This is a genomic window from Polaromonas sp. LjRoot131, assembly GCF_964252805.1.
Classification (GTDB): Bacteria; Pseudomonadota; Gammaproteobacteria; order Burkholderiales; family Burkholderiaceae_C; genus Polaromonas.
In genome coordinates this window covers 482,087-539,757 of sequence record NZ_CAXUPF020000004.1, presented here as the reverse complement: position 1 = coordinate 539,757, position 57,671 = coordinate 482,087, and the positions used below count along the sequence as shown (strand labels likewise).

At 62.1% G+C, this 57,671-nt stretch carries 47 protein-coding genes (2 of these 47 running past the window's edge); 26 read left to right on the top strand and 21 right to left on the bottom strand.

Features of this window, described 5'->3' with window-relative positions; genetic code table 11:
• Nucleotides 1–383, top strand: the 3' portion of a protein-coding gene (gene recX, locus ACSQ27_RS19960) for a recombination regulator RecX (protein ID WP_436157221.1). 109 nt of this gene lie to the left of the window's left edge; the window shows 383 of its 492 coding nt (coding positions 110–492); its start codon lies beyond the left edge, outside the window; the stop codon is at nucleotides 381–383.
• Between the two features lie 3 nt (nucleotides 384–386).
• Here recX and argC read toward each other — a convergent pair whose 3' ends face one another.
• On the bottom strand, nucleotides 387–1,298 hold the full coding sequence (gene argC / locus ACSQ27_RS19955; protein ID WP_436157220.1) for an N-acetyl-gamma-glutamyl-phosphate reductase: 912 nt from the start codon (nucleotides 1,296–1,298) through the stop codon (nucleotides 387–389).
• Between the two features lie 297 nt (nucleotides 1,299–1,595).
• Here argC and sucC point away from each other — a divergent pair, with 297 nt between their 5' ends.
• From sucC to ACSQ27_RS19910, 9 genes are all read left to right on the top strand, one after another.
• Nucleotides 1,596–2,756: an ADP-forming succinate--CoA ligase subunit beta gene (gene sucC, locus ACSQ27_RS19950; protein ID WP_436157219.1), complete on the top strand. Its 1,161-nt coding sequence runs from the start codon at nucleotides 1,596–1,598 to the stop codon at nucleotides 2,754–2,756.
• A gap of 18 nt (nucleotides 2,757–2,774) precedes the next feature.
• Nucleotides 2,775–3,668, top strand: coding sequence for a succinate--CoA ligase subunit alpha (sucD, locus tag ACSQ27_RS19945; protein ID WP_413326480.1), 894 nt, complete (start codon nucleotides 2,775–2,777; stop codon nucleotides 3,666–3,668).
• A gap of 121 nt (nucleotides 3,669–3,789) precedes the next feature.
• The gene (locus ACSQ27_RS19940) at nucleotides 3,790–4,491 is read left to right on the top strand and encodes a TerC family protein (RefSeq protein WP_436157218.1); all 702 of its coding nucleotides are present in this window, start codon (nucleotides 3,790–3,792) and stop codon (nucleotides 4,489–4,491) included.
• 321 nt (nucleotides 4,492–4,812) lie between these two features.
• Nucleotides 4,813–7,557, top strand: a complete 2,745-nt coding sequence (locus ACSQ27_RS19935) for a CHASE2 domain-containing serine/threonine-protein kinase (RefSeq protein WP_436157217.1) — start codon at nucleotides 4,813–4,815, stop codon at nucleotides 7,555–7,557.
• A gap of 13 nt (nucleotides 7,558–7,570) precedes the next feature.
• Nucleotides 7,571–8,356, top strand: a complete 786-nt coding sequence (locus ACSQ27_RS19930; protein WP_436157216.1) for a Stp1/IreP family PP2C-type Ser/Thr phosphatase — start codon at nucleotides 7,571–7,573, stop codon at nucleotides 8,354–8,356.
• 39 nt (nucleotides 8,357–8,395) lie between these two features.
• Nucleotides 8,396–9,055: an FHA domain-containing protein gene (locus tag ACSQ27_RS19925; protein WP_436157215.1), complete on the top strand. Its 660-nt coding sequence runs from the start codon at nucleotides 8,396–8,398 to the stop codon at nucleotides 9,053–9,055.
• Between the two features lie 62 nt (nucleotides 9,056–9,117).
• Nucleotides 9,118–11,367 carry a CHASE2 domain-containing protein gene (locus ACSQ27_RS19920; protein ID WP_436157214.1) on the top strand — a complete coding sequence of 750 codons (2,250 nt, stop codon included), beginning with the start codon at nucleotides 9,118–9,120 and terminating at the stop codon, nucleotides 11,365–11,367.
• Between the two features lie 36 nt (nucleotides 11,368–11,403).
• Complete coding sequence (locus ACSQ27_RS19915) at nucleotides 11,404–12,195, top strand: 3',5'-cyclic-nucleotide phosphodiesterase (RefSeq protein ID WP_436157213.1); 792 nt, start codon at nucleotides 11,404–11,406, stop codon at nucleotides 12,193–12,195.
• A complete protein-coding gene (locus ACSQ27_RS19910) occupies nucleotides 12,192–14,597 on the top strand; it encodes a GspE/PulE family protein (RefSeq protein WP_436157212.1) in 2,406 nt (801 codons plus the stop codon). Before ACSQ27_RS19915 ends, ACSQ27_RS19910 begins: the two co-directional genes overlap by 4 nt.
• A gap of 30 nt (nucleotides 14,598–14,627) precedes the next feature.
• Here ACSQ27_RS19910 and ACSQ27_RS19905 read toward each other — a convergent pair whose 3' ends face one another.
• The 3 genes from ACSQ27_RS19905 to ACSQ27_RS19895 are packed head-to-tail and all read right to left on the bottom strand — an operon-like array spanning nucleotide 14,628 to nucleotide 21,326.
• Complete coding sequence (locus ACSQ27_RS19905; RefSeq protein ID WP_436157211.1) at nucleotides 14,628–16,766, bottom strand: tetratricopeptide repeat protein; 2,139 nt, start codon at nucleotides 16,764–16,766, stop codon at nucleotides 14,628–14,630.
• Entirely contained in the window at nucleotides 16,753–18,945 is a 2,193-nt protein-coding gene (locus tag ACSQ27_RS19900; RefSeq protein WP_436157210.1) for a tetratricopeptide repeat protein, read from the bottom strand. Before ACSQ27_RS19900 ends, ACSQ27_RS19905 begins: the two co-directional genes overlap by 14 nt.
• Complete coding sequence (locus tag ACSQ27_RS19895) at nucleotides 18,942–21,326, bottom strand: tetratricopeptide repeat protein (protein WP_436157209.1); 2,385 nt, start codon at nucleotides 21,324–21,326, stop codon at nucleotides 18,942–18,944. The genes ACSQ27_RS19900 and ACSQ27_RS19895 overlap by 4 nt, the downstream gene beginning before the upstream one ends.
• A gap of 241 nt (nucleotides 21,327–21,567) precedes the next feature.
• Between ACSQ27_RS19895 and ACSQ27_RS19890 the strand changes: the two genes are divergently transcribed.
• The 8 genes from ACSQ27_RS19890 (at nucleotide 21,568) to ACSQ27_RS19855 (ending at nucleotide 30,054) form a co-directional block, all read left to right on the top strand.
• Entirely contained in the window at nucleotides 21,568–21,867 is a 300-nt protein-coding gene (locus ACSQ27_RS19890; protein WP_007870212.1) for a hypothetical protein, read from the top strand.
• Nucleotides 21,868–22,088: 221 nt separating this feature from the next.
• Nucleotides 22,089–22,550: a pilin gene (locus ACSQ27_RS19885; RefSeq protein WP_436157208.1), complete on the top strand. Its 462-nt coding sequence runs from the start codon at nucleotides 22,089–22,091 to the stop codon at nucleotides 22,548–22,550.
• Nucleotides 22,551–22,558: 8 nt separating this feature from the next.
• Nucleotides 22,559–24,526 (top strand): tetratricopeptide repeat protein, encoded by a 1,968-nt coding sequence (locus ACSQ27_RS19880; RefSeq protein ID WP_436157207.1) that lies wholly within the window; start codon nucleotides 22,559–22,561, stop codon nucleotides 24,524–24,526.
• A complete protein-coding gene (locus ACSQ27_RS19875; RefSeq protein WP_436157206.1) occupies nucleotides 24,523–25,434 on the top strand; it encodes a glycosyltransferase family 2 protein in 912 nt (303 codons plus the stop codon). Before ACSQ27_RS19880 ends, ACSQ27_RS19875 begins: the two co-directional genes overlap by 4 nt.
• A gap of 9 nt (nucleotides 25,435–25,443) precedes the next feature.
• Nucleotides 25,444–27,048: a hypothetical protein gene (locus ACSQ27_RS19870; protein WP_436157205.1), complete on the top strand. Its 1,605-nt coding sequence runs from the start codon at nucleotides 25,444–25,446 to the stop codon at nucleotides 27,046–27,048.
• Between the two features lie 36 nt (nucleotides 27,049–27,084).
• A complete protein-coding gene (locus ACSQ27_RS19865) occupies nucleotides 27,085–28,182 on the top strand; it encodes a glycosyltransferase family 4 protein (RefSeq protein WP_436157204.1) in 1,098 nt (365 codons plus the stop codon).
• A complete protein-coding gene (locus ACSQ27_RS19860) occupies nucleotides 28,179–29,042 on the top strand; it encodes an NAD-dependent epimerase/dehydratase family protein (protein WP_436157203.1) in 864 nt (287 codons plus the stop codon). Before ACSQ27_RS19865 ends, ACSQ27_RS19860 begins: the two co-directional genes overlap by 4 nt.
• A complete protein-coding gene (locus ACSQ27_RS19855; RefSeq protein ID WP_436157202.1) occupies nucleotides 29,035–30,054 on the top strand; it encodes a glycosyltransferase family 2 protein in 1,020 nt (339 codons plus the stop codon). The genes ACSQ27_RS19860 and ACSQ27_RS19855 overlap by 8 nt, the downstream gene beginning before the upstream one ends.
• An 82-nt stretch (nucleotides 30,055–30,136) precedes the next feature.
• On the opposite strand, the gene ACSQ27_RS19850 is transcribed toward ACSQ27_RS19855, so the two are convergent.
• The 5 genes from ACSQ27_RS19850 to ACSQ27_RS19830 all read right to left on the bottom strand — a co-directional run bounded on the left by ACSQ27_RS19850 (nucleotide 30,137) and on the right by ACSQ27_RS19830 (nucleotide 36,586).
• Nucleotides 30,137–32,443, bottom strand: coding sequence for a glycosyltransferase (locus ACSQ27_RS19850; protein WP_436157201.1), 2,307 nt, complete (start codon nucleotides 32,441–32,443; stop codon nucleotides 30,137–30,139).
• A gap of 86 nt (nucleotides 32,444–32,529) precedes the next feature.
• Nucleotides 32,530–33,684, bottom strand: coding sequence for a hypothetical protein (locus ACSQ27_RS19845; protein WP_436157200.1), 1,155 nt, complete (start codon nucleotides 33,682–33,684; stop codon nucleotides 32,530–32,532).
• Nucleotides 33,681–34,580, bottom strand: a complete 900-nt coding sequence (locus ACSQ27_RS19840; protein ID WP_436157199.1) for a glycosyltransferase family 2 protein — start codon at nucleotides 34,578–34,580, stop codon at nucleotides 33,681–33,683. The genes ACSQ27_RS19845 and ACSQ27_RS19840 overlap by 4 nt, the downstream gene beginning before the upstream one ends.
• Nucleotides 34,558–35,787: an ABC transporter ATP-binding protein gene (locus tag ACSQ27_RS19835; protein ID WP_436157198.1), complete on the bottom strand. Its 1,230-nt coding sequence runs from the start codon at nucleotides 35,785–35,787 to the stop codon at nucleotides 34,558–34,560. The genes ACSQ27_RS19840 and ACSQ27_RS19835 overlap by 23 nt, the downstream gene beginning before the upstream one ends.
• Nucleotides 35,777–36,586: an ABC transporter permease gene (locus ACSQ27_RS19830; protein ID WP_436157197.1), complete on the bottom strand. Its 810-nt coding sequence runs from the start codon at nucleotides 36,584–36,586 to the stop codon at nucleotides 35,777–35,779. Before ACSQ27_RS19830 ends, ACSQ27_RS19835 begins: the two co-directional genes overlap by 11 nt.
• 379 nt (nucleotides 36,587–36,965) lie before the next feature.
• On the opposite strand from ACSQ27_RS19830, the gene ACSQ27_RS19825 reads away from it, so the two are divergent.
• Nucleotides 36,966–38,486: a PglL family O-oligosaccharyltransferase gene (locus ACSQ27_RS19825; protein ID WP_436157196.1), complete on the top strand. Its 1,521-nt coding sequence runs from the start codon at nucleotides 36,966–36,968 to the stop codon at nucleotides 38,484–38,486.
• Nucleotides 38,487–38,492: 6 nt separating this feature from the next.
• Here the strand turns inward: ACSQ27_RS19825 and moaC are convergent, their stop codons facing one another.
• Nucleotides 38,493–38,978 (bottom strand): cyclic pyranopterin monophosphate synthase MoaC, encoded by a 486-nt coding sequence (gene moaC / locus ACSQ27_RS19820; protein ID WP_436157195.1) that lies wholly within the window; start codon nucleotides 38,976–38,978, stop codon nucleotides 38,493–38,495.
• Nucleotides 38,979–39,019: 41 nt separating this feature from the next.
• Between moaC and tfpZ the strand changes: the two genes are divergently transcribed.
• Together tfpZ and ACSQ27_RS19810 are read left to right on the top strand one after the other, a co-directional pair.
• Nucleotides 39,020–39,799 (top strand): TfpX/TfpZ family type IV pilin accessory protein, encoded by a 780-nt coding sequence (gene tfpZ, locus ACSQ27_RS19815; RefSeq protein WP_436157194.1) that lies wholly within the window; start codon nucleotides 39,020–39,022, stop codon nucleotides 39,797–39,799.
• A 64-nt stretch (nucleotides 39,800–39,863) separates the two neighbouring features.
• Complete coding sequence (locus tag ACSQ27_RS19810; protein ID WP_436157193.1) at nucleotides 39,864–41,414, top strand: M48 family metalloprotease; 1,551 nt, start codon at nucleotides 39,864–39,866, stop codon at nucleotides 41,412–41,414.
• Here the strand turns inward: ACSQ27_RS19810 and ACSQ27_RS19805 are convergent.
• From ACSQ27_RS19805 to ACSQ27_RS19795, 3 genes are all read right to left on the bottom strand, one after another.
• Nucleotides 41,370–41,723 (bottom strand): phage holin family protein, encoded by a 354-nt coding sequence (locus ACSQ27_RS19805; protein ID WP_436157192.1) that lies wholly within the window; start codon nucleotides 41,721–41,723, stop codon nucleotides 41,370–41,372. The two genes, ACSQ27_RS19810 and ACSQ27_RS19805, sit on opposite strands and share 45 nt — an antisense overlap.
• Before the next feature lie 74 nt (nucleotides 41,724–41,797).
• Nucleotides 41,798–42,247, bottom strand: a complete 450-nt coding sequence (locus tag ACSQ27_RS19800; protein WP_436157191.1) for a hypothetical protein — start codon at nucleotides 42,245–42,247, stop codon at nucleotides 41,798–41,800.
• 58 nt (nucleotides 42,248–42,305) lie between these two features.
• Nucleotides 42,306–43,034: a TerC family protein gene (locus ACSQ27_RS19795; RefSeq protein ID WP_436157190.1), complete on the bottom strand. Its 729-nt coding sequence runs from the start codon at nucleotides 43,032–43,034 to the stop codon at nucleotides 42,306–42,308.
• Nucleotides 43,035–43,505: 471 nt separating this feature from the next.
• Between ACSQ27_RS19795 and ACSQ27_RS19790 the strand changes: the two genes are divergently transcribed.
• Nucleotides 43,506–43,943, top strand: coding sequence for a DUF3717 domain-containing protein (locus ACSQ27_RS19790; protein ID WP_436157189.1), 438 nt, complete (start codon nucleotides 43,506–43,508; stop codon nucleotides 43,941–43,943).
• 55 nt (nucleotides 43,944–43,998) lie between these two features.
• Entirely contained in the window at nucleotides 43,999–44,301 is a 303-nt protein-coding gene (locus ACSQ27_RS19785) for a DUF2007 domain-containing protein (RefSeq protein WP_436157188.1), read from the top strand.
• 105 nt (nucleotides 44,302–44,406) lie between these two features.
• On the opposite strand, the gene purB is transcribed toward ACSQ27_RS19785, so the two are convergent.
• A complete protein-coding gene (purB, locus tag ACSQ27_RS19780; protein WP_436157187.1) occupies nucleotides 44,407–45,798 on the bottom strand; it encodes an adenylosuccinate lyase in 1,392 nt (463 codons plus the stop codon).
• Between the two features lie 135 nt (nucleotides 45,799–45,933).
• Here purB and ACSQ27_RS19775 point away from each other — a divergent pair, with 135 nt between their 5' ends.
• A complete protein-coding gene (locus ACSQ27_RS19775) occupies nucleotides 45,934–46,551 on the top strand; it encodes a glutathione S-transferase N-terminal domain-containing protein (RefSeq protein WP_436157186.1) in 618 nt (205 codons plus the stop codon).
• A gap of 433 nt (nucleotides 46,552–46,984) precedes the next feature.
• On the opposite strand, the gene ACSQ27_RS19770 is transcribed toward ACSQ27_RS19775, so the two are convergent.
• Nucleotides 46,985–47,578: a glutathione peroxidase gene (locus ACSQ27_RS19770; protein ID WP_436157185.1), complete on the bottom strand. Its 594-nt coding sequence runs from the start codon at nucleotides 47,576–47,578 to the stop codon at nucleotides 46,985–46,987.
• Nucleotides 47,579–47,884: 306 nt separating this feature from the next.
• Here ACSQ27_RS19770 and ACSQ27_RS19765 point away from each other — a divergent pair, with 306 nt between their 5' ends.
• Both ACSQ27_RS19765 and rfaE2 read left to right on the top strand, forming a co-directional pair.
• Nucleotides 47,885–48,754: a ferritin-like domain-containing protein gene (locus ACSQ27_RS19765; RefSeq protein ID WP_436157184.1), complete on the top strand. Its 870-nt coding sequence runs from the start codon at nucleotides 47,885–47,887 to the stop codon at nucleotides 48,752–48,754.
• Between the two features lie 41 nt (nucleotides 48,755–48,795).
• Nucleotides 48,796–49,302 (top strand): D-glycero-beta-D-manno-heptose 1-phosphate adenylyltransferase, encoded by a 507-nt coding sequence (rfaE2, locus tag ACSQ27_RS19760; RefSeq protein ID WP_436157183.1) that lies wholly within the window; start codon nucleotides 48,796–48,798, stop codon nucleotides 49,300–49,302.
• Here the strand turns inward: rfaE2 and ACSQ27_RS19755 are convergent, their stop codons facing one another.
• The 6 genes from ACSQ27_RS19755 to ACSQ27_RS19730 all read right to left on the bottom strand — a co-directional run.
• Nucleotides 49,303–50,547 (bottom strand): beta-ketoacyl-[acyl-carrier-protein] synthase family protein, encoded by a 1,245-nt coding sequence (locus ACSQ27_RS19755; RefSeq protein ID WP_436157182.1) that lies wholly within the window; start codon nucleotides 50,545–50,547, stop codon nucleotides 49,303–49,305.
• Nucleotides 50,548–50,573: 26 nt separating this feature from the next.
• Nucleotides 50,574–50,801 (bottom strand): acyl carrier protein, encoded by a 228-nt coding sequence (locus ACSQ27_RS19750; protein ID WP_436157181.1) that lies wholly within the window; start codon nucleotides 50,799–50,801, stop codon nucleotides 50,574–50,576.
• A gap of 127 nt (nucleotides 50,802–50,928) precedes the next feature.
• On the bottom strand, nucleotides 50,929–51,975 hold the full coding sequence (locus ACSQ27_RS19745; protein WP_436157180.1) for an SDR family oxidoreductase: 1,047 nt from the start codon (nucleotides 51,973–51,975) through the stop codon (nucleotides 50,929–50,931).
• A 143-nt stretch (nucleotides 51,976–52,118) separates the two neighbouring features.
• The gene (locus ACSQ27_RS19740; RefSeq protein ID WP_436157179.1) at nucleotides 52,119–55,241 is read right to left on the bottom strand and encodes an efflux RND transporter permease subunit; all 3,123 of its coding nucleotides are present in this window, start codon (nucleotides 55,239–55,241) and stop codon (nucleotides 52,119–52,121) included.
• Between the two features lie 10 nt (nucleotides 55,242–55,251).
• Nucleotides 55,252–56,442, bottom strand: a complete 1,191-nt coding sequence (locus ACSQ27_RS19735; RefSeq protein WP_436157178.1) for an efflux RND transporter periplasmic adaptor subunit — start codon at nucleotides 56,440–56,442, stop codon at nucleotides 55,252–55,254.
• A gap of 26 nt (nucleotides 56,443–56,468) precedes the next feature.
• Nucleotides 56,469–57,671, bottom strand: partial view of an efflux transporter outer membrane subunit gene (locus tag ACSQ27_RS19730; protein ID WP_436157177.1) — the 3' portion only. The gene runs 330 nt beyond the window's last position; 1,203 of the gene's 1,533 nt are visible here — the last part of the coding sequence; the start codon falls outside the window, past its right edge; its stop codon occupies nucleotides 56,469–56,471.

The following is a 57,671-nucleotide window of genomic DNA, read 5'->3' as shown; positions in this document are numbered from 1 at the left end:
GAGCCGAGCTGGAGCACAAGTTGGCGCCGCATGAGGAAACCCCCGGCCAGCTGGCCAAGGTGCTCGACGATCTCGAAGCCAAGGACTTCATCAGTGAGGCGCGGGTGGTTGAGTCAGTGATCAACCGGCGTGCCGGGCGGTTTGGCGCGGCGCGCATCAAGCATGAGTTGTTGACCAAGGGCCTCAGCGCTGAGCGGGTGGCCGGCGCAGTAGCCAGCCTCAAAGGCAGCGAACTGGAACGCGCGCGGGAGATCTGGCGCAAGAAGTTCGAAGGGCCGGCGCCCGACGCGGCAGGGCGCGCCAAGCAGATGCGTTTTCTGGCGGCCCGGGGTTTTGGCGGTGAAGTGATCCGCCGCGTGGTGTCGCAGGCGGACGAGGACTGAGCTTTACAGGCCCAGCATTAATTTCAGGTTCTGCACCGCGGCGCCCGAAGCGCCCTTGCCCAGGTTGTCCAGCCGCGCCACCAGCACCGCCTGGCGGTACTCTTCGTTGGCGAACACGCGCAACTCCATCTTGTTGCTGTCGTTGAGCGCCAGCGCATCGAGCTTGCCTGATTCGGGCGCGGCTTCCACCGTCACCCATTCGCTGCGGGCGTAGTGTTTGGCCAGCATGTCCTGCAGCTGCGCGCCGGTCGGTTTGCCGGGCAGCAAGTCCAGGTGGAGCGGCAACTGCACCAGCATGCCCTGCTTGAAATTGCCGACCGAGGGAATGAACACCGGGCGGCGTGACAGGCCGGTGTATTTCATGATTTCAGGCAGGTGCTTGTGCTTCAGGGCCAGGCCGTAAAGCTCAAACAGGGGCGCGGTGCCGGCCTCGTAGTCCTCAATCATCTGCCGCCCGCCGCCGGAGTAACCGCTCACGGCGGGAAGGCTCAAAGGGAAATCGGCCGGTATCGCGCCGGCGTCGACCAGCGGACGGATCAGCGCGATCGCGCCGGTGGCGTAGCAGCCGGGGTTGCCGACGCGGTCGGCGGCCGCTACGGCCGCGCGCTGGTTTTGCGTCAGTTCGGGGAAGCCATAGACCCAGCCGGGCATGGTGCGGTGGGCGGTGGAAGCGTCGATGACTTTGGGTTTTTTGCCGCTGAGGCTGTCAATCATGGCCACCGACTCGCGCGCCGCGTCGTCGTGCAGGCACAGGATCACCATGTCCACCTGCGCCATCAGCGCGCGCTTGGCCGCCGCATCCTTGCGCAGCTCGGGCGCGATGCTGACCAGCTCGACCTGCGGCATGGCTTGCAGCCGCTCGCGGATTTGCAGGCCCGTGGTGCCGGCTTCTCCGTCAATAAAAACTTTGGGCATGGGGACTTCCAGGTGCTGACAACAGAAACAGAAATGAAATACGCAAATAAGGCAAACAAAGCAAATACAAGGTCGCGGGGCCGCTAAAAACACCTGAAAAAGCCCATTTCGGCGCCATTTCGGGGTGTAAGCCCGGCACAAGAATTGTGCGTCGCACCATGATACAGTTCTGCGTTGCTGCCTGCAGTGACCGCCGACGTGGTTTTTTGGGCCGGTGTGGCCTGTTTCCGACACCCCACAACCCTGCCCCAAATCCCAGTTGCACCCCCTCTTTTACTGAATTCTGAAGGTTTTTTCATGAAAATTCACGAGTACCAGGGCAAGGAAATCTTGCGCAATTTTGGTGTGCCTGTGCCGCGCGGCATTCCGGCCTTCACGGTGCAGGAAGCGGTGGAAGCCGCCCAGAAGCTGGGCGGCCCGGTGTGGGTGGTCAAGGCGCAGATCCACGCGGGCGGACGCGGCAAGGGCGGCGGCGTGAAGGTCGCCAAGACCATCGAAGACGTCAAGCGCATCGCCGGCGAAATCCTGGGCATGCAGCTGAAGACGCACCAGACCGGCCCTGAAGGCCAGAAAGTCCGCCGCCTCTATATTGAAGACGGCGCCGACATCCAGAAGGAATACTACGTTTCGGCCGTGACCGACCGCGAATCGCAAAAGGTGGCTTTCATCGCCTCCAGCGAAGGCGGCATGGACATCGAAGAGGTGGCCCATTCCAACCCCGAAAAAATCATCAAGGTGTTTGTCGATCCGCTGGTCGGCATGACGGACGCCCAGGCCAAGGAAGTCGCCGCCGGCATCGGCATGCCCGCCGACTCCGTGGCACAGACCGTCGACATCCTGCAAAAGCTCTACAAGTGCTACATGGACACCGACGCGTCGCTGGTTGAAATCAACCCCCTGAACCGCAACAGCAAGGGCGAAGTCATGGCCCTCGACGCGAAGTTCAACTTCGACGCCAACGCGCTGTTCCGCCATCCTGAAATCGTCGCTTACCGCGACCTGGACGAAGAAGACCCGGCCGAAGTCGAAGCCAGCAAGTTCGACCTGGCCTATATCAGCCTGGACGGCAACATCGGCTGCCTGGTCAACGGCGCCGGCCTGGCCATGGCGACCATGGACACCATCAAGCTGTTCGGCGGCGAGCCGGCCAACTTCCTGGACGTGGGCGGCGGCGCGACGGCTGAAAAAGTCACCGAAGCCTTCAAGATCATGCTGAAGAACCCCGATGTCAAAGGCATCCTGGTCAACATCTTCGGCGGCATCATGAAGTGCGACACCATCGCCGACGGCGTGATCACCGCCTGCAAGGCCGTGAATCTCTCCGTTCCGCTGGTGGTGCGCATGAAGGGCACCAACGAAGACCTGGGCAAGAAAATGCTGGCGGACTCCGGTCTGCCCATCATCGCCGCAGACACCATGGCCGAAGCCGCGACCAAAATCGTGGCCGCCGTCAAGTAAGCCCAGGAGAACACAAGCATGTCGATCTACATCAACAAACACACCAAAGTCATCACCCAGGGCATCACCGGCAAGACCGGCCAGTTCCACACCCGCATGTGCCGCGACTACGCGAACGGCAAAGAGGCCTTTGTGGCCGGTGTGAACCCCAAGAAAGCCGGCGAAGACTTCGAAGGCATCCCGATTTTCGCCAACGTGACCGAGGCCGCCAAGGCCACCGGCGCCACGGTGTCGGTCATCTATGTGCCGCCCGCGGGCGCGGCCGCCGCCATCTGGGAAGCCGTGGAAGCCAACCTCGACCTGGCCATCTGCATCACCGAAGGCATCCCGGTCAAGGACATGCTGGAAGTGCGCAACCGCATGAAGGCCAAGGAAGCCGCCGGCGGCAAGAAGACCCTGCTGCTGGGCCCCAACTGCCCCGGCCTGATCACCCCCGACGAAATCAAGATCGGCATCATGCCCGGCCACATCCACCGCAAGGGCCGTATCGGCGTGGTCAGCCGCTCCGGCACGCTGACCTATGAAGCCGTGGCGCAGCTCACCGAAATCGGCCTGGGCCAGTCCAGCGCCGTGGGCATCGGCGGCGACCCGATCAACGGCCTCAAGCACATCGACGTGATGAAGGCCTTCAATGACGACCCGGACACCGACGCCGTCATCATGATCGGCGAAATCGGCGGCCCCGACGAGGCGGAAGCCGCCCAATGGTGCAAAGCCAATATGAAAAAACCCATCGTCGGCTTCATCGCCGGCGTGACGGCCCCGGCCGGCAAGCGCATGGGCCATGCGGGCGCGCTGATTTCCGGCGGTGCCGACACGGCCGACGCCAAGCTGGCCATCATGGAAGCCTGCGGCTTCACCGTGACGCGCAACCCCTCGGAAATGGCCAAGCTGCTCAAGGCACTGCTGTAAGGCGGCCGGCGGCGATCGTAAGCATTACTACGAACGCCGCCAAGGCCCCATCCGGGCTAAACTCGAAAAAACAAAAAAAGCGCTGCCCGGCGCTTTTTTTCATTCATAACAGGAGATAGCCATGTTTTTCGGACTGGACCTCGCGTCCCCGCTTTTCTGGAGTGCTTTCGGCTCCATCATCCTTGCCAACATCGTGCTGTCGGGCGACAACGCCGTGGTGATCGCCATGGCGGCGCGCACGCTCAAGCCCGAGCAGCGCGGCAAAGCCATCTTCTGGGGCAGCGCCGCGGCGATCGTCATGCGTATCGTGCTGACCATCGTGGCCATCCAGCTGCTGAGCCTGCCCTACCTGAAGCTCATAGGCGCCATCCTGCTGGTCTACATCGGCGTGGACCTGCTCAAAGGCGAGGAAGACGAAGACGGCGAAGGCCATGAAATCAACGGCATGGCCGCGGCCATCCGCACCATCCTGATCGCTGACCTGGTCATGAGCCTGGACAACGTGCTGGCGGTGGCCGCCGCCGCCAAGGGCAACCTGCCGCTGCTGGTCCTGGGCCTGTTGGTGAGCATTCCGCTGATCATCTTCGGCGCCACCTTGCTGACCAAGGTCATGGAGCGCTTCCCCATCATCATCACCATAGGCGCGGCCCTGCTGGGCTTCCTGGCCGGTGAAATGCTGCTGACCGACCCGGCCGTGGTCGCCCATTTCGGGCCCATCGGTGAACACACGGTCACTGCGGGCGGCCTCCTGGGCGCCGTGCTGGTCGTGGCGCTGGGTACTTACCTGACCAAACGGCAGAAGGAAAAAGCGCCTTCGGCCTGAAATCCGCCCGCCCGTCCCGGCGGCGGCGCCGTGGCGGTGGGGCCGGGAAAGTACCAGCCTGCCATGCCCGCACCGCGCGGGCTTTGGCGCATGCGCTGAAAAACCACTTATTTGCAACAGTCGGCCCGGCTGCCGTGCAAAAGTCCCTTGTCCAGCCGCACCCCGTCTGTTAATGTCCCTTATCAGGAGACTTGTAACCTGTCGAAACAGCCGGCGGGCGTTGTTTGGTGCGCCAAAAACGGCCGTTACCGGGCGACTGGTAACACAAAGCAATTAAAAACGGCATAGCGATGCACAGCGAATCAGGACAAGGGACGGGTAGTGGCCAAATCATCTAGAAAGCTGAGTCAGTTCTGGCGGGCCGACTGGTTCGTCGGGGTCCTGGTGGTGCTGGCCGTCCTTTTTCTGCATGGCCTGACGGACTTTTTCGGCACCCTGGAACGCCGCTATTACGATTTCGCGAGCACCAGCACCTCGCGCCAGCCCTCCGATCGCATCGCCATCATCGCCATCGACGACCAGAGCATCGCCAATATCGGGCGCTGGCCCTGGCCGCGCGACGTGCACGCGCAGCTGATCGACCAGCTTTCGGCCGCCAAGGCCAAAACCATCGCCCACACCGCTTTCTTCTTTGAGCCGCAGACGGACCGCGGCCTGGTCTTCATCCGCAAGATGAAGGAAGCGCTCGGCCCGGCGGCCGACCCGGCCACGGCGTCCCAGGGCGGTTTGCCCGAGCAGCTCGGCAAGGTCATTGCCGAGGCCGAAATCGCCCTGGATACCGACGCCAAGCTCGCGGCCAGCATGAGCAAGGCCGGCAACGTCCTGGTTCCCTCGGTTTTCCAGCTGGGCGTGCCGCAGGGCCGTCCCGACAACCCGCTGCCAGCTTATGCCCTGAAGAGCGCGGTGGACGAAACCAACAACTTCTCGCTGCCGGCCATACGCGGCCAGCAACCCATCGAACTGATAGGCGCGGCGGCCGCCGGCATCGCCCACCTCAACCAGCTGCCCGATGTGGACGGCGCCGTGCGCCAGGAACCGCTGCTGATCAATTACTACGGCAAGGCCGTGCCCTCCATGAGCCTGCTGGCGGCGGCCAAGAGCCTGAACCTCGGGCCGGCCGACATCAAGCTCAATGTGGGCGACTCGGTGCAGATCGGCAAGCTGATGGTCAAGACCGATGAGTCGGCGCTGATGCTGCCGCAGTTCTACAAGGGCAAGGACGGCCGGCCGGCTTTCGCCGTGGATTCGTTTTACGACGTGATCTCCGGCAAGATTCCGGCCGCCAAGTACGCCGACAAGATCGTGATCATCGGCGCCACCGCCGCGGGCGTGGGCACCCAGTTCCCGACACCGGCCGGCCCCGGGCTTTCGCCGGCGGAAACCATTGCCCACATCACCTCCAGCATCCTGAGCGAGCATTTCATCGTGCAGCCGGGCTGGGGCGTCTGGGCCACGCTGGGTGTGCTGCTGCTGGTGGCCGGCTACCTGATTGCCGGGCTGCCCCGGCTGTCGGCCGGCAAGGCCGCCATCGTCACCCTGCTGCTGTTCGTGGTGCTGCTGGTGGTCGAGTTCAGCCTGCTGTCGGCGGCCGCGACCTGGCTCAAGTTCATCTTCCCCGCCGCGCTCCTGGTCATAGGCCACCTGGCGCTGACCACCAAGCGCTTCCTGATGACCGAGGCCGGCAAGCTCAAGTCCGACGAGGAATCGGCCGAAACCAACCGCATGATGGGCCTGGCGCTGCAAGGCCAGGGCCAGCTCGACATGGCCTTCGACCGTTTCCGCCGCGTGCCTTTCACCGACGCGCTGATGGACAACATGAACAACCTCGCGCTGGACTTCGAGCGCAAGCGGCAGTTCAACAAGGCGCAGGCCGTGTACGAGTACATGGCCACCTATAACAAGAACCACAAGGACCTGCAGTCCAGGCTCAACCGCGCCAAAAACCTCTCCGAGACGGTCATCCTGGGCGGCGGCGGTTCGCACCCCGGCGGTACCATGCTGCTGGACGGCGGCGCCGTCGAAAAACCCATGCTGGGCCGCTACCAGGTGGAAAAAGAGCTGGGCAAGGGTGCCATGGGCGTGGTCTACCTCGGCAAGGACCCCAAGATAGGCCGAGTCGTGGCCATCAAGACCATGGCGCTAAGCCAGGAGTTCGAGGGCGAAGAGCTCGACGACGCGCGCGAGCGCTTCTTCCGCGAGGCCGAAACCGCCGGCCGCCTGCAGCACCAGAACATCGTGACGATTTTTGATGCCGGCGAAGAGCACGACCTGGCATACATCGCCATGGAATTCCTCAAGGGCAAGGATCTGGCCGACGTGACCAAGGACGGCAGCCTGCTGCCGATTCCCAAGGTCTTGTCCATCGTGGCGCGGGTGGCCGAAGCCCTGGCCTATGCGCACAAGCAGAACGTGGTGCACCGGGACATCAAACCGGCCAACATCATGTACGAGATCGACAGCGACACGGTGAAGGTGACCGACTTCGGTATCGCCCGCATCACTGACTCCAGCAAGACCAAAACCGGCCTGGTGCTGGGCACGCCCAGCTTCATGTCGCCCGAGCAGATCGCCGGCAAAAAGGTCGACGGCCGTTCGGACCTGTATTCGCTGGGCGTCATGCTGTTCCAGATGCTGGCCGGCGTGCTGCCCTTCCGCGGTGACTCCATGGCCGAGCTGATGTACAAGATTGCCAATGAAGAGGCGCCGGACATCCGCATCATCCGCAAGGAACTGTCCCCCCGGCTGGCCGAGGTCGTCGCGCTGTCGCTGGCCAAAAAACCGGAACTTCGCTACCAGGACGGCGACCGCTTTGCGGCCGACCTGCGCGAGCTCATCGCGGCCCTGGAAGGCGGCGCATCCGCCGCCCCGGCCGCGCCGGCCTACGCCGCGCCGCCGGCCGCTCCCGGGGCTTCATTCGACGCCACGGTGGTGCAATCCGCCGCGGCCGCGCCGGCGCCCGAGCCCAGCGCCTATGATGCCACCCAGGCCATGAATGCCGGCGGAGCCCAGACATTTGAAAAAACCGTTGTCTCCAGGCCACCCGCCGCCGACAAAGACACCCAGTGACAACACGAACAAGATGATCTACGAGATTTGTACACATACCGACCCAGGGTTGACGCGGGACAACAACGAGGATGCGGTGGCCTTTGATCCGGCGACGCGGCTTTGCATCCTGGCGGACGGCATGGGCGGCTACAACGCCGGCGAGATCGCCAGCGGAATGGCCGTGGCCTTCATCAAGTCCGAAATGGGGCGCTGGCTGTCCCAGGCGGGCCGTCATGCGAATGCCAAGGAAGTGCGCCGGGCGCTGGAAATCTGCGTGGAAAACGCCAACCATTCGATTTTCAACGCGGCCAACTCCAATCCCCAGTACACGGGCATGGGCACCACGCTGGTCGTGGGTGTTTTCCAGGACGGGCGCCTGATGCTGGGCCATATCGGCGATTCGCGCTGCTACCGCCTGCGCGGGCAGGAACTCCAGCAGATCACCAAGGACCACTCGCTGCTCCAGGAGCAGATCGACGCCGGGCTGATCACCCCCGAGCAGGCCCTGACGTCCCTGAACAAGAACCTGGTGACGCGCGCCCTGGGCGTGGAAGACACCGTGCTGGTGGAAGTCAACGAACACCGCGTGGAATCGGGCGACCTGTACCTCATGTGTTCCGACGGCTTGTCGGACATGGTGGCGGATCCGGGCATTGCCGCCATCCTGGCGGGCGCGGGAACGCTGGAACAAAAGTCAAAGCAGCTGATTGCGGCGGCGAACGAGGCCGGCGGACGCGATAATATTTCCGTCTTGCTGGCTTACGCGAAAGAAGACTCGGCCAAGCGCGGGCTTTTGTCCAGAATGCTGGGAAAATAGCGCGGTGACTGAAAATTTAAAAACAGACAGGAGTCGGCCATGCCGAAAATGATCGTCTCTATTGACGGCGTTGTGATCAAGGAAGTCCAGTTGACGAAAGACAGGACGTCTTTGGGTCGCAGGCCCTACAACGACATCGTCATTGACAACCTCGCTGTCAGCGGGGAGCACGCCGTCCTGCAGATGTCCGGCAACGAGGTCTATCTTGAAGACCTCAACAGCACCAACGGTACCTACGTCAACGGCAAGGCCGTGAAGAAGCTGTTGCTGCAAAACAGCGATACGGTGGAAATCGGCAAGTACAAGATCAAGTACGTGAACGAGGCCCAGCCTGCCGGTTTCGAGAAAACCATGATCATCAAGGCCGGCTCCGCCGGCCTGGTCGCGCCTCCTCCCGGCGGCGCACCGGCGGCGGCCCCGGCCGATCCGGGCGGCAACATCAGCGCGGCCATCAAGGTCATGTCGGGCGCTGCAGCCGGCCGCGAAGTGGCGCTGGTGAAGGTGGTCACCACCATCGGCAAACCCGGCGTCGCGGTGGCCGCGATCACCAAGCGGCCTCAGGGATTTGTCGTGGCCCATGTGGAAGGGGCCGGAAAACCGACGCTCAACGGTGCGCCCATTGGGGCCGAGCCCGTTGTCCTGAAAAACGGCGACATGCTCGAACTGGCCGGAACGCAGATGCAGTTCGTCCAACATTGACCCGGGTGCCTGCCGGGGCTTCGCCATAACGCGAACCGTCAGCACCCAACACCCGAGGTCTCATGAGACTCCTCTCCCGGCACTGGCCTCGCATCGCCGTCACGCTGATTCCGCTCGTGTTTGCCCTGCTGCATGCGGGCGGCGTCCTGCGCGTCGGCGTGCTGCAGCGGCTGGACGACATCATCTACGACGCGCGCCTTCGGGCGACCATGCCGCACACGCTGGATGAGCGCATCGTCATCGTCGACATCGACGAAAAAAGCCTGGCCGAAGTCGGCCGCTGGCCCTGGGGACGCAACAGGCTTGCCGAACTGGTCGAGGAACTGCAGGACCGCCAGAAGACGGCCCTGCTGGGTTTCGACGTGGTGTTCGCCGAGGCCGACGAAAGCTCGGGCCTGAAACGGCTCAAGCAGCTGGCGCAGGCCGAACTGAAAGACCAGCCCGGCTTTTCGGAAAAACTCAACCAGCTGCAGGCCAGCCTGGATTACGACGCGGTGTTCGCCAAGGCGATCGAAAAACGGCCGGTCGTGATGGGTTACTACTTCACCAGCGACAGGGACGGACGCGTCAACGGCGTGCTGCCGGCGCCCGTCATGGACAGCGCCGCACTGGCCGGACGGCCGATCAAGTTCACCAGCTGGAACGGCTACGGCGCCAACATCGAACTCCTGGCCAAGGCCGCGCCGCTGGGCGGCTTCTTCAACTCCATCACCGAAGGCGACGGCGTGGTGCGCTCCATCCCCCTGCTGGCGGAATACAAGGGGCAGTATTACGAATCGCTGGCGCTGGCCATGTTCCGCATGCTGGTGGGCCTGCCCCGGGTCGAGCCCGGCTTCCCGCCGGAAAAGTTCCTCACGCGCAACTACCAGGGGCTGGAAAGCATTTTGCTCAAGCAGGGCGGCAAGGTCCTGGCGATTCCGGTGGACGACCGGGTCGCCACGCTGGTGCCGTTTCGCGGCAATGGCGGCGCCAACGGCGGTTCCTTCCGCTACATCTCGGCGGCCGACGTGCTGGCCAAGCGCCTGGCGCCCGGCTCGCTCAAGGACAAGATCGTCCTGGTCGGCACCACGGCCCCGGGCCTGCTCGATCTGCGGGTCACGCCGGTCGGGGAGACCTACCCCGGGGTGGAAACCCACGCCAATGTGATCTCGGGTTTCCTGGACGGCAAGGTCTTCGTCAAGCCCGACTATGCGGTCGGGTTCGAGATCGTCATTTTGCTGCTGTCGGGCCTGACGCTGGCGTTCGCGCTGCCGCTGCTGTCGGCCTCCCGCGCGGTGCTGGTCAGCCTGGCCGTGACCGCCGCCATCGCCGGCTTGAATTTCTGGCTTTACGCGGGCTACGGCCTGGTGCTGCCGCTGGCCAGTGCGCTGGTCATGGCGCTGACGGCCTTCGCGCTCAACATGAGTTACGGCTATTTCGTCGAAAGCCGATCCAAGCGCGAATTGGCCAACCTGTTCGGCACCTACGTGCCGCCCGAGCTGGTCGACGAGATGGTGAAAGACCCCGACAGCTACAGCATGACGGCGACCACCAAGGAGCTGACCGTCATGTTCTGCGACATGCGCGGCTTCACCAAGATGTCGGAGACCATGGAGCCGACCCAGCTGCAGGCGCTGCTCAACAGCGTCTTCAGCCGCCTGACGGACCTGATACGCGGCAACCGCGGCACCATCGACAAATACATGGGCGACTGCGTCATGGCGTTCTGGGGTGCCCCGGTGGACACGCCCGACCATGCCGCGCTGGCCGTGAAAACGGCGCTCGAGATGTCAAACGCCGTCCGCAAGATCAATGAAGAGCACAAGGCCAAGGGTTTACCCGAGATCGGCATCGGCATCGGCCTGAACACCGGCACCATGTGCGTGGGCGACATGGGATCGGACATCCGCCGCAGCTACACCGTGATCGGCGATGCCGTGAACCTGGGCTCGCGCCTGGAGGGCCTGTCCAAGACCTATGGTGTCGACATCGTGGTCAGCGAGTCCACCCGCAAGCTGGCCGGTGATTTCGCGTGGCAGGAACTGGACAAAGTCCGCGTGAAGGGCAAAGATCAGGCTGTGGCCATTTTTTGGCCGCTGGCGCCGGCGGACCGGATCGACAAAGACAGTTCCGCCGAACTGAAAACCTGGGGCATGGCCCTGAAAGCCTACCGTGCCCAGGACTGGGACCAGTGTGACGTTCAGTTACTAAATTTGCAGCGGGCAAATGGCAAAAAGTTCCTTTACCGGCTGTATGCGGAGCGTGTAGCCTCCATGAGGCTGTTGCCGTTTGATCCGGAGTGGGACGGCGCAACCAATTTTGAGACCAAATAATATAAAAGACCAACTCAGGGCCAACCGGAAAACCACATGAAAGTACGTGTACTAGGCTGCTCGGGAGCCATCGCCAAAGACTGCCGGACCACGTCTTTTCTGCTGGACAACGACCTGCTGGTCGATGCGGGCACGGGCGTGGGCGACCTCACGCTCGACGAGATGGCCGGCATCGACCATGTGTTGCTCACACATTCGCACCTGGACCACGTCGCCGCGCTGCCCCTGATGGTGGACGCCATCGCGGCGCGGCGGACCTCGCCGATACAGATTCACGCCCTGCAAGGCACGATCAATGCGCTGAAGGCGCACATCTTCAACAACACCATCTGGCCGGATTTTTCCAGGATCCCCACGCCGGAGGCGCCGTTCATCAGCTTCCATCCCCTGGACGTGGGGCAGACCCTGCTGCTGGCCGGAAAACACGTGGAAGTGCTGCCCGCGGTGCATACCGTGCCGGCCGTGGGGTACGCCGTGGCGACAGGCAAGGGCTGCTGGGTATTCACCGGCGACACCGAACAGAACCCGGCCCTGTGGGCCCGGATCAACCAGATGAACGTGGCCATGCTGGTCATCGAAACCGCTTTCAGCAACCGCGAGCGCGAGCTCGCCAAGCGCAGTCTGCACCTGTCGCCCCATGCGCTGGCCAATGAGCTCGACTGCATCGAGCGCGGGAAGAACTACCCGATTTACATCACCCACACCAAGCCTGCCGAAACCGACCTCATCATGGCCGAGATACAGCGTTTTGACCAAACCCGCCCGTTTGGCCCCAACGTGACGCACGACATCCGGTGGCTGCGGGCAGGCCAGGAGTTTGAACTATGAGCGCCGTTTTGCAACGAGACCCCCAGGACGAGTTTTTCGACTCCCAGATGCTGCCGCCGCAAGAGCGCGGCGTCACCTTCGAGGCGCTGTATTTCCGGCAGCTGCAGTTGGTCACCAACCGGATCCATGAGACCGAAAACATCGACCAGATCATGCTGGAGGCGAGCCAGGACATCTGCAAGCTCTTCAACGCCGACCGGCTGACCCTGTACGCCGTCAACGAAGACCGCACGTCCATCGTGTCCAAGGTCAAGACGGGGCTCAACACCAGCCGCGACCTGAAGCTGCCGGTCAGCGCGCAAAGCATCGCCGGCTATGTGGCCATGTCGCGCCAGATGGTCAACATCGCCGACGTCTACGACGAGGATGCGCTCAAGAAAATCCACCCGGCCCTGAGCTTCCTCCAGGAAGTCGACAAGCGCTCGGGCTACAGAACCAAACAGATGCTGGTGGCGCCCGTCATGGACGGCGACACGCTGTACGGCGTCCTGCAGGTCATCAACAACCGCAGCGACCAGCCCTTTGGAAAGCTCGAGGAAGACGGCGCGCGCCAGCTCTGCAAGACCCTGGGCATCGCGATTCGCCAGCGCATGCAGAGAACGGAAGACGGCCAGCGGCGCAAGGCGACCAAGTACGACGGCCTGGTCACCGAAGGCGTGCTGTCGCAGGACGAGCTGCAGCAATGCATCCAGCTGGCGCGCGAAGAGGGCAAGTCGGTCGAGCACATGCTGATGGCCAACTACCACATACGCCCCAACCAGATCGGGCAGTCGCTGGCGAAGTTTTTCGGCATGGGCTATGAGCCCTTCAACGCCGGGCGCATACGCTCCGAAATGCTGCACGGCCCGCTCAAGCGGGAGTTCATCGGGCAACAGGGCTGGATACCGCTGGAGGAAACCACGGACGGCCTGGTGATCATGTGCATGGACCCGGAGGCCGTGCGCGGGGCGCGCGTCGTTCCGCAGGTGTTCCCGCGCATCACCAAGTTCGCCTACCGCGTCACGACCCAGACCGAGTTTGACGAGACGCTGAACCAGCTGTTCGGCGCCGGCGCCGACAGCAGCTCCATCGACCAGCTGCTGGCCGACATGGATTCGCCGCTGGAGGGCGATCCGGTCGACGAGTCCTCGCTGGAATCCGCGGCGGCCGACAACGAGCTGGTCAAGTTCGTCAACAAGGTCATCATCGACGCCTACAACCAGAAGGTGTCGGACATCCACATCGAGCCAATGCCCGGCAAGGCCAAGACTGGCATCCGTTTTCGCGTGGACGGCACCCTGCAGCCCTACATCGAAGTGCCGGCGCAGTTCCGCCAGGCCATGGTGACCCGGCTCAAGATCATGTGCGACCTGGATATTTCCGAAAAGCGCAAGCCGCAGGACGGCAAGATCAAGTTCAAGAAATACGGCCCGCTCGACATCGAGCTGCGGGTGGCCACGATTCCCTCCGCCGGCGGCGTGGAAGACGTGGTCATGCGTATCCTGGCCGCCGGCGAGCCGATCCCGCTGGAAAAGCTCGGACTCACGGCCCACAACAAGGAGCGGCTTGAAAAAACCGTCTCCAAGCCTTACGGCCTGTTTTATGTGTGCGGCCCCACGGGCTCGGGCAAGACCACCACGCTGCATTCCATCCTGAAATTCCTTAACACGCCGGACACCAAGATCTGGACGGCCGAGGACCCGGTTGAAATCACCCAGAAGGGTTTGCGCCAGGTGCAGATCAACCGCAAGGCCGGCATCGACTTCGCGCTGGTCATGCGCGCCTTCCTGCGGGCGGATCCGGACATCATCATGGTCGGCGAGTCGCGCGACAAGGAAACCGTGGCCATGGGCGTCGAGGCCTCGCTGACGGGCCACATGGTGTTCTCGACCCTGCACACCAATTCAGCGCCCGAATCCATCACGCGCCTGCTGGACATGGGCATGGACCCCTTCAATTTCGCCGATGCCCTGCTGGGCATCCTGGCGCAGCGCCTGGCCAAAAAATTGTGCGACTGCAAAGAGGCGCATACCTTGAGTTCGCAGGAAATCAAGGATTTTATCAAGGAATACTCCGAAGAACTGCGGCACACCGACGCCTGGAAGGCCGATGAGGGCGGCGAGTCGCAAAAGCTGTTTGAAGACTGGATGGAGCGCTACGGCAAGGACGGCAAACTCACCGTGTACCGCGCCGTCGGCTGCGACAAATGCGGCAAGACCGGCTACAAGGGCCGGATCGGCCTGCACGAACTCATGATTGCCGACGACGCCGCGAAAAAACTGATCCAGGAGCGCGCCCGCGTCGCGGAACTGTTCGCCAGCGCGGTCAGCAGTGGCATGCACACGCTGAAGATGGACGGCATGGAGAAAGTGCTGATGGGCCTGACCGACCTGAAAATGGTCCGCTCGGTCTGCATCAAATAAGGCCTTGCGGGCATCCGCCAGGCCGGTGAGTCAGTTCGGGGCTTGCGCCTCGCACCATTTGCGCCACACGCTGCGCAAGGCTTCTTCAAAGTGCCGGGCAAAGCGTGGCGCGTCAAAGAGCGGTGAAGCCAGCACCTGCTCCCTCATGCCGGCGCGCAGCGATGCCAGGCGCTGCAAGTCGCCGGCATGCGAGACCGCGCGCCTCACGTAGTCGTCAGCGTCCTCGGCCACCCACTCGGGCAATCCGGCATTCGCCAGGAGCCCGACACCCTGGCGGGCCAGAAAGCTCTTGCCTGCCAGCGTCAGCACCGGCACGCCCATCCACAGGGCTTCAGCCGTGGTGGTTCCGCCGGTGTAGGGGAAGGGGTCGAGGGCGATGTCGACCTGCTGGTAGGTCGCCAGGTAGGCTGCGCGGGGCCCCGCATTCAGTACCTGCAGCCGCCCGGGGTTGATGCCGTGGGCGGCAAAACGCTCTGTCACAACACGCTGCCAGTGGACGTGCTGGTCCGGCGGCGCCACGAGTTGCAATCGGCTGCCGGGTACAGCGTGCAGTACCCGGGCCCACAGGGCGACCACCGCATCGTTCATCTTTGACAAAGTATTGAAGCAGGCAAAGGTCACATAGCCGTTGCGCAAGGCCGGCAAGGGGGCGACCTCCACGTCGTGCGCGGGGGGGGTGAAACAGAGCCGGGTTTCCGGCAGGCGCAGGATTTTTTCGGTGAAATGGCTCTCCAGCCCGGCGGGCAAGGTCCAGGGGTCGGCAATCAGGTAATCGATGGCCGCTACACCCGTGGTGGCGAAGTAGCCCAGCCAGCTGATCTGCACGGGGGCGGGTTTCCAGGCAAAGACCGGCAGGCGGTTCTTGCCGGTATGGCCGGACAGGTCGATCAGGATGTCTATGGCATCATCGCGGATGCGCCGGGCCATCACTTCGTCAGGCAGGCCAACCACCGACTGCCAGCTCTGGAAATGGCGCTTGATTCGGGCCGTGACCTCGTCCGCATTTAATGAGTTGGAATAGGCAAAGAGTTCCAGCCGGCCGGAGGCCCCTGTCGACAATGCTGCCAGCACGCTTTCAATAAAGTGGCCCACGGGGTGCGAGTGCAGATCGGCCGAGACAAACCCGATGCGCAGGCATCTGGCGGGATCCACAAGATTTCCCGGGGCGGCAGAGGCAGGAGCCATCCGGGCGACCATCGCACCGAAGCGCCGGGCTTCTTCCAGTTGCTGCTCGACGGAGAACCTTGGCAGCAGGTGATGAATCAGTAAAACGTTGCTTTGTGCGATCGGGAAATCAGGCTTGATGGCCAACGCGCGGTGGTAGCTCTCAAGTGCCTCGTCCAGCCTTCCAATGTCCTTGAGCGCGGCTGCCAGGTTGTGGTGCACCCCCGCGTTGTCGGGCTCGAGTTGCAGCACCTTGCGGTAGCTTTCCACTGCATCGTCGAACAGCCGCAGCCCGATGGAGACGTCACCGAGATTGCAAAGCGCATCAATGAAGTCGGGCCTGAGTTCCACCGCGCGCCGGAAGTTGCGTGCGGCGTCCTGCATACGGCCCAGGTGGCGCAAGAGCAGGCCCAGGTTGTAGAGTATCTCCACGTTGTCGGGATCGAGCTCCAGCAGACGGCGGTAGACGGCCGCAAGCTCATTGGAGCGTCCGAGCCGCCCCAGCAGCTTGACCAGCTTTTCATGGCTCTCGACATAACCGGGCTTGATCTCCAGTGCGCGGCGATAGCTTGCCACCGCTGCTTCATCCTGCCCGAGTTCTTCAAGCGCTGTTCCCAGGGCCATTTCCGCCTCGGCAAATTCCGGCTTGAGCGCCAGCGCTTCGCGGTATGAGGGGACGGCCGCCTCGTGCTGGTCCAGCCGTGAATAAGCGGCCCCCAGGTTGAAGTGGGCGCCGGCTGATTCCGGTTTGTAGCGCACGGCCAGGATGAAGGCCTCCAGGGCTTGCTGCGCATCGCCGCGATCCAGCAAAATGGTGCCCCGATTGAAGTGCGCCCGCGCCAGCTCGGGCATCAGGCTGACGGCTGCGTCGTAGCACCGCAGCGCCTCCTCGGGCCGCCCTTGCTGCTCGAGTTCCATACCTTGCTCAAGCAGCAACTCGGCGGACGGCCCGACGCCTCCGGTGCCAGAATGCCCCGCCTCCGCGGCTTGATCAAATCTTCCCATCGCTTACCTCTTTAATGTCCGGCTGGTCCCGGGATGAGCTACCTTGCCCGCACCACTTGTGCCATATGCCGCGCAGGGCGGCTTCAAAATGCCGGGCAAAGCGCGGCGCATCAAAGAGCGGTGAGGCCAGCACCTGCGGCCGCAAGCCTGCGCGCAGCGCGGACAGCTTTTGCAAATCGCCGGCGTGCGTGACGGCTCGCCTCACGTAGTCGTCGGCATCGGCGGCAATCCATTCGGGCAAGCCCGCATTCATCAACAACCCCACGCCCTGGCGCGACAAAAAGGTGTTGCCCGCCAATGTCAGCACCGGCACCCCCATCCACAGCGCTTCTGCCGTGGTGGTGCCGCCTGTGTAGGGGAACGGGTCCAGGGCGATGTCCACACGATGATAGGTTTCCAGGTACCTGTCGCGCGGCATGGGCCCTTGAATCAGCAGCCGCCCCGGCTCAATCCCGTGCGCCGTGAATCGCTCCAGGGTTGTCTGCCGGGTTGAGGCTTCGCTGAGTTGCGAGGCCATGAGATGCAAGCGGCTTTCGGGCACCGCGTGCAATATCCTGGCCCACAGGGCCACCACAGCGTCGCCCATTTTCGGCAGGGCATTGAAGCAGGCGAAGGTTACGTAGCCCTTGGTCAGTGCCGGCAGTGGCGTGGTGTTCAGGTCAAGCGTCGGAGCCGTGAAGCAAAGGCGGGTCTCCGGTAAGCGCAGGATCTTTTCGGTGAAATGCTGCTCCAGTTGGGAGGGCAGCGTCCATGGATCGGCAACAAGGTAATCGATGGCCGGGACGCCCGTGGTGGCGAAGTAACCCAGCCAGCTGATTTGAACGGGGGCCGGCCTGCGTTCAAAGACGGGCAAACGGTTCCCTCCCGTGTGGCCGGACAGGTCAATCAGGATGTCTATGCGGTCATCGCGTATGCGTTGGGCCAGGGACTCATCGGACTGGTCGTGCACCGGATACCAGCCCCGAAGATGGGATTTGATCCTTGCCGTCACCTCGTCCGACTGTGATGAATTGGCGTAGGCGAAGAGTTCCAGGCGCCCGGCTGATCCGGTCACCAGGGCGGCAAGAATGCTCTCGATGAAATAACCGACGGGATGGGCGCTCAAGTCCGCCGAGACGATGCCGACCCGCAGGCATCGATCGGGCACCGGGCTGTTGTTCAAAGGCTGCGGTGGCGGGGCCAGGCGGGCGGCCGTTTCGCCAAACCGGCGTGCTTCCTCCACCAACTCCTGCGGCGGCTGTTCGGACAGGTAGTTCTGGACCATCAACAGATTGCTGTGGGCCACCAGAAGATCCGGCTTGAGCGTCATGGCCTTGCGATAACTCGCCAGGGCCTTGTCCAGGTCGCCGAGGTCCTTGAATGCGCTTCCCAGGTTGTTATATGCATCCGCGCTATTCGGGTCGAGTTCCAGCACCCTGTGATAGCTTGCCGCCGCGTCGCTGAACTTGTGCAGGTCCATCAGCACATTGCCGAGGTTGCCGTGCGCGGCCAGAAAGTCCGGCTTGATCTTCACGGCAAGGCGGTAATGGCTGACCGCCTCATGAAACTGCCCTTTGAAGTTCAGGATGAGCCCCAGGCTGTTGAGGACATTGACATTGTGGGGATCCCGAACAAGGATATGGCGGAAGCCGGCCGCGGCTTCGTCGAATTGATCGAGCCGCACCAGGAGGTAGGTCAGCTTGTCCTGGGCTTCGGCGTAGCCCGGTTGAATTTCCAGGGCACGACGATAATTCTTCATGGCCTCCTCGTCACGCCCCTGCTCCTCCAGCGCTGCACCCAAGGCCATTTCCGCTTCCGCAAAATCCGGTCTCAGCGTGAGTGCCTGGCGATAGGCGGACACGGCTGCCTCATGTCGATCCAGCCGGGCATACGCAGCCCCCAGGTTGAAGTGGGCGCCGGCCGAATCAGGTTTGTACTGTACGGCTTTGGTGAAGGCTTCCAGGGCCTGCTGCGCATCCCCGCGGTCCAGCAAAATGGTGCCTCGATTGAAATGTGCCCGTGCCAGCTCAGGTATCAGGCTGAGGGCCGTGTCGTAGCACCGCAATGCTTCTTCCGGCTGGCCTTGTTGCTCCAGCGCCATGCCTTGCTCCAGCAATTGCTCGGCCGATGGCTCGGGGCTCAAGGACGCCTGGCTTGGCGCGGGATCTTCGGTCTTGGCCAGCTGCTCACGCGTGCTCATCGTTCATCTCTTGCTTTTGTAGAAGGCGCGGAATTTTGCGCCCACCATGCTTGCCACATGCCGCGCAGGGCGGCTTCAAAATGCTTGGCAAAGCGTGGTGCGTCGAAGATCGGCGAGGTGATCACCTGCGACCGCAAGCCTGCACGCAGCGTGGCCAGTTTCTGCAGATCGCCGGCATGCTCGACTGCGCGGGCAAGATAGTCATCCGGGTCCGCGGCGACCCACTCGGCCAGCCCCGCGTTCATCATCAGGCCAACGCCCTGGCGCGACAGAAACCGTTCGCCCGTCAGTGTCAGCACGGGTACACCCATCCACAAGGCTTCTACCGTGGTTGTTCCACCGGGGTAGGGAAAAGGGTCCAGGGCAATGTCCACTTTCTGATACGCCGCCAGATAGTTTTCGCGGGGAACATAGTCTTCCAGGATCAGCCGACCAGGCTCAATGCCGTGGGCTGCGAAACGAGCAATGACCTCGCGTTGCGCGGACGCCTGCTGCAGCTGGCGGGCCTTGAGAAACAGGCGGCTCGCCGGCACGGCATTCAGTATCTGTGCCCACAACGCCACGACGGCATCATTCATCTTGGTGAGGTTGTTGAAGCAGCCGAAGGTGACATAGCTGTTGGTCAAGGCCGGAAGCGGCGAGACGGTAACGTCCGTGCGTGGCGGCGTAAAACACAGCCGCGTTTCCGGCAGGCGCCAGATTTTCTCCGTGAAGCTGCTTTCCTCGCTGGCCGGCAAGGTCCAGGGGTCGGCGAGGAGGTAGTCCATGGCCTGCACGCCGGTAGTTGCGAAATAGCCCAGCCAGGACAGCTGGACCGGCGCGGGTTTCCAGGCGAATACCGGCAGGCGGTTGTACGCTGTGTGCCCCGAAAGGTCGATCAGGATGTCAATCCCGTCGTCGCGTATCAGTTCGGCCACATGTTCATCGGACAGTCCCACCACTGGATGCCACGCATGGCAGCAGGCTTTGAGCCGCTGGCTGAGTTCGTCATCACAGGTACGCGTCGGGTAGCAAAACAGTTCCAGCGAGGCGGCGTGGGAGGCCAGGGCCGCAAAAACGCCATCCAGAAAATAGCCAACGGGGTGAATGCAAAAATCCCCGGAGACAAAGCCCACCCGCAGGCGGCGCTGAGGATCGGGTGGATTGTCCCAAGCCAGCGTTGGCCGCGCGCGGCGGGCAATCACCTCCCCGAAACGCCTGGCCTGCGCCAGCAAATGCGGAACAGGCTGGTCGGCGAGGTAGTTGTGTACGAAGAGCAGGCTGTTGTGGGCCTCGGTGAAATCAGGCTGGAGTTCCAGCGCGCGGCGCGTGCTTTTCAGGGAGCTTTCAAGCTGCCCAAGATCCTGCAGGGCATTTCCGAGATTGCTGTGGGCCTGCGCGTAATCAGGCCTGATGGCCAAGGCGTGCTGGTGAAGTTCAACCGCTTCGTCAAATTTCCCCTGCGTCTGAAAAACCGCGCCCATGGCAGTCAGCGATTCGGCGAAATCCGGATTGATCTCCAGCGCCTGGCGGTAACTCGACACGGCAGAGTCGGCGTCGCCCAGTTCGGAGAGAAGATTTCCCAGGTTGTGGTGAGCCTCGATGAAATTCGGCCGGATATCCAGCGCCCGGCGATAGCTGTCCACCGCCTCCGTCAGCTGTCCCAGCGTGCGCAGGGTGGCGCCGAGGTTGTTGTGTGCAAGCGCATCTTGCGGGTCGGCCGCCACTGCCCGACGAAAACTGGCGGCCGAATCTTTGAACCGTCCGAGTTTTCTCTGGACGGCTCCCAGGTTGTTGAGCCAATCCGCATTGTGCGGATCGGTTTCCAGCATCTGGCGATAGGTGTCCGCGAGTTCATCGAATCGCTTGGACTGGTTCAAGACCTTGACCAGCTTGTCATACGCCTCGGTATAAGCGGGATTGATCTCCAGCGCGCGGCGATAGCTTGCCACCGCCGCTTCATCCTGCCCGAGTTCTTCAAGCGCCGCTCCGAGGGCCATTTCCGCTTCGGCAAATTCCGGCTTGAGCGCCAGCGCTTCGCGGTATGCGGGGACGGCCGCCTCGTGCTGATCCAGCCGTGAATAAGCGGCGCCCAGGTTGAAGTGGGCGCCGGCTGATTCCGGTTTGTAGCGCACGGCCTGGGTGAAGGCCTCCAGGGCCTGCTGCGCATCGCCGCGGTCCAGCAAAATGGTGCCTCGATTGAAGTGCGCCCGCGCCAGTTCGGGCATCAGGCTGATGGCCGTGTCGTAGCACCGCAGCGCTTCTTCTGGCTGCCCTTGCTGCTCGAACTCCATGCCTTGTTCAAGCAGCTGCCCGGCGGATGCCTCGGGGCCCGATACCTCTTGCGTGGCGGCTCCGGCGTCAGGACGCCCGGTCTTTGCTACTCGATCAAATATTCCCATCCCTTGCCTCTTCAATTGATTGCGGCCTCAGCCGAATGGTTTAATGGGTGCGCTGAAAAGACGGATGCGCGCCGTCTTCCTGAATGCGGATTGGACTACCCATGGGACTGAGGGCCTGGACGCCAGGCGTCATTGCCTTTGGGTCGCGACTCGATCGAAGGGCAAACCGCCCCCGACCCCGGTACATTGCCATGACGCCATTTTTATAATGCCACAATCGTGAAAAGCACCTGGAGGCCACATGATATTGAGTTGGTTTGACGCTCGTGAAGCGAAGACGTTTGGCGAATCCCTCGCGCGGTATTTTCTGGAGGGCATGCCTCCCGCCAACCAGATTGGGGACAAGGCATTCGCGCAGAAGTCCACCAAGCTGCTTGGGAAAATGGCGGACCAGATCTACCATTTCAAAAGACAGCACAAACTAAACACCTATAAAAAAGCCCAGCTTGGCAATGCTTTCAAATGGAAGCTCAAGGATGCGGGTGTTGCGCCTGACTATACGGATGAGCTCACCAAATGGCTGATCCGGCATATTGGGTAAGCGCCCAAGGGCTCGCCGTCAAATCGGTTTAGGGACAATGGGGTGACAAAAATGCCACTTTCGGTGACTTGAATTGACAAGAAGCGCTCAAGCAAGCCGGGTTTTGGCTCACTCCCTTTGATAAAAACCGCAAGTTCAGGGGCCAAGCCCGGTTTGGCACAGAAACTGCTGTAAGTTGCCAGCTATCTGTGTTTGTTTGTTTTTTCATTTAAGGAGCTTTTATGAAGCGTTCTCTCCAGCAGGGTTTTACCCTGATCGAATTGATGATCGTGGTTGCGATCATCGGTATTCTGGCCGCTGTGGCCCTGCCGGCGTACCAGGACTACATGGTCCGCGCCAAGGTCTCTGAAGTTGTGCTGGCCGCATCTTCCGGCCGTACGGCTGTGTCCGAGACTTTCTCGCAAAAGTCCACAATGCAGCTGAACCAAGCGTCCATGGGCGTGCAAAGCCAGACTTCGCGCTATGTGGCCTCGGTGGCTTATTCGGGCGTGAACTCCACGCAGGGCGACATTATCGTGACGTCCTCCACTGATACCGGCCTGTCCGCTGCAGCCAGCAAGACCATGGTTCTGCGCGGCATTGGTAGCACCGCCACCGGCACCGTTGCCTGGAGCTGCGGTACTGACGGCACCGCCGCCGCGATCCCCAAGAAGTACCTGCCAAGTTCGTGCAAAGACTTCTGATCGATTGATTGGATACAAAGCCCCTTGGCCTGGCCAAGGGGCTTTTTTCTTTTTTGCGCATGATTCGAACCCGATACTTCATTGCGGCCGCGGCTGTGCTCGCCGCCGCATTGTTGGCTGCCATCTACTGGCCGGGTTTGCACGGCGATTTCTTTTTTGACGATGAACCCAGCATTACCCTCTCGGAGGGTGTGCGCCTTGAGACTTTTTCTCTGGAGTCTCTTCACAAGGCCCTGGCCAGCGGCGGCGCCGGCCCCTCGGGCAGGCCGGTCGCCCAGTTGAGTTTCGCGCTCAACCATTATTTCAGCGGCTTCGATCCCTTCGTTTTCAAGGCGACCAATCTCGCTATCCACCTTGTCTGCGGTTTGTTGGTGTTTGCATTGGCCCGGCGCGTGCTGGGCACCACCAGGCCGCCGGTCCGGCAAAGTGCGCTGCTGATTGCGTCGGGTATCGTGACCGCGCTATGGCTGCTGCACCCCATCCAGCTGCTCCCGGTCTTGCATGCCGTGCAGCGCATGACAAGCCTGTCGGCCTTCTTTCTGCTCGCCGCGCTGTTGCTGCATATCCGAGGTCGTGAAAGAGCGGGGCGTGCCGCCGCCGCGTGGCTGTTGCTGGCATGGGGTATTTTCTGGCCGCTTTCTTTCCTCAGCAAGGAGAGCGGTGTGCTCTTTCCTGCGTTTGCGCTTGCCTGGGAACTGGTGGTGCGCAGGAATTCATCCGGCCGTCTCGATCATTTTGCGCGTGGCCTGATGGCTTTGACGGCGCTGTTCCTGGTGGCCGGGCTGGCGTATGCGCTCTCCGCGCGCTCGCAATGGTTGTGGGCGGGCTATCAACTGCGCCCGTTCTCACTGACGGAGCGCCTGCTGACGGAGGGGCGTGTGCTCTGGTTTTACCTTGACCTGATTGTTGCGCCGGACCTCAAGGCGTTCGCGCTGTACCACGACGATTTTGTGGTGTCCCGCAACCTGCTGACGCCATGGACGACGCTGCCCGCCTTGCTGGGGCTGGGCGGCCTGGTCTTGCTTGCATGGCACACGCGAACACGCGCGCCGCTTGTCGCGTTCGGCATCTCGTGGTTCCTGGTCGGGCACGCGCTGGAATCCACGGTATTGCCCCTGGAGCTTGTGCACGAGCACCGCAACTATCTGCCCGTCCTGGGCATCTTTGTGACGGCCGGATGGGCCCTGATGCTGGCGCTGGAGCGCCAGGGGACGCACAGGACGATAGGCATCGCGTTCGCGGCGGCAGCAGTGGGCTATTTTTCCTTTGTCACGGCCTTGCGCGCGCACCAGTTCGGCGACAAGGCGCGGCGTACCCAGATAGAAGCCCAGAACCATCCGGCCTCAGCCCGCGCCCGGCACGAGGCCGGCATCTCATTGGCGGGATTGCCGGATGCGGCCTTGCGAGACTCGCCAACCTACGCTTCAGCCCGCACGCATTACGAGATGGCCGGCAAGCTCGACCCGAATCTCAAGATGAGCTGGCTGGGGCTGATCCACCTGGACTGCAAGGCGGGAATGCCGGCGAAACCGGCGGATGTTCAAGAGTTGTCACGCCGCCTGCGGGAGACACCTTTTGCGCCGGGCGATACAGGCGTGCTGTTCAACATGAAAGAGATGTCGATTGCCGGCTCGGTATGCCTGAGCCGGTCGGAGATGGACGGTGTGTTTGCCTCCGCCCTGGCCAACCCCGGGGTATCGCCCGGAATCCAGTCCATCTTGCATTCCTGGCATGCCGACTACCTGTGGCTGCATGAACACGACCTTGCTGCAGCCCGCCTTGCATTGGGGCAATCCCTGGTACTGAACCCGTCCAACCCGAGCAATCGCCTCAAATGGGCACAGCTGCTCGTGATCTCCGGGGAGCTGGCGCAGGCCCGGCAATTGCTCCAGGCATTGCGGACGGAGTATTTTTCGGCCGAGGAGCGAAAGACCCTCGACGAGCTGCTTGCTGCGCTTAACATGGCGGCACGTTGACGCCCACTGATCGCCTCACAATGCCCCACACCGTCCCCCTCTCCATTGTCCTTCCCGCCCGGAACGAGGCGGCCGGCTTGCGGGACCTCCTCCCCCGCATCCTGGCCGTGATCCCTGATGCGGAAGTGCTGGTGGTCGATGACGGCTCTACCGATGACACGCCCGCCGTGTGCATCGAACACCGGGTCAAACACCTGCGGCACCACTACGCCAAAGGCAATGGCGCGGCGATCAAGACTGGCGCCCGCGCGGCGCTCGGTGAGGTGATTGTTTTTATGGATGCCGACGGCCAGCACAAGCCCGAAGACATTCCAGGCTTGCTGGAGGAGTTCAACAAGGGCTACGACATGGTGGTGGGAGCTCGACAGGCAGGCTCGCAAGCCGGCTTGCACCGCGCTGCCGCCAATGACGTCTTCAGCCGCTTCGCGAGCTGGATGGTGATGCAGCCCATCGCCGACCTAACTTCGGGATTCAGGGTGGTTCGCGCGGCCCGGTTTCGCCAGTTCCTGTACCTGCTGCCGAACGGATTTTCGTATCCGACGACCATTACCATGAGCTTTTTCCGTGCCGGCTACGGCGTGGCCTATGTGCCTATCCACTCGCCGCGCAGGGCCAGCGGCGCCAGCCACATTCATCCGCTGCGCGACGGCCTGCGATTCCTGCTGATCATCATCAAGATCGGCACGCTTTTTTCACCGCAAAAGCTTTTTTTGCCTATCAGCGCGGGCTTCTTCCTGACGGGGCTTGCCTACTACCTGTATACCTACCTGACAGCCGGCCGGTTTACCAACATGAGCGCCCTGCTGTTCATCTCGGCGGTTTTCACCTTTCTGATCGGCATCGTTTCCGAGCAGATCTCCGCCCTGCATTACAAGAACATCGACACCAACGATCGCGAAGGCAAATAAGGTGCACGCATGGCGAAGGAATGCCAGCCACTCGCCCGTTTGGAAATCGCTGTGACCACGATTCCAGATCCTGCCGATTCCTCTATCTTTCGCAGGATGATGCCCCTGATATGGGCGCTGATCGCGTTGAGCACGGCGTTGGCGTTGATGCACTATGCAACCGGCGGCAAGGTCGCCTACACGATGGACTCCCTGACATATCGGGATGCCGCACTGCAATTCGCGGCCGGCCACCCGATGCAGTCGAGCAACGTCTCCGCACAGGCGCCGGAACTGCGGCCTTTGCTGAACTGGCCTCCCGCCTATCCGGCGTTATGGGCGTCGGCCCTGGGCCTGGCAAACGGCAACGTCGACGATGTGCCATCCTTGTTAAGCCCCGCACTGCTGGTGCTCACTACCCTGGTCATTTTCTGGATCGGCTGGAGAAGCACCGGCAATCCGGTGGTCGCCGGCGTCATGGCGGCTGTGAACGCATTCACGCCAACCAACATGATTATTTTTGGCCATGCGTGGAGCGAGACGCTGTTCATGCCCCTGGTGCTGCTGGCCTATGCTGCCCTGTGGAAATACCGGATGTCCGGAGAAAAATTCATCTGGCTTGTGGCCGCTGCCGTCCTCGCTGGGAGTACCAACTGGGTCCGGTACGCCGGTGTGGTCTTCCTTCCCTTGCTGGGATTCTCCGTTCTCGCTGCATCGAATTCAGCCTTGGGCAAGCGCATCCTGCATGCCACCGGTGCGATGCTGCTGGGTGCAGCGGTGGCTCTGCCCTTGTGGTTTCGTAACTGGCAACTGGCCGGAAACATCTCTGGATCTGCCCGCGGAGGGATGCCGAAAACCAGCCGGTGGCTGGAAGACCTGGCCATCATGGTTGACCTGTTCGAGCATTCCTTCTTCGCATTCAGCATGGTGCTGCGGGCGAACCTGGAAATCCCGATCCTCATCGCGGCGGCTTTTGTGGCTTGCAAGGCATTTCGCCGCAGTGGTGTCCAATGGCTGCGTCCACCCGAAGTCTGGCTGCCGCTCGTTTGGCTCGCGGGATATCTGCTCTTCCTGCTTTACGCCAGGAGAATCCAGACCACGGTCGATCTGGATCTGCGCATGGTGGGCGTCGTGTTTCCCTTTCTCCTGCTTGCGATGGCGCCTGCGGTGAGCACTGCATTTTCAGATCGTGCCCTGAACACCCGGAAAATACTGATGGCCTTGCTGCTGGGCCTGCTGGTTTATGCCGGTCTTGACCAGGCCGGCAGAGTTCACGCAAATTATGCGTCCGACGGCATCCCCCGCTGGCGATCCGCGTTCGGCCTTGGCTTCCGGGAGCTGCGCGATACCTCTCCGATGAGCCGTGCGCTCAAGGAAAGCATAGGCTCCGCCGATGCGTCGACAGTCATACTGACGGACTATCGCGCTCTCTATATTCGATACCTGACCGGGGCGAGAGTCTATACACCGGACGGCAATGACTGTGCACAATGGGCAGACGCTCCGGCTGGGGGTATCCTGCTTGTCAGCGGCGCGGAACTGCCTGCATGGGCTGTCGACTGCCTCAGGGGAAAATCGCAGTGGCGCTTGCTACGGCCGAGCGGGAAGGCTGCGCTGACCATGTATGTTGATTGATATCCCCAATCTGGAAACTACAGCTTGAACATCCTGATGAGCAGCACCTCCTACCCGGAAAGCCCGACGGACTGGCGTGGCCGTTTCATTGCCAACCAGGCTGGCGCGCTGGCACGGCATGGCGACATTCGTCTTTCGCTGTGGGCGCCGCCGGGAGAGCTGCCAGCCCATGTGGCTGCCGCGACGACGCCGGCCGATGCGCTATGGCTGGGCCGCCTTTCGCAGCAAGGTGGTATCGCGCACCTGCTACGCACCCGGCGGGCCTTGGCTGTCGGGACTATCCTGACCTTGCTGATGCGGTTGGGCCGCGCTTATCGCCGCCGGCCGGTCGACGTCTTCCACGTCAACTGGCTCCAGAATGCCTTGCCCTTGTGGGGAAGCACAACGCCAGCGCTGATCACCGTGCTGGGCAGTGATTTTGGCCTGCTGCGCCTGCCCGGCATGAAGGCCTTGTTGCGCGCCGTGCTGCGGCAACGCCGCGCGATCCTGGCGCCCAACGCCGAATGGATGCGACCGGCCCTGGAGCAGGCTTTTGGCGACGTGGCCGAGGTCCGTCCGATTGCCTTTGGGGTCGATGACCCCTGGTTTGAGGTGGTGCGCCAGCCTCCGGCAGGCGATACGCGACACTGGCTGGCGGTGACCCGTTTGACCCGTGACAAGATCGGCGACCTGTTCGCCTGGGGCGAAGGGCTTTTTGGGGATGCGCGGCAACTACACCTGTTTGGCCCCATGCAAGAGACGCTCGAGCTTCCCCCATGGGTGCGCTACCACGGCCCCACGCATCCCGCGGACCTGCTGGAAAACTGGTTCCCCCAGGCCTGCGGGCTGATCACCCTGAGCCGCCACGACGAAGGGCGGCCGCAGGTAATGCTGGAGGCCATGGCCGCGGGCCTGCCTGTGCTTGCCTCCGACTTGCCAGCCCATCGCGACATGGTGCAGCATCGCGAAACTGGCTGGCTTGCGGCCAGCCGTGAGGAGCTGTGCCAGGGCCTGGATTGGCTGGAGGACCCGGCGCAGAACCAGGTGACAGGGCAGGCCGCCCGTAGCTGGATCAGGGACTCGATAGGCACCTGGGACGATTGCGCCGGCCGCTACGCCACGGCCTACCGCGACCTTCTGGAGCGCAAGGCGTGAGGCGTGATGGCGTATTGCTGCTGGGCGGGGCCGGCTTTATCGGCAGTGCCTTGGCCAGGCGCTTGCAGCGGGAAAAGAGGCCGGTGCAAATTCTCGGGCGCGGCCAGGAAGCGCAGCTTGAGCATGTGCTGCCCCAGTGCGGCACGGTTGTGCATCTCGCCTGCTCCACCACGCCAGGTGCATCTGCCGATTGCCCGAGCCTGGAACTGGGGAATCTCGCTTTGACCTTGCGTTTGCTGGACTTGCTGAAAAAGCAGCCAGAAACCCATTTGATCTTTTTCTCCTCTGGCGGCACCGTGTACGGCAATCCCCTAAGCCTTCCCGTGACGGAAGACAGCCCGCTCGCGCCGCTGTCCAATCACGGTGCAAGCAAGGCTTCGCAGGAGGCCTTTTGCAACGCGCTCAGGGTCGAGGGACATTCCATTACGATCCTTCGCCCTTCCAATGCCTATGGGCCTGGTCAGGTGATGAAAAGCGGATTCGGTCTTGTGCGTACAGTGCTTGAACACGCTCATGTCGGCACGCCGCTGGAAATCTGGGGCGACGGCGAAAATATTCGCGACTTCATTTACATCGACGACGTCGTTGATGCCACCATGGGCTTCATCAACCTGCCGCAAGATTCCGGCACATACAACCTTGGCAGCGGTGTAGGTTTCAGTGTTAAACAGGTTCAGGGCATTGTCGAAGCGCAATGCGGCAGGGAAATGTCGACAGTTTGCAGGCCAGGAAGAGGCATTGATGTCCGTAGTGTGGTGCTGGACAGCTCACGCCTCAATGCGCGGCTGGGTTGGCAACCGGCGGTGGGATTGCCGGAGGGCATAGCGCGGACCTGGGATTGGTTGAGCGGGCATGAATGACAATCGTCCCCTGATTTCCGTATGCGTTGCCAATTACAACGGTATGGAGGTAATCGACGATTGCCTGCGGTCGGTACTGGCACAGGAGGGCCGCATCCCCGTGGAAATCCTGGTCCACGATGACGCTTCCAGTGACGGATCCGCGGTGTACATTCGGGAAAATTACCCGCAAGTGCGGCTGATTGCCAGCGATGGCAATGTCGGGTTTTGCGTTGCGAATAATCGCATGGTGGCCGAAGCCACTGGCCAATATCTTCTGCTGCTTAACAACGACGCGGCGCTTTATCCGGACGCCTTGCGGACTTTGCTCGCAGAGGCGAGTCGCCTTGACCGGCATGCCATTTTCACTTTGCCTCAATATGATGCCGTGAGTGGTGCGTTGATCGACAGGGGGTGCTTGCTCGATCCCTTTCTCAACCCCATTCCGAACCTGGACCCGGTCCGGCGCGATGTTGCCATGGTGATAGGCGCCTGCTTGTGGATCCCCAATGCATTGTGGGAGGAGTTAGGGGGCTTCCCGGAGTGGTTCGGTAGCATCGGCGAAGACTTGTATCTCTGTTGCCGAGCGCGACTGGCGGGTTATCCTGTCCAAGCCCTGGAGAATTCCGGTTACAGGCACCGAGTTGGCATGAGCTTCGGTGGAGGCAAGGCCGTAGAGGGGCGGTTGGCGACGACCTTCAGGCGGCGGGCATTGTCCGAGCGAAACAAGAGTTTCGTCATGGTGTGCACTTACCCGGCGCCATTTTTCCAACTGATCGTTTTAGTCCATCTGGCCTTGCTGGTACTTGAAGGGTGTGTGCTCGCCCTGATCAAAAGGGACGTTCGGTTGCTTCGGGATATTTACCTGGCCTGCCTGTGGGCCTTGTGGAAAAGGCGCATTGAACTCAATGTCCAGCGATGCCAAGCGCAAGCAGAAAGAAAAATTGGGCGCCTGGCGTTCTTCACGCCTTTCAGCTGGTTTCCCCATAAATTGAGATTACTGGTTCGGTACGGCGTACCCAGGATCGGATGATGGAGACGGGTGCGGAGAACAAAGGCGATTTGGCCAATGCCGCTGGCATGGCTCGACGGCAAACCTAATGGGAAAGCGGCGGCTATTTCACCAGCCATTGCCGAACTCGATGTTGCCAGTGCAGCGGTACACGGCGTATCAGTTTCCCAACCGAGGGATGAGATCGCAGCGTAAGCCCCATACGCAGCATGCGGCCTCGCATGTCAATCACCGCACGTCTGATGAGCGGTAATTTGACGATGGTTTGTGTATCGGCAAAACGGGTAATGGCATGCTGGTAACTTGCCGTTGTCGTAGATGCCCTATCCGTTCTTAAATAGATGGATGCCAAATCAACGCTGGTGTTCTCGGGGCGTCGGGAGAAGAGATGCGGCGGTGTCCCTGAAAGGAAATGAGCCTCTCTTAGGTGGACAAAGAAATTATTCCAATCACCTGGAGATTGATTCCATGGGCATATCCAACTCCATGGCCTGCCAGCCAGGCGCTCCGGAAAGGCTCCCAGATCAGGTGCCACCACGGGCAGTCCGGAAATCAGTGCCGCGCTCAATGTATAGCTGTAGGTTTCCGGCCAAAGAGCGGGAAACCAGATGAGGTCGGGTTTTGCCGCCTTCAACAGCCCCTGAAGCTCATCGTCACGGTAGGCTTGTGATGTCGTTAGCAGGCTTTTTGGTTTTGTAACCAGCTTGCGCAGAGCGTGACCGATCAAATGAAACTCGAGCAATAACCCCCTGCTTTTTGCGTCAAGTGCGACAGACTCCAATAACTCGGCGCCTTTTATCGCGCTTAAAGCGCCAATCACAACGATGCGCAGAGGCTCCGCGGGTGGGACGAGGCAAGGAGCGGGTGTGGGAATTTGCCCCTGCATATCCGCATGGGGTGAAACGATGAGATTGGGAAGACGAAAGTAGCGGTTTAATCGGGCCGCGACATCATGGCTTGGAACAAAAACACGTTCAGCCCCGGCGAGTAGGCTTTCGTAGTGAGATCGCCATGTTCGGATATCACGCTGGTTACTCGGTGCATTCCTCAAGCAGGCGTTGCATCCGTCTTCTGACGGCTCGCCGCAATAGCTATTGCCTGTGCGAGTAAGGGTCACTCTCGGGCAGATCGAAAAATAATCATGAACCGTAAAATCGTATGCGACTGCCAGCGCCTGGGGCAGCCCCTCAATCTGAAGCGGCATGTCCATCAGGTGGTGGAAATGTATTCGGATCACCCGCGCAAGCCTCAAAAAATCAACCAATTCAGACCAGTCGTTGGGTAGCAGGAAGTGCAACCGCAGCGGTTCACCCTCTCTGTTCCAGGAAATCTCAACCTGGCCGTTGAGGCCGGGTGTCAGGCGAAGAAAGTTGACTTCCCTCTTGAACAGGCGAGACAGTTCTTGCTCATGCTTCACCACGCCACCGCCGAGCCGGTGGCTGACCAGCAAAACAACAGGTGCTTCGCTCTTTACCACACGCAGCAAATCAACGCGCTGGCGTAAGCGTTTCGCCGGATCCTTTGAAATGTGCTTTTGAACCAGAACGGGGTATCTTGGATGACGCTCAATAACCAATTCAAGCCCTTTTTGGGCGCGTTCATCTCGCTCATGGGAGAAGCTGACTGATCCGGCGTGGAAGACAAAGGTATCTGCACACAATGCATGTCGCCACCCTTTGGCGGTGGCCCTGAGGCAGAAATCGTTTTCTTCGCCATATCCCTTGCCAAAACGCGCTTCATCAAATAGCCCCGTCTGATCAAGGCAATCACGCCTGATGTACATACAAAAACCAACCGCCGTCGGTATGTCCACAGACTCATTCGCATTGGCCTCACTAAACAATGCATCCAGTGTTTCAACGGAAAACCCATGAGGTATCAAATTATCCGAACAGAATTGAGGATAGCTGCAGATCGTTGCATTGTTGGAGAACGGAGTAACTGTACCGATCTCGGGTGCGGCATAGGCACATCTTTGCAGGCGTTCCAGCCAGCGTGCCGGCACTTCGGTATCGCTATTGAGCAGCACAACATCGGCTTGAGGATGAAGGGCCATGCCGCGGTTGACCGTTGCGACGAAGCCGAGGTTGACCGGGTTGTGCAATAAGGTGACCAAAGGCATCCCGGCGTACTGCTCAAGCAACGGGCGCATTTCCGGCTCGGGAGAGGCGTCATTGATCAGTGTCACAAAAACACGCTCACCCAACCCTGAGGCCATGACGCTTTCCAGGCAGCGGCGTGTTTCATCAAGGCCGCGGTAAATGGGAATGATGACGTTGACGCACGGACGAATTTCGTGGCTGTTCCAAGGCTCGGGCTGGCCATTCTTGTTTGCGTTAGTGAGAGGTGAATGGCTCACAATCTGGGCCCTTGACAAATAGAAGCTTGGATAATATTTTCGGAAATACAAGAGGAAGAAGTAGTAAAGTCCCCGTCATCACATCGCCTTGACTCGCATGTCCTTTTCCGTATCCAGCTGATCGGTGCTGGAAGCTGTTACTTGACGCTTCGAAAAAGCCTGTTCCAGATAAATCGCAAGGGCTTGGTAATGCGCCAGGAGACAGTGGACTTCACGCGTAACAGTTCCTTGTTGAGTTCCGCTTCTCGAACACTGAAGATCTTCGCGAGCCGAATGTATTGCCTATGCTGCGTCAAAACCTGATTGACGCCGATGGCGGCTCCCTTTTCAGAGGACAAGATTCGAGGGTGGGCAAAAAGCGACACCAAATTTTCCCGCAGGTTAAGAAAGCGTTCGGCGAAATCCATGTGTACATCAAGCCTGCCAAGTGAGTCGCGATATCCTTTAACGATCTCATCTGCAATGATTTCAGGTGTTTTTTTGAAGAACCCTCGGCCAGAGAAATTGTTCTGGCTGGCAAGGACGAAATTTTCCTCACTTAGCCAGCCAGGCCCGCCAAAGTGATCGTAGCAATAAACAGGCACCTTCAAGGCAAAACAATAAGGGACGGTCTTGCCAATGGTTATCACCACATCGTAGTTCAAAAGGAGGCCGGGGCTCATCAAGACCGGTGTCCCACCGAGGCCAATATGAGTGATGGCCATGCCCTGTTTTTTTAGAAGAGCTGTTGCTTCCAATACTTCGGAGGGTGGATGATTGCTGATGATTGCCACATGCCTCGCGACAGGGTTGTGAATCTTTTTCCGAGAGTCCCAGTAATCGCCGGGAACGGCATTGGGGAATATGACAAGCTGACTGCTATCCAGTCCCAGTTCTTTTTTGATGTGATTTCCGTTCTCAATGGAGTGGGCGAGCAACAGACCGACCTTGTCTCTGTATTGAGGAACCGCCTCAAGCGGTTCAAAGTGGGAAAGGCTGGAGAAAACAACCGTGCCTGCTTCAATCCTTTGGACCAGGAAGAGCTCATACAAAACCGGGGCGTGGTGAATCCACGCCAAATCGAACTTGAGGCCCTCGACGGCCGATGGCTCTCGAAGCAAGTCAACAATCCGGAGTCCATGCTTCTTGAATTCAAGAGTCATGGGCTCACCTGTCAGCAAGGCGGCAACCGAAACCTCCCAGCCCATGCTGCGCAACTCAATAGCAAGTTCCAGCGTTAGCACTTCCGAGCCGGCATAGCCGACCAGGCTATGACTGGCGACGACGGCACGCTTGACAGGGGTGTTATTCAATTGGAAAAAGCGCTAGTTTTACGCTTCGCTGGCAGGGTAGGTGCAGTTTGGTCTAATGGGACTGCGTTGTTGAAAAGATGGGCGCCCCATTCGAACAGTGGTCTCGAAAAATCAGAGTGCGTATGCACCGCATGCCCTTTTCGCGCCAACCATTTCTGCCCATAGGTTTCGGGTGGGAAATGTTTTATGTAGTAGTCGCAGGTTTCTTCCCATTGGTCGACGGAAATCGCCTTGCCATAATGCTGGCAATAAAAATTCGTGATCACGTGATCGACCCCGGTGGGCTCTCTTGAATCGAGCCCGGAGTATTGAACGGCCGGAAGATTTCTCCACAGCATCAAAATATCTCTTTGTTCAGGACCGAAAAATCGCCGAAAATCTAGTAAGCGTTGTCCGTGCACAAATGGGGTATGGTCCTCGGCTGTCATATACGCATCGAACAGCCGAACCCGTACGCCGTTGTATCTGGCGGCGGATTCGCTGCCGATGAATTCGCGGAGATTGCCCGTTATCCGTTCGTCAGCATCGAAGCAGAGGGCCCAGTCGAAATTCAGTTTTGAGCGTGCAAGCTGGAGCAAAAGTCCTCTGTGCCTTGTCTCGGCCGAGAGACGCGCGATTGTGTCCCTTTCCCACAAGGCATTGCCGATGACCATCGCAACCTTGGGATGATTTAGAAGGATATCGAGCGTACCGTCGGTACTTGCATCGTCATAAGCAACGATGGCATCGACCTGCTCCCCGACATAATCGAGGGTGTCGCCCAAAACAAGAGATTCGTTGCGAACCCGGGTGATTCCCACTAGGCGGTGTGTGCCTTTCAGGAGCGCTTTATTGCCAACCGTAATAGTTTCGGTTTTGCGCAAATGCCATTTTTTACCAAAGCCAAGTATGCGCACAGGCAACCTCTCCTTCCCACCGAGGAATCCCCTTAAGACTGAACTCCTCCACCACTTCGAAAAAAGAGCATCGCTCAAATTCATCGTAAGCGAACATGGCGTCACGGTCGCAAACATTCGCTGAAACCCAATAGTGGCCGGGCATAAATCCGATGCTAGGCAAGCAGAGCTTAATATCCTGCACGGTTTCCGAGAGAAAGATATTGTCGCGGACCGTGTTGAAAATTGCGATCAATTTTCCCTGGTCATTGTGGATCAATACTCCCAAACCGAATTCGGCCGGCGCAGCTGCTGATCCGGGAAACTGCAGCGAAAACCGCAGCACCAAACTGCCGCCTACCTCCAGGCGCTCATTCTCTACGGCGGCCTTTGCAATTGCGATTATCTTGTTGCGCCCAGATCGCTGGCCGTCCTGGTTTCCTTCGAGGAGCGCATGCGAATCTTCTCTTGATTGATTCTTCCTGCGAACGTCTTGATTGGTGTGTGCCTGGTAGGCGGCACACACCGTGGGCGCGTCGCCGCTTTGTATCACTTTACCGCTGTCCAGCCAGATTGCTCGTTGGCAAAAATTCCTGACTGCGGGCATGGAGTGGGTAACGAGAAGAATGGTCGTTCCGGTACTCTGCAAGCTTCTCATTCGCGTGATGGAGCGCTCCTGAAACTCCATGTCCCCCACTGCCAAAGCCTCATCCACAATCAGAACGTCTGGATCGACGTTGACGGCCACAGCGAATGCAAGCCGGACAAACATGCCGCTTGAATAGATCCGCACCGGCTGGTCAATAAATTCACCGATATCCGCGAAGGCCGCGATTTGGTCGAAGCGCTCGTCTATCTCGGTTCTCTTCAGGCCCATCACGGCACCCTGGAAGTAGACATTCTCTCGCCCCGTGAATTCTGGGTTGAAGCCCGCGCCTAGTTCCAGCAATGCTGAAATTCGTCCATTGATCTTCACTGATCCCGCGCTTGGGTTAAGAATGCCACAAATCAGCTGGAGCAGTGTGCTCTTGCCTGATCCGTTGCGACCGATGATGCCGACGGTTTCTCCCTTTTTTATATCAAAAGAGACATCTTTCAGTGCAGTAAATTCACGATGAAAGCGTATTCGTCCGAGCGTAAATGCTTGCTTGATCCGGTCGCCCGGGTGGCCGAAGATGCGGTAGGTTTTGGCCAGGTGGTTGACGGAGATCGCGACATCAGAGTGCATCGGCGAATTCCTCTCGGCTGTGCTGGAAAAAGGCGTATCCCAACACCGACGCACCCAGGCAAACGCCGAGTGCCATGCTCCATGTCCCCCATTCAATCTGCTGGCCGGTGATCAGAGCGCGGGAAGCTTCGATCACTATCCCCAAGGGGTTGTATTCATAGGCGGGGCGCAACGCGGCCGGCACCGCACTGATCGGATAGAACACAGGAGACAAGAACATAAGCATTTGCACGAACACAGGAATAATTTGCGTCATGTCCTTGATGAATACGCCCCATGCTGCCACGAACCACGACAGCCCCAATGCGAGTAACAACACGGGGAGCAACAAAACCGGAAAAAGCACGATCTGGCCATGCAGTCCGCCTGCCCACGCCAGTGCGGCCACCAGTATGAAGAAATTGAATGCGCTATGGACCAGCGCCGCCCCCAAGGGAACGACGGGCAGGATGTGCACCGGAAAGATGATTTTCTTTACAAAACTGGAATAGCCGCGCACAGACACCGGCGCACGGGAAACTGTCTCGGAAAAAATGTTGAAAGTGATCAAACCGCTGTAAAGCAGCAACCAGAACGGCAGGCCGCCACTTTGTTGAGGCCAACGTGTCTGAAAAATCTGACCGAAGATGAAGGCGAAGATCGCCAGCATCAACAGCGGGCTGAGGAAAATCCACAACACGCCGAACATCGCGCCCCTGTAGCGCAGCAGCACGTCCCTTTTAATCAGCTGGCCGAGAAGGTAACGGTGGCGCCAGATATCGGAAATGATCCGCAGGGGGTTTAAAACAACCGTGCTCATGGCTTGGCAGGCGCCCCATAGGCTGGCGTACTAAAGCCAGCTTGAGTGACATCGGGTCGCGCTTGTTCACGGAGGTGGTGCATATTTTTCGGTGATGGCTGGCTGTACCGGCGCGAGAGGCCTTGTTCGTACGCCTTCAAGGCGTAACGACACGATGCTAACGCATGGAAGCCTGAAAAAGGCGGTACTGTCATGCTTCGGGCGTCTTGCCGGTGCGACTGGGCGGACCAGCGGCTGGGGCGCGCTGATTTGTCGTCCTCGCCAACCGCTGGGACGAGGCAAATCCCTGGTCGCCCGGATCAGTTAACCTCGCAAACTCCGGTCTTCTTCTCTTGAACCCTATGAGTGACTGCTTCGAGTTTTCCGGCACCCCACGTCCATGCAATTGATCGCCTCTTTTTTTCTGGCACTGCCCTGGCTCAATCCGCTCGCGCCCGGCCCCTCGCCCGGCGTTGTGCCCTGGCTTGTGTCGCTCGCCGCGGCTGCGGCGCTGGTGTTTATGGCCTCGTTGCGCGCCATTCCGGGCCATGCGACCGGTGATGCCTCTTTTGCCCAGCGCTGGGTGGCGCCGGCGGCATGGGCCTGGCTGATCGCCGGCCTGGTCAGCAGCTTGATAGGCCTGCTGCAATACTTCGGCGCGACGGCTGCGCTGGGGGCGTGGGTGAGCCAGACGGCGGCGCCCGGGGAGGCGTTTGCCAACCTTCGCCAGCGCAACCAGTTTGCCAGCCTGACCAACATTGCCCTGGCGGCTCTGCTCTGGTTCGCCAGCCGGCGCGATGCGGCGGGACCTCGCCAGTGGTGGCTGTTTCTGGGCGCCGGCCTGCTGGCGGCCGGTAATGCCGCGTCTTCCTCGCGCGCGGGCCTGCTGGAACTGGTAGTGCTCTGCGGCCTGGCCGGGGTGTGGGGCCTGTGGCGCAGGCCTCTTGTGTTGCGCCTTCTGGTCACGGCGGTGCTGGCCTATGCCGTGGCGACGCTGGCACTGCCGTGGCTGCTGGGACTGGACCCGGCGGCGCACGGCATGCTGGCCCGGCTGCGGGGCGGCGAGCTGGCCTGCGCGAGCCGCAAAGTGCTGTGGTCGAACGTGCTGGACCTGATCGCGCAGAGGCCTTGGTTGGGGTGGGGCTGGGGCGAGCTGGACTATGCGCACTACGCCACTTTGTATGCCGGGCCGCGGTTCTGCGACATTCTGGACAACGCCCATAACCTGCCCCTGCACCTGGCGGTTGAACTGGGCATTCCGGTGGCGTTGCTGGCGTGCGGCCTGGGGACGTGGTGGGCGTTGCGGCAGCGGCCCTGGCGCGAGACGGATCCCGTGCGCCAGCTCGCCTGGGGCGTGCTGGCGGTGATCCTGCTGCACAGCCTGCTGGAGTATCCGCTGTGGTACGGCCCGTTTCAGATTGCTTTCGGCCTGTGCGTTGGCCTGCTGTGGCGGACCAGCTCGGGAACGCCGGGGCCTGGCGCGGCCACCCGGGCGCCTGTGGTCAGGCGGCTGCTGGCCGCGGTGGCGATGGGGTGTTGCGCCTACGCTGCGTGGGACTACCACCGTGTCAGCCAGATCTACCTGGCGCCACCGGATCGTGATGCCGCTTACCGCGAGGGCACCCTCGCCAAGATCGGGGACTCCTGGCTGTTCCGCAACCAGGTCCGTTTTGCTGAGCTGGCGCTGACTCCCCTGACACGCGACAACGCCCGCTGGACCTTCAACACGGCGACGGCCTTGCTGCACTATTCGCCCGAGCCGGTGGTGATTGAAAAAGTGATTGAAAGCGCCGTGATGCTGAATCTGGACGATGAGGCATTGGCGCACCTGGCGCGTTACCGGGCGGCTTTTCCGAAGGAGCATGCGCGCTGGGCCGCGGCAAAGGCCGGCCCGCTTCCAGGCATTGAGCGCCTGCCCTAGAGCGGCTCAGGGGTTGGTGAAACTGCCGGATTTACCGCCGTGCTTCTCGAGCAGTTTCACGTCGGTGATGGTCATGGCGCGGTCGGCCGCCTTGCACATGTCGTAAATTGTCAACAGCGCCACCTGCACCGCGGTGAGCGCCTCCATTTCCACCCCCGTCGGGCCGACGGTTTCCACGGTGGCCCGGCAGGCGACGCTGGAATCGCTCTCCTGCGGCAGGAAATCGATGGCCACGCGGGTCAAGGCGAGCGGATGGCACAGGGGGATCAGCTCGCTGGTTTTTTTGGCGGCCATGATGCCGGCGACGCGTGCGATGCCCAGCACGTCCCCTTTTTTTGCGCTGCCCTGCAGAATGATGGACAGTGTCGCTGGATTCATTACGATACGGCCCTGCGCAATGGCGACACGGTGTGTGGCCGCCTTGCCCGCCACGTCAACCATATGGGCCTGGCCTTGGCCGTCAAAGTGGGTGAGTGCGGGAGGGGAGGCCATGCTTTTACGAAACCTTTACAACGGGCCCTCATCATAAGACCATGTTTGTGACTCAAAGTCCTCTCCAGAGCCGTCTGCTGGCGGCGGGTGTGCATTTTGGTATCAGCGTAGCGATTGCGGCCCTCGCGGCCACGCTGGTTTTTTTTGTCTGGTACCCCTATCCTTACCGGGAAATCTCGGGCGGCCGCGAATTGTTCATGATCGTGGTGGCCGTCGACGTGGTCATGGGGCCTTTGCTGACATTGGCGGTGTTTAACGTCAAAAAGGCCACCAAGGTCTTGCGCCGCGACCTGGTGGTGATCGGCTTGTTCCAGCTGGCTGCGCTGGCCTACGGCTTATGGACGGTTGCCGTGGTGCGGCCCGTGCACCTGGTGTTTGAAATAGACCGTTTCAGGGCTGTTCATGCCATTGAGGTACCCAGGGACGAACTGGGCCGGGCACCGGCGGGGCTGGGCACGCTGCCGCTGACGGGGCCGACGCTGCTCTCGGTGCGTGATTTCAAGGACGACAAGGAGCGCTCCGATATCACTTTTGAGGCTTTGGCGGGTTTGCCGCTGGGCGCGCGCCCCGGGTTCTGGCAGCGTTACGATCAGGGCAAGCCCCAGGTTCTGGCGCGTGCCCGGCCGCTGGAGGAGCTTAAAAAGCGTTTTCCGGACAGGGTCAGTGAAATTGACGCCGCGCTGAAATTGGCCTCCGGCGGGAACGGCAAGGTCGGATCCCTAGGCTACATCCCCATGGTGGGGCGGAAAACATTCTGGACGGTCCTGGTGGACGCCAACACCGCAGAGGTTATTGCTTTTGTACCCATTGATTCGTTCTAAACACAAGCAGCCGCCAAGGCAAGGCCGCGTTTTAGGCCGGTTGGCGCTGGGTGTTCTCGCGTGGGTGGCTTTGGCCAACTTCTCTCTCGCCCAGGCGCCCGCCAGTGCGCCCGGCGTCACGACGGGCTCCCTGCCTTCGCTGGGTGAAACCTCCGAACTGGCCGCCGCGGCGGAGCGCCGTATCGGCGACCGCATCGCCGCCAGTATTTACCGGGACCCGGACTACATCGATGACCCGGTGCTGGTCGACTACGTGCAAAGCCTCTGGCTGCCGCTGATAGCCGCCGCCCGCGCGCGCGGTGAATTGCACGTGGAGCTTGAAGAACGCTTTGCCTGGCAGGTGTTCCTGATCCGGGACCGCAGCATCAATGCCTTCGCCCTGCCCGGCGGCTACTTCGGGGTGCACCTGGGCCTGATTGCGGCGGTCGGCAGCGCGGACGAAATGGCCGCCGTGCTCGGCCATGAAATCAGCCACGTCACGCAGCGGCACATCTCGCGCATGCTGACGCAGCAGTCGCGCCAGACGCCGTGGATGATCGCCGCCATGGTTCTGGGCGCCTTGGCGGCCGGAAAAAACGGCGATGCCGCCAGCGCCGCCATCGTGGGCGGCCAGGCGGTGGCGGTGCAAAACCAGCTCAATTTTTCCAGGGACATGGAAAGGGAAGCGGACCGCATCGGTTTCGGCGTCATGACCGACGCCGGTTTTGAAAGCCGCGGCGTGACCGCCATGTTCGAAAAGCTGCAGCAGGCCTCGCGCCTGAACGACAACGGCTCCTTTCCCTACCTGCGCTCCCACCCGCTGACGACCGAACGGATTGCCGCGGCGCAGGCGCGCGTGCAACTGGCCTCGATGGAGGCCGAAAAGCCTTCGCGTGAAAAACTGGTCGAAGCCGGCAAGGCCCGTGTGCTGCACGCCATGATGGCCTCGCGCGCGCGCATCCTGGCCGCGCCGGGCGTGGATGCGCTGCGGTCCATGGTGGCGGAGGCCCAGCGGCGCACTTCGCCACTGGTCATGCAGGCACCGGCCTCGGCGGACAACGTGCGCGATGTCGGTGTTGTGTACGCGGGCGCTTATGCGGCGGCGCAGCTGCGCGATTTTGCGGGCGCCAGAACCTTTCTGGCAAAACTCAGGCCGTTTGTTGCGGAGGTGCCGCAAGCGGCCGGCGCGGCGGACCTGCTGGCCGTCGACATCGACCTGCTGGCCGGCGTCGTCCCGGCCACGGCAGCAAGCGTCGATATTTCAAAAGCGACGTCGCGCGCGGAGGTCCTGACCCAGGCCCGTTCGCTGCTGGCGGCGCAGCGGGCCCAGGACGTGTCCAGCCGGCTGCAGACCTGGGTGGCGGCCCATCCCAAGGATGCGACCGCCTGGCAGCTGCTCGCCGTGGCTTACGGCAACCAGAACCAGAATGTGCGGGCGATTCGCGCCGATGCGGAAAGCCGGGCGGCGCAGCTGGACTATCCGGCGGCGCTGGATCGCTTCAAGGCAGCGCAGGGCCTGATGCGCAGCAACCCCGGCAGCGCTGATTACGTGGAGGGTTCCATCCTCGACACGCGAACACGCCAGACCGAATCACTTATCAAGGAACAGGCGCTCCAGGACAAAGTCGATCACTAGCTGCAACACCGAATAAATCAGCGAGCCTATCAGTGCGGCGCCGAAGCCGGCGACGTTCAGGCTGCTGGTGAGGCTGGCCGCGGCCCAGAACATGAGCGCGTTGACGACAAAAAGGAAAAGCCCCAGCGTCACCAGCGTCACGGGCAGCGTCAGCAGCACGAGGATGGGGCGCACCACCATGTTGAGCGCGCCCAGCACGGCGGCCGCAATCAGCGCACCGGTAAAGCTGCTCACCGCCACACCCGAATAAAGGTACGCGACCGCCAGCAGGGCGGCCGCACTGAAAAGCCATTTGAGGAGGAGTTTCATGGCTGAAGAATACCATCGGTCGCCCAAAAAAATGCGCCCCTGGGGGCGCATTGACAACGGGTGGCGGGCGCTTGTCAGTCGGTCGCCACCAGCAATCCGGCACTTGCCAGCGCCGTGGCATAGCCCAGCACGCCGTGGCTTTCCTGGGCCTGCGAAGCCGTCACGGGCTGCATGTCCTGGCCGAACTTCGGCCGGCGCGCATCCAGCACGCGCGCGGCGCCGTGCTGTTTGATCAGGGATTCGGTCTGGGTGATCAAGGTGGTTTGCGCCAGCTGGGTCAGCACCGTGTCACCCTCTTTTTCCAGCACGGGCATCAGTTGGGCGAAGACTTTTTCCGCCCACTTGCCGCGCCAGCTTTCGCGCGCGCTGTGCGTCACCCATTTGCTGACGCGGTGCGTCACCCGGGGTGCGCAACCGACCACGATCCAGCGGGTGGGGTTGCGGGCGCCGCCGGCCGGCAGCATGGGTTGCAGCATCTGCAGGGCATATGCGGCGTCGTCAACGTACACGATGATGTTGTCCATGAAGTTCTCCTTGAGTTGTCGTCGTTTTAGAAAGCTTGCTGGTGACAGGTTGCCGGTTTCAGTGGGGGATCAGGTCTGCGTCGCCGGTCGAGCGGTTGCGCCGGGTGGCCCACCAGCCCGCACCCAGCACGCCGGCCACCGCCGCCGCGTAGGTGATCCACTGGGCGGCGGTATGCAGGTTGGCGGCGGAGGGTAAGGCCCCGGGGCCGCCGTAAATCGGGTCGAGCAGCTGTTCGCTTATCACCATCTTGGCGGCGGTGAAGGCCAGCACGGCGGCGCCCAGGTTGATGATGATGGGGAAGCGCTCCACCAGCTTGAGCACCATGGTGCTGCCGAAGACAACAATGGGGATGCTCACCAGCAGGCCGATGACGACCAGGTCAAAGGAGCCGTGCGCCGCACCGGCGACGCCCAGCACGTTGTCGATGCCCATCAGGGCGTCGGCCACCACAATGGTTTTCATGGCGCCCCAGAAGGTGCTGGCGACGGGGCCGTCGTGTTCCTTGTCACCTTGGTCGGCCAGCAGCTTGTAGGCGATCCACAGCAGCCCCAGGCCGCCTACCAGCATCAGGCCGGGGATTTTCAGCAGCCACACCACGCCGACGGTCATGGCGGAGCGGACCACGATGGCGCCCACGGTGCCCCAGACGATGGCTTTTTTCTGCAGGTGGGACGGCAGGTTCCGCGCGGCCAGGGCGATCACGATGGCGTTGTCGCCGGCGAGCACCAGATCAATGAGGATGATCGCCAAAAGGGCGGACCACCAGGGGGCAGTAAATAATTCCAAGCTCACACTCCATGTCAAGTTTCGACTTGGAAATCCGAATGAACGGACTTCCGGATTCGTGAAACCGGAAAAGGCCTGTGAGTGGGTTCGGCTGGGATAAATTTATGCCGCGAACGCCTCGATCAAACCTGTTCAGGTTTCAATCGAAGGTCTGGCTCGACATGCAGTGTCGCTGCATGCCCAACAAGCCGGAAGTGTGAACTTCGTAATGACGACTTGTTGTTAGCGATTTTGCTGTGGTGTCTGTTATCGAATATTGCAGCAAAACGAGGGAGTTACTCCCCTTCGTCCGGATATTTGACAATAAAAATGGATTTTTTGCAAGCCGGCGAAATATTCCCCGATCGCGGCCAAATCCGCGCAGGAAAAGCTATTTTGCCGTCTACCCGATAATGAACGGCCCGGCTCTGCGGCTTCGCGCATCCTTCTCTTTTGGCGCGGCCAGCCACCTAATTTGGTACTTCATTTCCCATGCCCGGCATCCACATCACCGATATCGAAGCCGCCATCAATTACTGGCGCGACAAAAAGCCCTCGCCCGACGGCGTGACGCTGGCGCCCGAACTGCGCGCGCTGGCCGAGGTCTATGCGCTCCTGGTTTTTTACCATGAGGACGAGGCCGACGAAAAAACCTTCCCGCCCAAGGCGCTTGCCGCCTGGCGCACCTGGTACGACACGACAGCCGACACGCCCTGCATCGCGATCTGTTCGACCAGCCAGGGCGACGCCCTGTGCAAGGGCTGCGGCCGCACTTTCGATGAGGTGCAGCGCTGGCCCGAAATGACGCCCGGTGAAAAGCGCACCACTTGGCGGCGCATCACGCAGGAGGCGACGGCCTGGCGTTTTGGCCGCTATGCGGACCGGGCGCTGGAAGGCAAGACGCCGGCCTCCTCCGACGAGACGTCCTGAACTTTCAGCTATCAATTTGGTAGCAATCAGCGGCGGGGCGGGCTACACTGACCCTATGCTCAGACTGGCCCGCGCTCCCAATATCGCCATTGCCGCGCTGTGGGTGGGCGCCTTGCAGCAGGCCGGTTTTTCGGCCAGCGTGCAGCGTTACTTCCTGGGCAGCGTGGCCGGCGAACTGCCGCCCGACCAATGCCTGCCCGAAGTCTGGCTCACGCACGACCATGAGGAGGCGGGTGCGAAGGAGTTGCTGCACGGCCTGCAGAACATGCCGCAGCGGCGCTGGCTGTGCGCCTGCGGCGAGACGGTGGAGGGCGGGTTTGAGCAGTGCTGGAACTGCGGCGCCAACATGCCGACTTGAAGAGGGGGCACAACCAGCAGGGGCCGCGGGACTGGCTTTGCCAGACCGCAGGCGCCGCTCCCTGGGAGGGGGGGACAGGCTACACGCAGTGAGCCTGGACGGGGGTTAAACGCGCTTTGCCAACTCGGCCGCCAGGCCGACGTAGCTGCCCGGCGTCATGGCCAGCAAGCGGGATTTTTCCGCTTCGGGAATTTCCAGCGAGCGGATCAGCGTATGCAGGTCTTCGGCTTTCACGGTTTTGCCGCGTGTGACTTCCTTGAGCTTTTCATAGGCGCCCTGCACGCCGTAGCGACGCATGACGGTCTGTATCGGTTCGGCCAGCACTTCCCAGGAGCTGTTGAGGTCGTCGCTGAGCGCTTCGCGGTTCAGCTCGAGCTTGTTCAGACCCACGCTCAGGGAGTTGTAGGCCAGCACGGCGTAGCCCAGCGCTACGCCCATGTTGCGCAGCACAGTCGAGTCGGTCAGGTCGCGCTGCCAGCGGGAGATCGGCAGCTTTTCACTCATGTGGCGCAGCAGCGCATTGGCCAGTCCCAGGTTACCTTCGGCGTTTTCAAAGTCAATGGGGTTGACTTTGTGCGGCATGGTGGACGAGCCGATCTCGCCGTCCTTCAAGCGCTGCTTGAAGTAACCCACGCTGACGTAGCCCCAGATGTCGCGGGCCAGGTCGATCAGGATGGTGTTGACGCGAGCCACCGCGTCGAACAGTTCGGCCATGTAATCGTGCGGCTCGATCTGGATGCTGTAGGGCTGGAAGGTCAGGCCCAGGCCCAGCGGCTCGGGGGTTTCGATCACGCTGCGGCTGAAGGCCTCCCAGTCGAAGTCGGGCCAGGCCGAGAGGTGAGCGTTGTAGTTGCCCACGGCGCCGTTCATCTTGCCCATCAGCTTGACGGCGGCGATTTTTTCGCGCGCATTGGCCAGGCGCACCACGACGTTGGCGATCTCCTTGCCGACCGTGGTCGGGCTGGCGGTCTGGCCGTGCGTGCGGCTGAGCATGGGCTCGGCGGCAAACAGATGGGCCATGTCGCGCAATTGGGCAATCACCTTGTCGAGCGCCGGCAGCACGACCAGGTCGCGGCCGCTTTTGAGCTGCAGCGCGTGGCTGGTGTTGTTGATGTCCTCGCTGGTGCAGGCGAAGTGCACAAATTCGCTGGCGCCCTTGAGCTCAGGCCTGGCCTCGAATTTGGACTTGATCCAGTATTCGACGGCTTTCACATCGTGGTTGGTGGTTTTTTCAATCTCCTTGATGGCCGCGGCGTCGGCTTCGGAGAAATTCTTGACCAGGCCCAGCAAATAGGTCCGGGCGCCGGGGCTCAGCGGCTTGAATTCGGCGAATTTTGCGTCGGACAGCGCGATGAACCAAGCCACCTCCACCTGGACGCGGCGGTGCATATAGCCCTGCTCGGACATCAAGGGGCGTAATTGGGCGAGTTTGCCGGCGTAGCGGCCATCCAGCGGGGAGATGGCGTTGATGGTGGAAAACGGGGTGGAAGAGCTCATCCTCCAATTGTAGGGGCGCGCCCCAGGCCGGCTGGCGGGACTGTCCAGATTTGCGACGTTTGGGGGGACCTGTCAGCCGGGGGCTGGGCTTACTCGATAGAATGCACTTCCCTCGGACCACGATCTCACACCATCATGAAACTCATTGGCTCCGCCACCAGCCCCTATGTGCGCAAAGTGCGCATAGTGATGGCCGAGAAAAAGCTCGACTTCCAGTTCATCCTGGAAGATGTCTGGGCGGCGAACACCACCATCGGCGCGTCCAACCCCCTGGGCAAGGTGCCTTGCCTGGTCATGGAAGGCGGCGAAGCCGTGTTCGATTCGCGCGTGATCGTCGAATACCTGGACACCCTGTCGCCCGTCGGCAAGCTGATTCCCTCCCAGGGCCGCGAGCGCGCCGAAGTCAAGACCTGGGAAGCCCTGGCCGACGGTCTGGTCGACGCCGCCATCCTCGCGCGTCTGGAGGCTACCTGGAGTGGCCGCGGCGCCAAGCAGCGCAGCGACGCCTGGATTGACCGGCAGATGGGCAAGATAGACGCCACCCTCAAGGCCATGAGCACCGGCTTGGGCGACAAGGCGTTCTGCAGCGGTATCCACTTCAGCCTCTCGGACGTGGCGGTTGGCTGTGCGCTGGGCTATCTCGACCTGCGTTTCACCCAGGTCAACTGGCGCGAACTCTATCCCAACCTGACCCGGCTGCAGGACAAGCTCATGCAGCGCACCAGCTTCGCGGAAACGATCCCGCCGGGCTGAGTTCCCGTGGGGGTTGATCAATGCGGAGGCCCGAGCCGAGGCGAATAGCCAGCTCCGGGTAGGCTCTGTATCGCAGCAAACCGGCAATGCTGGAATCCGGTAACCCCGGAAGGCAAAGGCGCGCCGCTCATGGGCGGCGCCTTGCCGGCTGGAATATAAAAATGCTGCGAAGCGCCCCGGCGCGAACGAGGGAGGGAGGGAGGAGGAGGAGCGCCCCGGGATTGCAGCTGAACCTGGACGGCTCAGAAGGCTTCGCAACAATGAAACTGTTTTGGCTGCACCTTTGTCTCTTGCGAGAGCAAATTGCGCATACGTAAGTATGAGCGCACGAAGGCCCGGTAGTTCCCCGGGCAAAGGGTCTGCCAGGTAAATTTTTGTTAACGGGGTAGAGGCGCGGCTGGCTTGCCGAATGACTGCCGGTTCTGCCGCCCCGTCAGCGAACTGCAAGCTGCTTTTCGATCTCTGTGAGGAAAGGCTGGCCGGACGGGTCGGCCTTCGAGTTGAAGCTGGTGACGCTGCTGCCGTCCCGTGCGATCACGTATTTGTAAAAATTCCAGCGCGGGGTAGTGCCGGTTTTGGCCGACAGCTGTTTGAAAAGCGGGTTGGCGTCTTTGCCGGTCACGCTGGTTTTGGTGAACATGGGGAATTTCACCCCGAAGGTGTTCTCGCAAAAGTCCGCGATCTCCTTGTTGCTGCCGGTTTCCTGTGAAAAATCGTTGGAGGGAAAACCCAGCACCACCAGGCCGCGCTCCTTGTATTTGGCGTAGAGCGCTTCCAGTCCCTGATATTGAGACGTGAATCCGCAGAAGCTGGCGGTGTTGACCACAACCACCACTTTTCCGCTGTATTGGCACAGGGACTGAGGTTTTTCGTCCTGCAGGCGTAAAAAGGTTTGTTGCAAAAAACCGCTACAGGTCGTGGGTGCCGGGGTGGCCGGGGTGGCAGCCTGCCCGGGCGGAGAGACCGCCAGCAGGAGACCGCAACAAAGCATGCCCAGCAAGAGGGTTCGAAGCGCGGAGGCTTGCATGGTTAAACTCTCGGGCAATTAGATGGAGGGCGCGTTCATTCTGACGCTGTTCGATGGGAGACACAACTTGTCCGGGTGAAACCCTGGCTGCTGGTGTGCCGCATTTCCGAACGGAAATGCAGCTGAAGTCGGCGCTCAAGTAGGCAAACACGCCGGAATAGGCCCGAATTTTCCTGATTTGCCGGTAAATTGCCGACAAATCGCTAGTTGTCACATTAGCCGCCTAAAATCACATTAGTACCCAGGATGCGCCAGCAGGCATCCAAGGCAGATTTATCTGCGAATTCGATTGCGAAGGAGTTCTCAATGCTTTACCCCGAACTGTTCAAACAACTTGAATCCGTCCGCTGGGACATGGACAAAGACATTCCATGGGCCAGCTTCGACCCGGCCAAGCTGACCGACGAGCAGGCGCAGACCATCAAGATGAACGCCATCACCGAATGGTCCGCGTTGCCCGCCACGGAAATGTTCCTGCGCGACAACAAGGACGACAGCGATTTCTCGGCCTTCATGTCTATCTGGTTCTTCGAAGAGCAAAAGCACTCGCTGGTGCTCATGGAGTACCTCAAGCGTTTCCGCCCCGACCTGGCCCCCACGGAAAAAGAGCTGCACGAGGTGCGCTTCGAGTTCGAGCCCGCACCCGCGCTGGAAACCCTGATGCTGCATTTTTGCGGCGAGATTCGCCTGAACCACTGGTACCGCCGCGCCAGCGAATGGCACACCGAGCCCGTCATCAAGCAGATCTATACCCAGCTGAGCCAGGATGAAGCGCGCCACGGCGGTGCTTACCTGCGCTACATGAAGCGCGCCATCAACAACTTCGGCAATGAGGCGAGGACGGCCTTCACCAAGGTCGGCGTCCTGATGGCCAGTGCACGGCGCACGGCGCAGGCGCTGCATCCGACCAACCTGCACGTGAACAAAAGCCTGTTCCCGCGCGACACCATCCAGAGTCGCCTGCCCAACCCCGAGTGGCTGGAGCACTGGCTGGACACGCAGATCAAGTTCGACGCGGTGTGGGAGGGCAAGGTGGTCGAGCGCATCCTGCACAACCTGAGCCTGCTGATGAACCAGAGTTTCAAGACCGTGCAGGAGCTGAACCGCTACCGCAAGGAGATCGGCAAGGAGCTCGCCGGCTCCATCGCCGTCAAGCCGGCGCCCGCCGGCGCCTGACGATCGGGGGTATGGCCCAGGCCTTCCGTTAAAGTCGCGGGATGCCCAGCGATCCCCAGCCCCCCCTCTTCCTGCAAAAAATCGTCTCCCGCGAGGAGGCGCCGCGGCGCCTTGCCGCGTTACCCCGGCCCATCGTCTTCACCAACGGCGTGTTTGACGTGTTGCACCGCGGGCATGCCACTTACCTGGCCCATGCCCGCGCGCTGGGCGGCAGCTTGGTGGTGGCCCTGAATTCCGATGCCTCGGCCCGGCGGCTCGGCAAGGGGCCGGACCGGCCGCTCAATAACGAGGAAGATCGCGCCGTCATGATGGCAGCGCTGGAATCCGTGAGCCTGGTCACCTGGTTTGACGAGGACACGCCGCTGGAGCTGATTACGGAACTGCGGCCCGACTTGCTGGTCAAGGGGGGTGATTACGACATGGACAGGCTCGCAGAAACGGCGGTGGTCAGGGCCTATGGCGGCGATGCGCGGGCGATTCCGTTTGTGGACGGCTATTCGACGACTGCGCTGGTGAAAAAAATCAGGGCCGTGCCGGGCGGCACTTGATCAGGCTGATCTGGCGATCAGCACGGCGTTGGAGCCGCCGAAGGCGAAGGAGTTGGACATCACCGCGCGCAGGTCCTTGGCGCCGCGCGGCGTCAGCGGGACGTAGTCCAGGTCGCAGCGCGGGTCGGGGTGGTGCAGGAAGGCCGTGGGCGGCAGTTGCCCGCTGCGCAAGGCCATCACGCTTGCAATGAATTCCATGGCACCCGCCGCGCCCATGGCATGGCCGTGCACGCCTTTGCTGGAGCTGATGGGCAGGTGAGCGGCCAGGTCCTGGAAGGCCAGCTTGATGGCGCTGGTTTCCACCACGTCGCCCACGTCGGTCGCGGTGCCGTGGGCATTGAGGTAGCCGATGTCCGAGGCTTGCAACTGCGCATCCGCCAGCGCCAGCGTCATGGCGCGCGCCTGGCCCTGGGCGTCGGGTTGCGTCAGGTGGTGGGCGTCGGTGGTGGAGGCGTAGCCGCAGAGTTCGGCCAGGATGGTGGCGCCGCGGCGTTTGGCGCTTTCCCATTCTTCGAGCACCAGCATGGCCGCGCCTTCGGCCAGCACCAGGCCGCTGCGGTCGGCGGAGAATGGACGGCACGATGTTTCGGGGCCGTCGGCATGGGGCCTGGCCAGCGTATGCATGGCTTGCCAGGCCTTGATGGTGCCGCGGTTGAGCAGCGCTTCCGAGCCGCCCGCCAGCATGGCGTCGGCATAGCCGTGGCGTATCTGCCGGAAGGCCTCGCCGATGGAGGTTGCCGACGAGGCGCAGGCATTGGAGATGGTGCTGCTCGGCCCTTTCAAGCCGAATTCCATCGAGACGTGGGCGGCAATGGCGTTGTGCATCGCCAGAACGACGGTCATGGGGCGCAGGCGTGCGACCTTTTGTTCCAGCAAGGCGGTGTAAGCCACATCGGTGGAGCTGGCGCCGCCGCTGCCCGTGCCCAGGGACACGCCAAAGCGCTCGGCGGCGAAGCTGTTGTGCATGGAGGTGGAATCGCCCAGGCCGGCCTGGGCCATGGCTTCGCGGGCCGCCACCAGCGCAAACTGGCTGACGCGGTCCATGGTCAGCAGCCGGGCGCGGGGGAAATGGGGGTCGGGATCAAAATCGATCGCGCCGGCCAGCACGCTTTCGGTGCCGGTGGGAAAGGGAATGTCGACAGTCCGGATGCCCGAGCGGGCGGACAACAATGAATCAAAAAACGCCGGGGTGCCGGTCCCCACGGCGGAGATGACGCCCAGACCCGTGATGGCAACGCGACGCATGGTGGTCCTGGGGCGCCCGCCAGGGCTTAAGCGGCGGGCTTGCCCGATGGGAGCAAAGGCTCGATCAGCTGGACCATTTCGGCCAGGGTCCGGGGCGGATTGGCTTGGTCGGGAATCTGGATGCCGAACTGATCTTCGATCTGGAAGAGGAATTCAATGACCGCCAGGGAGTCCAGCCCGAGGCTTTCCAACGTGGCATCGGGCAGCAATTTTTCTTCGCTGATGCCAAATGTCTCGGCAAAAAGATTGATCAAATCAGAATTCATCACCCAACCAGTACGTATGTATGCAAAGCGTCATTGTCCCACCATCGCCGTGACGACTGGCCATTGCTCAAACCTCATGATTATTTTACAAAAGCGGTGGCGTTGTTTTTGTGCTTCAGGGGGTGTACATCTGTCGGACGGCATCCGACAGGCTGAACGTTCCCAGGAGCTCCCCTAAATAACTGACGGGCGCCGGCGCAATGGCCGCCGCGCCGATTTCGGCACGCAAACGGGCGTTGCTGAACACCGCATCGGCTGTCAAAAAAGGCAGGTAGGGTTGCAGTGCGTCGAACATCCAGCGTTGGCGGGCGAATTTGGGTGTCGGCACGTAATCGCGCCCCCGCATCACCAGCTTGCCGATGCCCGGCATGGTGGCCGTCAGTTCATCGGCCAGTGCCTTGAACGTCATGGAGTCTTCGCCGGTTGACACGTGATAACAGTCGTGCGCCAGCTGGTCCTTGAGCAGCATCTCGGCGAAGGCGCCGGCGATGAAGTCCACCGGCGCGAAATCGAGTTTGGCCAGCGGGTCGAGCGGAACGTCTCCCAACTCGGCCATCACGGGAATCGACCACAGCATGTTGCGCGAGAGCTTGGCGTCGTCGATGCCGCGCGACAGCACGATGCCGGGGCGCAGGCTGACAAAGGGGCTGCCGCCGGCGCGCAACAGGGTTTCGGCATCGCGCTTGGACCGGATGTAATCGTTGGCATAACCGGCGAAAGGCATGTCTTCCGTGATCACGCCGCGCGGTTCGGTGGTGACCGCAGCCGTGCCGACGAAAAAGCCGCGCTGCGAAGGGCTCAGGTTTTTCAGGATGGCGGAAAAGTGCTCAGCCGCCTTGATATTGATAGGGTAAACCCCTGCGCCGGGCTTGAAGGATGTGCTGGCTGCCGAGTGCAGGATCACGTCCGCGGACTGCAGCACGGCCGTGTTCAGGCCAAAATTGCGTTCGATGACGTCGCCAGCCTCGGCGGACACCATCTCGGCGAATTCGGGTTTCCACAGAGCGCTCTTTTTCAGGCGCTCCAGGAGACGGTCACGGGCTTGGTTCGAATCGGCGGCGCGCACCACAGCGGTGCTGTAGACGCCGCGCGCGGCCAGAAGAAGCATTAACTCGCCGCCAATCAGGCCAGTTGCGCCCGAAAGCAGTACGCGTTTAGACATGTGAAGAAATGTAAAGCTGAACCCCCAAGTATAAGCCAGCCCACATGACGGAGCCGCAAAACCCCAGTCGGCGAACCCGTCTAAATCAGCACAATCGCACGCTGGCCGGGCTTTTGGCGCGGTGTCCTCGGCCCGGCTGTTGTTTATTCCCCGGTTGGCGCCGGCGCGGGGTTTTCCGCCGGATTGGCGTCGCCGCGCTGGCCGCGCAGCCGCCGGGTGGTGCGTCGGATGAAATGCTCCAGGTCGTCGATATAAGTGAACACCGCCGGCACCACCAACAGGCTGAGCACGGTGGAGGTGATCAGGCCGCCGATCACGGCGATCGACATCGGCGAGCGAAAGCTCGGGTCGGCCGCACCGAAGCCCAGCGCGATCGGCATCATGCCGGCGCCCATCGCCAGCGTGGTCATGATGATGGGCCGCGCGCGCTTGTGGCAGGCGTCCAGCAGCGCGTCCCAGCGCGACATATTGTGGTCGCGCCGCGCCACGATGGCGTACTCCACCAGCAGGATGGAATTCTTGGTGGCGATGCCCATCAGCATGACAAGGCCGATCAGCGAAGGCATGGAAAAGCTCTTTTGCGCGATCAGCAGGCCGACGAAAGCGCCGCCCAGGGACAGCGGCAGGGCCGCCAGGATGGTCACCGGGTGCAGGAAGTCCTTGAACAGCAGCACCAGCACGATGTAGATGCAGAGCACGCCGGTCGCCATGGCCAGGATAAAGCTGCCAAACAGTTCGCCCATGACCTCGGCATCGCCGATTTCCACCACCTTGACGCCCGCCGGCAGGTTCTTGATGGCCGGCAGCAGCTTCACGGCTTCGGTGATGTCGCCCAGGGCCCGGCCCGACAGCTCGATCTCGAATTTGACGTTGCGCGAGCGGTCATAGCGGTCTATGACCGCCGGCCCGCCGGTGACTTCCAGCGTGGCCACCTGCCCCAGCATGACCGGGCCGACGCCGGGCTTGACGCTGGGCACGGCCAGGCGCTCGAGCACGCTGAGGTCTTTGCGCGCCGCGTCGTCGAGCTTCACGACGATGGGCACCTGGCGCTGCGAGAGGTTGAGCTTGGGCAGCGATTCCTCATAGTCGCCCACCGTGGCGATGCGCAGCGTCTCGCCCATGGCGGCGCTGGTCACCCCCAGGTCGGCGGCGCGGGCGAAGTCCGGCTTGATGGCGATTTCAGGCCGCACCAGGCTGGCACTCGATGAAATATTGCCCAGGCCGGGAATGGTGCGCAGGTCCTTTTCCACCGCCATCGCGGCGGTCTGCAGGGCATTGGCGTCTTCCGCCGTGAGCACCAGGATATAGGCTTCGCCGGAGCCGCCCAGGCCGACCTTGCTGCGCACGCCGGGCAGGGATTCGAGGGCCGTGCGCATCTTGCTTTCGATGCCCTGCTTGCGCGGGCGCTCATTGCGCTCGTCGAGCAGCACGGTCAGCGTGGCCTTGCGGGTTTCGGCCGCGCCCTGCATGGCGAAGGGGTCGCCGCCGGCGGTGCCGCCGCCTATGGTGGTGTAAACGTTCTTGACGTGCTCGACCTTGCCGATGAGCTGGCGCGCATGCTCGGCCGAGGCCTTGGTCTGGGCCAGCGTGGCGCCTGGCGGCAATTCCAGGTAGACCTGGGTCTGCGAGTTGTCATCGGGCGGGATGAAGCCCTTGGACAGCAGCGGGATCAAGGCCACCGAGCCGAAGAAGAACAGTGTGGCCAGGATCATGGTCTTCAGGCGGTGGTGCAGGCACCAGGTGGCCGCGCGCATGTACCACCTCATCCAGCCCGGATCGGTGTGCGTGCCCACCACGGGTTTGAGGATGTAGGCCGCCATCATGGGCGTCAGCACGCGCGCCACCACCAGCGAGGCGAACACGGCCAGCGAGGCGGTCCAGCCGAACTGCTTGAAAAACTTGCCGGCCACGCCGCTCATGAAGGCGGTCGGCAGGAACACGGCGATCAGCGTGAAGGTGGTGGCCACCACGGCCAGGCCGATCTCGTCGGCCGCTTCCATGGCGGCCTCATACGGCGTTTTTCCCATGCGCAGGTGGCGCACGATGTTTTCCACCTCGACGATCGCGTCGTCCACCAGGATGCCGATCACCAGCGACAGCGCCAGCAGTGTGATCACGTTGATGGAAAAGCCCAGCAGGTGCATGCCGATGAAGGCCGGGATCACCGACAGCGGCAGTGCCACCGCGGACACAAAGGTGGCGCGCCAGTCGCGCAGGAACAGCCACACCACCAGCACGGCCAGGATGCCGCCTTCGTAGAGCAGGTGCATGGAGCCGTCGTATTCTTCCTGCACCGGCTTGACGAAGTTGAAGGCCTCGACAAGCTCCACGTCGGGATGCTGCTGCTTGAGTTCGGCCAGCGCCGCCTGCACGGCTGCGCCCACCGCGACCTCGCTTTCGCCGCGGCTGCGCGCGACTTCAAAGCCGACCACGGGCTTGCCGTCCAGCAGCGCGGCCGCGCGCGGCTCGGCGGTGGTGTCGGTCACGGTGGCGACCTGGTCCAGGCGTATGCGCCGGCCGTCGCTCAGGGCCAGCTCGATGCCGGCCAGTTCCGCGGCCGATTTCACCGTCGCCAGGGTGCGCATGGGCTGCTCGCTGCCGCCCAGATCGGCGCGTCCGCCGGCGCTTTCCGTCTGCACCTGGCGCAGCTGGCGCGAAATGTCGGACGCCGTGGCGCCCAGCGCCTGCAGGCGCGACGGGTCCAGCGCGACGCGCACTTCGCGCGAGACGCCGCCCACGCGGTTGACGGCGCCCACGCCGCGCACGGACAGCAGCTTGCGCGAGACCTCGTTGTCGACGAACCAGGAAAGCGCTTCATCGTCCATGCGCGCCGAGCGGATGGTGAAGGCCAGCACCGGTTGTCCCGCCAGGTCCATCTTGGAGACCACCGGCTCGCGCACGTCGGCGGGCAGGTCGCTGCGCACCTTGGCCACCGCGGCGCGCACGTCGTCCACGGCTTCCTGCACCGGTTTTTCGAGCCGGAATTCAGCGGTGATGGTCGCGCCGCCGTCCTGTACCTTGGTATAGATGTGCTTGAGGCCCTGCACCGTCGCGATGGAGTTTTCCAGCTTGCGCGCCACTTCGGTTTCAAGCTGCGCCGGCGCCGCACCCGGCAGCGAGGCCGACACGGTCACCGTCGGCAGGTCGATGTCGGGAAAGTTCTGCACCTTCATCGCCTTGAAGGACAGCATGCCGGCAAAGGTCAGCAGCACAAACAGCATGACCGCCGGAATCGGGTTCTTGATCGACCAGGAGGAGACATTCATGGCCTGCTCCTTATTTGCTGGCGGCCGTCGCCGGCTTGGCGGAGGCCGCGGCCGGCGCGGCGGGGACGGCATCGCTCACCCGGACCAGGTCGCCGTCGTTCAGGAAACCCGCGCCGCTGACGATGATGCGCGCGTCCGCGGCCAGGCCGGACGTGATCTCGATGCGGTCCCCGGCCAGCCGGCCGGTCTGCACCTTGAGCTGGCTGATGCGGTTGTCGGCATTGAGCCGGAACAGGTAGTTGAATCCGTCGCGCACCACCAGCGCCGGCTGCGGCACCGTCAGCGCCGGCGTCTCGCCCAGCTCGAACTCGCCGCGGGCAAACATGCCGGCCTTGGCCGGCGACGCCATGCCGGCGGAAACCGGCAGGTCCACGTAGACCAGCGCCGCGCGGGTCTGCGGGTCCACGCTGGGAGCGATCATGCGCACCCGGCCCTTGAGTTCGGCGCCGCTGGCGGCCACCACCCTGGCCGTCGTGCCGGCCTTGATGCGCCCGAGCTCGGCCGAGGTCACTTCCGCGCGCCACTCAAGGCGGCCGCCGCGTATCAGGCGGAACAGTTCGGTGCCCTGGGGCACCACCGAGCCGACGGTCGCGGTGCGGGCGGAGATCACGCCGCTGTCGGGTGCCAGCACCTGGGTGTTCTTGCCGCGCAGCTGCTGCGCGTCGAGCACGGCCTTGGCCGCCTCGACACGCGCCTTGGCGGTCTGCTCGGCGGTGTTGTACTGGTTGATCTGCTGCTCGCTCAGCGCGCCGGAGCTGGCCAGGGTGCGCGCGCGCGCCGCGTTGTCGGCGGCGTCGGCCGCATTGGCCTGCGCCTCGATCAGGCTGGCGCGGGCCTGCGCGGTGTCGGCCAGCACGCTGTCGCCGGAGAACACCGCCAGCACCTGGCCCGCCTTGACCTGGTCGCCGACGTTGGCCTGCACCTGCACCAGCCGCAGGCCGTTGGATTCGGAGCCGATCACGGCCTCCTGCCAGGCCGTGATGTTGCCGTTGGCGCTGAGCTTGACCGGCAAGGTCATTGGCTGCGGCAGCGCCGTGGCGACGGTCAGCGCCGGCTTGGCCTCGGGATTGACATCGCCTTTGGCTTCCGACCTGGAAAGGAAAAACGCGGCGCCTCCCGCAAGCAGCACGGCAGCGGCGATCACGGCAATGGCAAAGGGGGTGGGCTTGAGTTTTGGCATGGTGTGCAAGGGCTCTGTCATGGTGTCGGGATGATCGGGTGGCGGCCTCAGGGCGCGGTGATGGCTGCTGGTGTGGAGGGGGCCGAGACATCCGAGGCCAGGGGCTGCACCGGCGGCTCGGTGGTGGTCCAGCCGCCGCCCAGCGCGCGGTACAGCGCGACCCAGGCGTTGCGGCGCTCGCGCTGCAGCGCGACCACATTGCTTTGCGCGGCCAGCAGCGTGCGGCGGGCGTCTTCGAGTTCGACCAGGCTGGCCAGCCCGCTCTTGTAGCGGGCCTCGGTGCCGGTGAACGAGGCGCGGTAGCCCTGCGCCGCGCCCCGCGCATCTTCGTTGCGTTCGGCGGTGCTTTGCAGTTTGACCAGCGCTTCCTCCACTTCCTGCACGGCCTTGCGCACGGCGGCGCGGTACTGGGCCGCGGCATCCTCGTAGCGCGCCTTGGCGGCCTCCACATTGGCTTCGCTGGCGCCGCCGTCAAACAGCGGAACCGTCAGCTGCAGCGGCCCGACCGTCCAGGTGTCGAATCGCTGTGTCGAGGCGCTGGTGCGGGACTTGGTGGTGAAGACCGAGCCGCTGAGGCTCAGCCTCGGAAAGCGTTGCGCGCGGGCGCTGCCCACTTCCAGGCGGGCCGCGTCCACCTCGCGCGCCGCATTGAAGATGTCGGGCCGCTGGGCCAGCACCTCGGCGGGCACGCTGATCACGGGCGCCATGGATTCCTGCGTCAGGTCGACGGGCGCTGCGGCCAGTTTTTGCCGCAGCGCGGGCTCATTGATCGCCGTGAGCGCCACCAACGCCTTGATGTCCAGGTCGCAGAGCGTGCGCTGCTGGATGGCGTTGCCGTGCCCTTCCGCGGCGCTGGCCCGGGCCAAGGCCGCGGTGGCGGGCGCCTGGAATCCGGCCTTGGTGCTCAGGTCTGCGAGCCGCGCGGTTTCGGCCCGCGAGGCGGCGTCGGCGCGCGCGACCTCCAGCAGCTTTTCGCAGGCGCGCAGGCTGTAGTACTGCGTCGCGACTTCGGCGGCCATGGACACGCGGGCTGCATGCCAGGTGGCCTGTGAGCCTTCAAAGCGCTGCTGGTCGGCATCGCGGCTGGCCGCGTACTGGCCGAACAGGTCGATTTCCCACGACGCCTGCAGGCCCGCGTCCAGGGTCGTGGCAATCGGCGGTGTCGCGCGGTTCACCGGCGCCGAGCGTCCGCGGCTGGCGCTGGCAACGGCATCCAGCGTGGGCAGCATCGCCGCAGCCGAGGCCGTGCG

Coding starts and splice junctions, on each gene's coding strand:
- ACSQ27_RS19870 (WP_436157205.1), top strand. CDS start 25,444: ATGGCGAAGGAATGCCAGCCACTCGCCCGTTTGGAAATCGCTGTGACC.
- ACSQ27_RS19740 (WP_436157179.1), bottom strand. CDS start 55,241: ATGAATGTCTCCTCCTGGTCGATCAAGAACCCGATTCCGGCGGTCATG.
- ACSQ27_RS19745 (WP_436157180.1), bottom strand. CDS start 51,975: ATGTCTAAACGCGTACTGCTTTCGGGCGCAACTGGCCTGATTGGCGGC.
- ACSQ27_RS19890 (WP_007870212.1), top strand. CDS start 21,568: ATGATATTGAGTTGGTTTGACGCTCGTGAAGCGAAGACGTTTGGCGAA.
- ACSQ27_RS19825 (WP_436157196.1), top strand. CDS start 36,966: ATGCAATTGATCGCCTCTTTTTTTCTGGCACTGCCCTGGCTCAATCCG.
- ACSQ27_RS19900 (WP_436157210.1), bottom strand. CDS start 18,945: ATGAGCACGCGTGAGCAGCTGGCCAAGACCGAAGATCCCGCGCCAAGC.
- ACSQ27_RS19805 (WP_436157192.1), bottom strand. CDS start 41,723: ATGAAACTCCTCCTCAAATGGCTTTTCAGTGCGGCCGCCCTGCTGGCG.
- ACSQ27_RS19895 (WP_436157209.1), bottom strand. CDS start 21,326: ATGGGAATATTTGATCGAGTAGCAAAGACCGGGCGTCCTGACGCCGGA.
- ACSQ27_RS19835 (WP_436157198.1), bottom strand. CDS start 35,787: ATGCACTCTGATGTCGCGATCTCCGTCAACCACCTGGCCAAAACCTAC.
- ACSQ27_RS19915 (WP_436157213.1), top strand. CDS start 11,404: ATGAAAGTACGTGTACTAGGCTGCTCGGGAGCCATCGCCAAAGACTGC.
- ACSQ27_RS19885 (WP_436157208.1), top strand. CDS start 22,089: ATGAAGCGTTCTCTCCAGCAGGGTTTTACCCTGATCGAATTGATGATC.
- ACSQ27_RS19920 (WP_436157214.1), top strand. CDS start 9,118: ATGAGACTCCTCTCCCGGCACTGGCCTCGCATCGCCGTCACGCTGATT.
- ACSQ27_RS19735 (WP_436157178.1), bottom strand. CDS start 56,442: ATGACAGAGCCCTTGCACACCATGCCAAAACTCAAGCCCACCCCCTTT.
- ACSQ27_RS19830 (WP_436157197.1), bottom strand. CDS start 36,586: ATGAGCACGGTTGTTTTAAACCCCCTGCGGATCATTTCCGATATCTGG.
- ACSQ27_RS19925 (WP_436157215.1), top strand. CDS start 8,396: ATGCCGAAAATGATCGTCTCTATTGACGGCGTTGTGATCAAGGAAGTC.
- tfpZ (WP_436157194.1), top strand. CDS start 39,020: ATGTTTGTGACTCAAAGTCCTCTCCAGAGCCGTCTGCTGGCGGCGGGT.
- sucC (WP_436157219.1), top strand. CDS start 1,596: ATGAAAATTCACGAGTACCAGGGCAAGGAAATCTTGCGCAATTTTGGT.
- ACSQ27_RS19930 (WP_436157216.1), top strand. CDS start 7,571: ATGATCTACGAGATTTGTACACATACCGACCCAGGGTTGACGCGGGAC.
- rfaE2 (WP_436157183.1), top strand. CDS start 48,796: ATGCCCAGCGATCCCCAGCCCCCCCTCTTCCTGCAAAAAATCGTCTCC.
- ACSQ27_RS19910 (WP_436157212.1), top strand. CDS start 12,192: ATGAGCGCCGTTTTGCAACGAGACCCCCAGGACGAGTTTTTCGACTCC.
- ACSQ27_RS19775 (WP_436157186.1), top strand. CDS start 45,934: ATGAAACTCATTGGCTCCGCCACCAGCCCCTATGTGCGCAAAGTGCGC.
- moaC (WP_436157195.1), bottom strand. CDS start 38,978: ATGGCCTCCCCTCCCGCACTCACCCACTTTGACGGCCAAGGCCAGGCC.
- ACSQ27_RS19855 (WP_436157202.1), top strand. CDS start 29,035: ATGAATGACAATCGTCCCCTGATTTCCGTATGCGTTGCCAATTACAAC.
- ACSQ27_RS19755 (WP_436157182.1), bottom strand. CDS start 50,547: ATGCGTCGCGTTGCCATCACGGGTCTGGGCGTCATCTCCGCCGTGGGG.
- ACSQ27_RS19770 (WP_436157185.1), bottom strand. CDS start 47,578: ATGCAAGCCTCCGCGCTTCGAACCCTCTTGCTGGGCATGCTTTGTTGC.
- ACSQ27_RS19905 (WP_436157211.1), bottom strand. CDS start 16,766: ATGGGAAGATTTGATCAAGCCGCGGAGGCGGGGCATTCTGGCACCGGA.
- ACSQ27_RS19800 (WP_436157191.1), bottom strand. CDS start 42,247: ATGGACAACATCATCGTGTACGTTGACGACGCCGCATATGCCCTGCAG.
- ACSQ27_RS19765 (WP_436157184.1), top strand. CDS start 47,885: ATGCTTTACCCCGAACTGTTCAAACAACTTGAATCCGTCCGCTGGGAC.
- ACSQ27_RS19785 (WP_436157188.1), top strand. CDS start 43,999: ATGCTCAGACTGGCCCGCGCTCCCAATATCGCCATTGCCGCGCTGTGG.
- sucD (WP_413326480.1), top strand. CDS start 2,775: ATGTCGATCTACATCAACAAACACACCAAAGTCATCACCCAGGGCATC.
- ACSQ27_RS19790 (WP_436157189.1), top strand. CDS start 43,506: ATGCCCGGCATCCACATCACCGATATCGAAGCCGCCATCAATTACTGG.
- ACSQ27_RS19865 (WP_436157204.1), top strand. CDS start 27,085: ATGAGCAGCACCTCCTACCCGGAAAGCCCGACGGACTGGCGTGGCCGT.
- ACSQ27_RS19940 (WP_436157218.1), top strand. CDS start 3,790: ATGTTTTTCGGACTGGACCTCGCGTCCCCGCTTTTCTGGAGTGCTTTC.
- purB (WP_436157187.1), bottom strand. CDS start 45,798: ATGAGCTCTTCCACCCCGTTTTCCACCATCAACGCCATCTCCCCGCTG.
- argC (WP_436157220.1), bottom strand. CDS start 1,298: ATGCCCAAAGTTTTTATTGACGGAGAAGCCGGCACCACGGGCCTGCAA.